Origin of the sequence: Streptomyces sp. KL116D, from assembly GCF_030766975.1 — a bacterium.
In the GTDB taxonomy this organism is placed as follows: domain Bacteria; phylum Actinomycetota; class Actinomycetes; order Streptomycetales; family Streptomycetaceae; genus Streptomyces; species Streptomyces longispororuber_A.
In genome coordinates this window covers 56,939-102,148 of sequence record NZ_JASERH010000147.1, presented here as the reverse complement: position 1 = coordinate 102,148, position 45,210 = coordinate 56,939, and the positions used below count along the sequence as shown (strand labels likewise).

Here is a 45,210-nt window from a genome sequence, read left to right as displayed (position 1 = left end):
GGAACCATGGAACTGACTGGCTGCAGAGTCATCTTGAGCTCCTTCCGCTTCCTGCCGGGACTGTCCTAAAAATTGTGTATGCCCCGGTGTGACCTGGCTGGCATGAGACGTGGTCTCTGCCGGGAAGGATCACTATGGGGATCAAGCGTGGAAACCCCCGCGAGGGTGCGGACAACGTACAAACGGGGGCGGAGTTGGCGAGGCAAGCCGAGCTGGACCGGGAGATGCCCGAACAGTTGGTCGCCCGGGCCCGCACCGAGGGACTGAACCTGGTCGGGGAGAACGGGCTGCTGAAGGGTCTGGTGAAGCTGGTCCTGGAGGGCGCGCTGGAGGCGGAGCTGAGTGAGCATCTCGGCTACGAGCGCGGGGACCGTGCCGGGGCCGGATCGGGCAACTCCCGCAACGGGACGTCGAAGAAGACCGTGCTGACCGATGTCGGTCCGGTCGATCTGGAGGTGCCGCGGGACCGGGCCGGCAGCTTCGAACCGCAGATCGTGCCCAAACACACACGGCGGGTCGAGGGGTTCGACGAGGCGATCGTGTCGCTGTATGCCAAGGGCCTGACCACGGGTGAGATCCAGGCGCACCTCGCGGAGATCTACGGCATGGAGGTCTCACGGGACTTGATCTCACGGGCCACCGACAAGGTCGCCATCGAGCTCGATGCCTGGCGCCAGCGCCCGCTGGACCGCGTGTATGCGGTCGTCATGATCGACGCCATCGTCATCAAGATCCGTGATGGCGCGGTCGCCAACCGCCCCGTCTACATCGCCGTCGGCATCAGCCTCGAGGGAGAGCGGGACGTGCTGGGCATGTGGGTCGGCAGCGGCGGCGAGGGGGCCAAGACCTGGATGACCTGGCTGGCGGAACTGAAGAACCGTGGCATCCAGGACGTCCTGATCGCCTGCTGTGACGGCCTGAAGGGGCTGCCCGAATCGATCCAGAACATCTGGCCGCTGGCCGACGTCCAGCTGTGTGTGGTCCACATGGTCCGCGCCAGCCTCCGCTTCGCCTCCACCAAGGACTGGTCCGTGCTGGCCAAAGAGCTCCGGCAGGTCTACACGGCCGTCAACGCGGATGCCGCCGAGGCCCGCTTCGCCGAATTCGAGGCCGAATGGGGCGACCGCTACCCAGCCTTGATCGCGACCTGGCACCGGAGCTGGGAGCACTTCGTGGTCTTCCTGCGCTTCCCACCCGAGATCCGCAAGGTCGTCTACACGACCAACATGATCGAGAGCCTCAACTCCCGCTTCCGGCAGGCCACTCGGCGCCGGGGACACTTCCCCACGGAGGAGGCCGCCCTGAAGGTGCTCTACCTCGTGATCCGCGACCGGCGGCCCAACCAGCCCAACGTCACCGGCCAGACCCGCAACTGGAAAACGGCCATCAACACCCTCGCCGGCTTCTACGGCGACCGAGTCACCGACAACCAGTAGCTCTCACACACGACACCGGAAAAGCGTCCACACCAGGGCTTACACAAAGGAAAAGACACTCCCTTCCTGCCCGGTTGTCGCCACCGAGTGGAACTGCAGGATGCGTACGGAACTCGGGGCACTTCACTGGCTATGCGTCAGGCGCTCGGAGGAAGCAAAGGCTCGTGCTAGACCTGAGCGCCGTTGAGTAGGTCGCCGTGCGGAACGTCATCCGTTGCAAAGTTGTAGCGGGTGGTCAGCAACTCTTTGAGCGCCTGCAGGTTGGGAGTTTTCATGCCGGAGCCCAGATTCCATCGGCGTTGAGCGACGGCGAGCAAGGTCACGTCCATCTGCGCGCGCAGGCAGTCAGCGGTGAAGGCACTCAGGGGCAGTTCGGTTTCGTAGTCACTTTCCGGTGTCTGAAAGAAGCGGGTGAGATAGTCCCGGGGAATGCTTCCTGGGTGGGCCTGCTCCAGCCGCAGGTTAGCGGCGACATTGGCTAGGGCCAGCAGGATCTGCCAGTCGAGCCAACCTTCCTCACGCAATTCCTCCAGCCCTGTGCGAGTGTCGGCGTCTGCCAGGACACGAGGCATTGTCTCGCTGAGCACCTGGGGCAGGTCGGTGTAGTTGTCGCGGATCATGTCTAGTGCTCTGGGGCGGTCGTAGCCGGGCCCTGGTGTCGTGGGCTGGGCAAGTTGAGGGGCAGTTGGCGGCTGGAAGGGCTCGCCCAACCACGGCGACATGGCCGTTTGACGCAGGGTGTCATAGTGCGCGTCGGTCAGCAGACCGGCGACTTCGTCGTAGGGACGGCCACTGATCAGTTTGTGTAGGAGCCCGCGAGCGAACGTTGTCTGCACCAGGGACATGAACGCCTCGTTGGGCCTGGCGCTGAGGTGGGCCAGCAGGTGCACGACCGTGGCCGACAGTTCGCGCTCGAAGGCTGGGTGGTCGGTCGAGGGGCTGTACGGGCTGAGGATGACGGTGCAGTCGATGGCGTGGTTGTTGGGCCGGAAGGTGACTCTGTCCCCTCCACCCAGTGGCGTGCCCGTGATCACCCGGACCAGGATGTCCTGAGGAAGGAACAGAGGGTCATGCGGGGCGAGTTCCGCAAGCGTGATCTGTACCGCAGCAGCGAAACGCTCGGCTGCTAGGACGGTGGCGCGGGTGTTGTCGCACCGGATCAGCCACGTCGTGCCCAGGGCTGCGAAGTTCAGATCCCGGTGCGCTCCCGCATCAGAGAACGGCCTTCCGGTGAGCTGGTCGTCTGCGTTGCGGATGAACTGCTGTTCGGTTGGCGTGAAGCTGGGCCGGATCAGCGGAAGGTGTTCATCCAAATCGGCCAGGTAGTCGGCATTGATGAGCCCGCGCAGGGCCGGCAGGAGCGCGGGGCGGAACCGCTCCGCGCTGAGCATGACCATGCTGGCGTGAAAGTCGAGTTGCTGAATGTAGCCGTGAGAGGGGTAATCCTCGGGGGCGTCGGCGAACAGGTGGTGGGCCATAAAGGCCAGTCCGCCAAGAGCGAGGGCGTCGCCCCAGTGCCCCGCCGCGTGGGTGTGAGCCATGGCTTGAGTCAACGCGGCAGGGAGCAGGTCCTCGTGTTCCTGGCCACTGGGTGAGGCTGCGACGGCGACGACGGTCAGCGCGTACTGCCGGGCGGCTTGCTGCAGGTCCAGGTCGCCGTAGATCTTTCCGATCATGCGCATGGTGAGCAGCGCGCCTCGCAGAGTGTCCCCGTGCCACCAGTTGACCTTGACCTCGTGGAGTTCGCGCAGCGCGTCTAGCGGCCTTTCCGCGCGCAGGAATGCCATCGCACGATCCCGGCAGCGTGCGGCAACGCTACTGTCGCCTGTGAGGTCCGCCTGCGCGGCGTCGAGCGCGTCGCGGATCTTCTCGTAGCGTGGGTCTTCGGTGAGGGCGGGTGCGAACATCTGGAACGTCTCGCTCACACCGCCGACCGGGAAGGCACGAGCCTGCGGCAGCAGGTGGACGAGCTGTTCCAGACAGTCCATCGCCTCCGTGACATCGACCGGCCGACTGGCTGGGTTGACATCGGGAACGATCTCACCTTCCAGTCGCAGCCGTGTCGTCTCCAGTGGGGTGGGCAGCACCCCTGCGGCAGGGCGTGCGATCTGATGCCAGCGCGGGTGCAGGGACAAACGGGCAGCCACATCAAGCAGCGACGCCTTGCGTACCGGGTAGACAGCACCGTCAGTGGCCTCGACCAAGGCAGTGACGTGCTGCCGCAGGCGCAGGTCCAGCTCACGCAGTTCCTCGGCGTTCGTCGTACCCAGATGACGCAGCCAGGCGCCGGCCCAGTACAACAACAGTTGGCCCGCGTCATCCAGGAGTGCGACACGCTCTGAGGACAGGGCGGCATCGATCACCGCACGGATATCCGCCTCAACGCCGTCCAGGCTGTTCTTCCCGCGTAGTACGGCCAGCACTCGCTCGTAGCGTGCTCGGAGGGCAAGTTCTCCGTCCCCGGAATCAATGAATTCTCCGACGTAGCCCAGCCATTCGGGCAGGTCTACACGCGCCTCGTCATCAAAAGTCGCATGCCGCAAACCATTCCGGACCTCGGACAGGGCTCCCGGCGTCAGTCGCCTGTCCGGCCGCTCCCGCAAAGCGGTCAGGGTTGAGCGATACCAGTCCGGATGCGCCTCGGCCGGCTCGTCCGGGATCATCGCCGAAGGCACATCCAGAAATCGCTGGGCGATCCAGACCAGGTCACCCTGGGTTAGCATGCTGGCCACAGCCTGTCCATCGAACACGTCCAGAGCGACGTCGTAGGTATCCCGCGCATGTTTCTGAAGCCGGTGCCGTGCCGCCACCGGAATTTCGTGCGCCGCGAAGAAGGCCACTCTGCGCACGGGTTCGCCTCGGCTGCAGATCGACTTCAGGTCATCGCGGATCTTTCCGTCCAACGGCGGCTTCTGCACGGATGCCGCCATCACCCAGGGCTCCGTAGTAGCACGCCCGACAAACCCTCCCGCTTCAGGCAACTCGTCTGGCAGGCTTGTGTAGTACGACTCGGCATCACGTCCCTGATCCCCGCCCGCACTCACTGGACCGGTGGCTGGAACGATGTTGCTGCTCAGTCGGCGCAGCGCAATCTGATACACGATCTGCTCAAACACATGGTGCTCGTTACGGCCCGCCAACTGCACGAGCAGGAACTGGATATAGCGTTCAGCCTCAGGGAAAGTCGCCACACACAGATTCTCACCCACCCCACTGACAACGGGCGTGCGTCGGCGGGAACGCGAGCCTCGGTCTGCGGCGAAGGAGGCATTGCGTCAGCGCAGCGCCCGCTCGTGCTCCAGCGGCGGACTCGTCAATGAGGTGGCCGCGGATGAGTCTTGGCAATAATGTTGCGGGTTACACCGACTTCTCCGGCTCTGCGCATCGACAGCTCGGGGCTGCTTCAGGCCTTCGGACCAAGGGTGAGTGGGTTGACAGCCCCATAACAGGGGTGGCCGACCGTTCGTTCGACGAGGCCGGGGCGCAGGTCGCGCCCCAGCCCTGACTGAGGGATCCAACGACCTACAAGCGGAATACACAGGGCTCCTGCTCCATTGGTCTCCTTGTAGAGATCGCGGGAGGGGCGCTGGTGACGGAGCTGATGCTGTTCCGGCAGGACGCGGACGGACGGGATGTCAAGCTGTCCGGTTCGACGGTGGCGCTGGAGGTGGAACTGCAGCGCCGAGTAGAGGCTGGCCTGGAGCAGATGCTGGGCATTCGATTCCTGGCGTCGGAGTATCCGACCGGCCCGTGGCATCGAGGGCGGATCGACACCCTGGGGTTGGACGAGAACGGCGGCCCCGTGGTGATCGAGTTCAAGAAGGGCTCGGACAGTGGGGTGATGTCGCAGGCGGTGTCGTACCTGTCCTGGCTGGAGTCCGCGAGGCACGAGTTCGAGGCGCTCGTACGGAAGGTACTGGGCGCGGAGGCCGCTGAGTCCATCGACTGGCGTCGTCCGCGGATGATCTGCATCGCGGCTGGCTTCTCGCACCACGACCGGGTGGCCGTGCAGAGGCTGCCTGAGCGGATCGACCTAGTGCGCTATCGGGTCTTCGATGGTGGCCTATTGGGGCTGCTGCTCGTCGATTCCGCGGTCGGCCTCTCAAGCGCCGCTTCGTCCCGCCGGTACCGGGAGCCAGCAACGACGGTCGACACAGATCCGGCCACTCCGGTGATCAGCTCGCCCGCGGGCAGCGTCGCGGTGCCAGAGTGTCTGCGGGACCTGTGCGCGGAGTTGGACGAGGCGCTCACGGCGTGGGGCGAGGTGGAGGTGGCCCCGCTGCGGCACTACATCGCCTATCGGCGGTTGGTGAACGTGGCGTCGGTGATCTTCCGTCCGAAGCACGAGGCGATCCTGGTGTACCTCAGACTCGACCCGGACACGGTCGAGTTGGAGGAGGGCTTCACCCGGGACATGCGCGGTATCGGACACCTCGGGACCGGCGACCTGGAGGTCCGCGTCGTCTCGGCAGCCGACTTGGAGAAGGCGGCGCCGCTGATCCGGCGAGCGTTCGAGGCGGCCTGACGTAACAGGAGGGGCGGCTGGAGCATCGGTTAGTCGATGCTCCAGCCGCCCCTCTGGCGTCTGTGGGCCGCCAGCCTTGTCCTCTCTTCGCTCTCACACTCATGCCTCCGGTCCGGCCAGCTCGAAGTCGTCCTTCGTCAGTTCGGCCCGCAGCCGCTCCTCGGCGACGTCGGCGTAGTGCGCGGACAGCTCGACGCCCACGAAGCAGCGTCCCTCGCGCAGGGCCGCTACCCCGGTGGAGCCACTGCCGGTGAACGGGTCGAGGACGGTGCCGCCCTCGGGGCAGACCTGGACGAGCTGCTGCATGACCTCGACCGGCTTCTGGGTGATGTGAACCCGGCCCTTGCGGGGCTGGGACGCGATGTAGTGGCCCGGCAGGTAGAGGTCGCGGGTGTTGTCGAGGGAGCCCTTGACCCCCCAGATGATGAACTCCGAGTCCTGCTTCGGTCCGCCCTTGCGGGGCCGGCTGGACGGCTTGATCCACGGGATCGTGCCGCTCCAGGTCCATCCCGCCATCTGGAGGGCGTCGGAGGTGGTCGGCTCCTGGCGCCAGTCGGTGAAGACCATCGCGACCGCGTGCTCGGTCGAGGCCCGGTACGCCTCGGTGAGCAGCTCGGTGAGCCAGGAGCGGTAGGAGCGCTGGTCGCGGTTCTCGCCCGGGAAGTTGGCGAGGTCGTGCGCCGAGTTGCTGGTGACGTACTTGGCACGGGCGGTACGGCCGGTTCGATCGGAGCTGGTGCGGCCCCCGGAGTTGTACGGCGGGTCGGTGATCACCGCGTGGACGCTCTCGTCCGGGAGGGACTTCAGGACGGTCAGGGCGTCGCCTCGGTGCAGGGTGTAGCTCATGGTGAGGGCCTCTTTTCGGGCGCGGCGGAGTCTGGACCTGCTCCGGGCAGCGCTCAACGGCGTGCATCCGGTGCGAGGTTGCAGCGGAGGTTAACGGCGAATTCCGGCCGCACTTAACGAGGTGGCTCCCTGCTTCGGGCCCCTGGATGGCAGTCGTTTGGTGCGGCTGGAATCCCGCTCTACTGTCTCGCCGTGCCACCGGGAAGGAGCCTTGCTCCACCCCCGTTGACCTGTGCTTATCCGTGCCGTCTCGTCCAATCGAGCAGCGTCGGAGGCATGTTGCCCATCTGCCCGCGAGCGCCATGAGGAGGCCCGCGTGAATTGCGTGAGATTACGAGCGCGGCTGGGTGCCGCGCGTGACCTGAAACCGGCGTCCTGGAGCTACCAACTCCTCTGAACCGGGCCCGCCGAGAGGCGGATGCACATCGGCGCGGTGCCGACGGCTTTGCACGAGAAGTCGGCACCGCGCCTCCTACGAACACCGAGGAGCCGCTGCGATGCAGCATGCCCTGGCACACCCGCGCCCCGACCCACCTCCATCGTCTGGTCCGCACCGCCGTCGTGCTGAACGGCGGCGGCCGTGAAGAAGACGACGGGAGCCCTCGTCGGTCTGTGCGCCACCGGACCACTCCTGCTGGCACTGCCGATCCTCGGCATCGGTGCCGGGACCGCCTCTGCCTCGTGCTCGACCGACGGTGCACAGGGTGTGGACACCTCCGCCGTCGCCAAGCAGGTGAAGGCCATCCTGGACGGCGGCGACAAGGGCTCGGTCTCCGTGCCGGGCCTGGACGCGCCTGCCGACCAGGTGCCCAACGCCAAGACGATCCAGGCCACGGGCGTCGCGATGAACATCCCCGTCCGAGGGCAGGTCGTCGCCCTGGCGACCGCGCTGCAGGAGAGCGGCCTGCGGAACCTGACCTACGGCGACCGCGATTCGCTGGGTCTCTTCCAGCAGCGACCGTCGATGGGCTGGGGCACAGCCAGCCAGATCCTCGACCCGGTGCACGCCTCGACGAAGTTCTACGAGGGGCTCAAGAAGGTCTCCGGCTGGCAGTCCCTCTCTGTCAGCCAGGCCGCCCAGGCGGTACAGAAGTCGGGCTTCCCCGAGGCGTACGCCAAGTGGGAGCCACTGGCCACCGCCCTGCAGAAGGCCATCGAGCCCTTGCTGCAGAAGGCCGGCGGTGCATCGCCGGACCCTTCGCCGTCCGGTTCTGCCGACACCGGCAGCACCTCCTCCGATTCCGCGGGGGGGTGTTCGGCGGACGGTGATGGGACGGACTTCGGCACCATCCCGGCGGGCGCCCTGCCGGACGAGTACAAGATCCCCGCCTCCGCGCCGCCGAAGGTGCAGACGGCGATCCGGTGGGCGCTCGGCCAGCTCGGCACGCCGTATCAGTGGGGCGGCACGTGCACCGACTCCCACGGCAAGAACCCGATGGGCCGCTGCGACTGCTCCTCCCTGATGCAGGGCGCGTACAAGGCCGCCGGAGTCACCCTGACGCGGACCACGTACACGCAGGTCAAGGACGGCAAGGCCGTCTCGGTCGATGCCCTCAAGCCGGGCGACCTCCTCTTCACCGAGGGGACGGCCTCCGTACCGGAACACGTCGGGATGGCGATCGGCCAGGGCCTGATCGTCCACGCCCCGCACACCGGTGACGTCGTCCGGATCACCACCGTCGCGTCCTGGAAATCGCGGATTCTCGCGGCCCGCCGAGTCGTCTGACCGGCGCTCCTCCCCCCTCACCTCTCCCTCGCACCGCTGGTTCGCCCCGCCGGGCTTTGGCGTGCGCTCATTCGAACTGGAGTTCCCATGTATCTCGCTGACCAGGTCATACAGCTCGCCTACGACCCCGGAATCAAGCCGAACGAGGGCGGGCTCCCTGGCCTCAACGTCCTCAAGCAGGTGATGGGCTCGATCAACCTCTTCGGGCTCATCGCCGTGGTCGGCGCCCTCGCCGTCAGCGCGGGCGTGTGGGCCTGGGGTCACCACTCGGGCGGTCACCAGGCCGAGGCGAACGGGAAGAAGGGCGTGCTGGTCAGCGCGGGCGCGGCCCTTCTACTCGGCGCGGCCAACGGCGTGGTCGCCTTCTTCTCGACGCTCGGGACGCAGGTCCACTGATGGCTCAGCACTCCACCCACCCCGGCGGCGCATCTCGCGTGCGCCGCCGGGCGCTGCTCGGCACCGCCATCCTGGCGGTCCTCGTCGCCCTCGCCGGCCTGGCCGCCCACCTCACCCGCGAGGGCCGAAGCCCCTCCGCCACTGCGGCGTCGCCGCCGTCCGCGGCACCATCCGGGCCGCACACCCGGCCCCGTGCTCTCCCCGTTCCGCCGAAAACCCGCGACCCGATCACGTACGGGAAGGCCGCCGCAGCAGCGCTGTGGTCGTACGACACCCGCGCGTACTCGCAACCTGAGCTGCGCGAGGCGCTGCGCGGCTGGCTGACCACGGAGTCGAAGTACGCCGACCGGGCCTCCGTCGACCAGGCGGTCCCCTCGGCCGTGCTGTGGAAGGAGATGGCCGCCAACAAGCAGGTCGCCACCGCCAAGATCAACGAGGGGCACTTCCCGCACGCCTTCACCCAGGCTCTCCAGGACGACCCCGGGGCGATCACCCAGGCGTACGTCTACGCCGTCACCGTCTCCGGCAAGCAGTCGATTCGCTGGAAGGGCTCGGCCGCCGGCGGCGCGGAGAGCCGTTCCACCACCCTCGCGGTCCAGTGCCGACCCCACCACTTCTGCACCTTGGTCGGTGTCATGCCGTCCGTCGCGCCCTGACCCTCGCCCCTGAACGGAGGTACGACCCATGGCAGTCTGCGACTTCCCGCTGATGGACAAGGTGTGCGGCGCTGTCGACTTCGCCACCAACCCCGCCGGCACCGTCACCGACGGCCTCGGCGCGTGGATCGCGAAGTCGGCGGGCGAGCTGGCGGCCAGCGCGGCCGACCTGGCCGCCAAGGCCGTCGACAAGACGACGGCCATCGACCTCAACGCCGGATGGTTCCGCGACAACTACGAGCTGCTGCTGCCCATCGGCCTCGCCCTGACCGTCGGTATCTTCTGCATCCAGCTCATGACTGCGGCTTGGCGCCGAGACGAACGCGCGCTCGCCAAGGCGGCGTTCGGCACCATGACCGGAGTCCTGTTCAGCTTCTCCGCCATCGCCTTCACCACCGTTGCCATCACCGTGGTCGACGCGCTGTCCGACGGGCTGTTCAAAGCGGCCAACACCTCGGCCGACGACGCGATCCGCCGTGTGATCAAGGTCAACCAGCTGGGCGCCATGTACGACCTCGGCTGGGGTGTGCCCGCACTGGTCGCCTTCGGGTGCGCGATCGGCGCCTTCCTCTACTGGGGCGTGATGGTCGCCCGCAAGGTCGGCGTCCTGATCATGGTCGCGCTCGCGGTGTTCGCGGGGGCCGGCGGCGGCTGGGAGGTCGCGAAGCGGTGGCGGCGCGGCTGGATCGAGGCCACCGGCACCCTCATCGTCTCCAAGCTCCTGATGACCGTTGTCTTCCTGATCGGCGTCTCCGCCATGGGCAAGACCGACGCCAGCGACGGAATGGCGGCCCTGTCCGACGCGATGGCCGGCCTCGTCGTGATGGTCTTGGTGCTGCTCTGCCCCTACGCGACGTACAAGTTCGTGCACTGGGCCAGCGACGGTGGTGGCCACGACGACATGCACCGTACCGGCGTCGCCGGCATGGCAGTCGCTGCCGGAGCCGCGAAGACCGCGGGCAGTCTCGCGATGCGGGCCAGCACCGGCACCCCCGCTCCGCAGGGGCCGAACCAGGTCCCCGGTGCAGGGACCGATGGCGTCGCCTCCGGTATCAACCCCTCAGGCACCAACCTCAGCAAGGAGGGCATCGACGCCGGCCCGCCCACTCAGCAAACCCGCTTCCGGTACGGCGAGGACCCCAACGCCTCCGGTGACAAGGGCCGTGCCCTGATCCAGCACCCCGGGATCCCGCCGCTGATCACCCGGCCCGGCGAGGACGAACCGGAAGGGTCCGAATCGACTGCCCAAGGCGTCGCGGGCAGCTCCGGTCACCTCACAGGCGCATCGGCTCCGGGCGCCAACATGACCTCCATGCCGCCCGCCGCTCCCGGACCTTCGGCCTCCGGCACTCCGGCGTCCAGGCCATCGGCCACCGGCTCTGCGACGCCGCCGAACTGGGTGTATCCCACCCAGCCGCCGTCGGGTTCCTGACCCACATCCCCCGGGGCGGGCCGCACTCCACGGCCCGCCCTCGCCTCCCCACCAGCAGGAAGGTTTCGCCATGACGTCCAGAAGAGCGCCCCGCGCCCCGTCCTCCGCCCGCTCCCACTGTCTGGAACCACCATGTCCGGCAAGCACCAGTCCTCCACGCCCACCGTGAAGTTTCCCCACCGCAGCAGGCGCGGCGTCCTGCTCGGCCTGACCGTCCCGCAGTTGGTCGTCGCCGGAGTCACCGGCCTTCTTCTTCTCGCCGTGATCCTCGCTCGCGGTGTGGTCGGCGCTCTCCAGCTCATACCGCTGTGGGCGGTCATCGCCCTGCTCGTCTTCGTCCGCCACCGAGGCCGTGCTCTGGCGGACTGGGCCCCGATCGTCGTCCGCTACGCGCTGCGCCGGATGCGAGGCCAGCTCGTCTGGCTCACCCGGCCCTCTCGCCGGCCGACCCGCGAAGGACTGCTCCACCTTCCCGGCACCGCTGCCAGCCTGCGCGTGGCCACCGCTCCCGACGGTAAGTACGGCGCCGTCCACAACCCGCACACCGGAACGCTGACCGCGGTGGTCAAGGTCTCCTCCCGCGCCTACGCCCTGCTCGACCCGGGCACCCAGCAGGCCAATGTCGGCGGATGGGGACGCGCGCTGGCGGCCCTCGCCCGAACCGGACAGATCGCCCGCATCCAGGTGATCGAGCGCACCATCCCCGACTCCGGCGACGCGCTGCGCCGCTACTGGGAAGAGCACGGCCGACCCGACACCCCGATGGCCGGGGCGATCTACAACGAGCTGATCCAGAGCGCCGGCCCCGCAGCCGCCCCGCACGAGGCGTACGTCGCGGTGTCCTTGGACACCAAGGCGGCCCGTCGGCTGATCAACCAGGCCGGTGGCGGTCTCACCGGTGCCTTCAGCGTCCTCGCCCAGCTCACCTCCACGTTCGACCAGGCGGCGCGGACCGCCGGTCTCACCCCGACGGGCTGGCTCACCGCCCGCGAGATCGCCGCCGTGGTGCGCACCTCCTACGACCCGAAGGCGCTGGAGACACTCGACCGCTGGTCCACGGCCGGTCGCCCCGAGGCCGAGCCCGCCGCCGCCGGCCCCATCGTGGTCGTCGAAAAGGCGGACCACATCGCCACCGACTCCGCCGTGCACGCCACCTACTGGGTGGAGAACTGGCCGCGCACCGAGACATCGGCCGGGTTCCTGCACCAGCTCCTGTTCACCGGCGGCGTCCGGCGCACGCTGTCGCTCTCCTACGAGCCGAAGAACCTCGACGCCGCCCTGCGCGACGTGCAGCGCAAGAAGTCCAGCGTGATCGCCGACGCCGCCGAACGCGCCCGGCGCGGCCAGGTCGACTCCGAGGCGGACTCGATCGAGTACCAGGACATCAAGTCCCGCGAACGCCAGCTCATCGCCGGGCACGCGGATGTCGCCCTGACCGGTCTGCTGACCGTCTCGGCCGACACCGAGGACGAGCTGCGCACCGCCTGCGCCGTCGTGGAGACCGCCGCCGTCGGCGCCCAGCTCGATCTGAGGCCCCTGACCTGGCAGCAGGCCGAGGCATTCACCGCCGCCGCCCTGCCGCTCACGCTCGCTGCCTGACCCTTCTTTTCGAAAGAGCACCCTCATGTCCCGCACCGCCAGCCCGACCGCGCAGGACTTCGTGCCCTTCGCCACCGCCGCGCTCGACTTCCACCGGGTACTCAACATCCCGGGCGGCCCGCTGGTCACCACCCGCGCCGAGATCGACGCCCTGCACGCCCACCTCGTCTCGCTGCACGGGCTGCTCGACGCCCACGCCACTCGCACCGGGCAGCTCGTCGTGGTCGAGGGCGACCAGCTCCGTACCGCCCGCACCCGCATCTGGCAGGCCGCCGAACACCTCCACGCCGCCTACCACGCGGCACCCCGGCCGGACTCCGGCGAGGTCCCCGAACCGGAGGCGTGCCAGGCCGGCCTTCCGGAGGGCACACCGGAACTGACCATCTGCCAGCGCCACCAGCGCACCGCGCACCTCGTGCGGCGGCGCACCACCCCGGCCGACCTGCACGCCCCGTTCACCGGCCTCGTCCGCCGCTGATCCACCCCTCACCTGGAGAAACGTCATGCCCCGTACCCGCGCCAGTGCCTCCCCTCTGTTCGTGCCCCGTAAGACGTCACGCGCCGAGCAGCGGGCCGCCCGAGCCGGTTTCACCGAGGCCCGCCGCCAGGCGCGCCTCGCCGGAAGCCCGCCCAAGCACCGCGCCGAGCAGACCCTCGACCCGGATCTGCGGCCCACCTATCCGCTCGCCGGTCGCCCCGGTCCGGCCTCCGCCCGCGGCGGCAAGCTCGACCTGCCCGCCCACCGGATGACCACCGCGACAGCCAGCGGCGCGTACCCGTTCGTGGCCGAGGGCGGCCTGGGCGCCGAAGGGGTGTTCATCGGCCGCGATGTGCACGCGGAGGCGGCTTTCTGCTTCGACCCGTTCTCGCTCTACAACAGCGGCAGGGTGGAGGGCTTCACGAACCCCAACGCGGTCCTGGCCGGGATCATCGGCATGGGCAAGTCGGCGCTGGCGAAGTCGATCGCCACCCGGTCGATCGCCCACGGCTACCGGATCTACATCCCCTGCGACCCCAAGGGGGAGTGGGCCGCTGTCTCCCAGGCCCTCGGCGGCTACAGCATCGCCCTGGGCCCGGGTCTCCCCGGCCGGTTGAACCCGCTGGACGCCCCGGCCCGCCCCGCCTCCGTGAGCGAGGAGGACTGGTTTACGGAGGTTCGCAAGCGCCGTCTGCTGCTGCTCGCCGGCCTCGCCCGCACCGTGCTCAAGCGCGACCTGCTGCCGATGGAGCACACCGCCCTCGACCTGACCCTGGACCTGGTCGTCGCTGACGCCGCCACCCGAGGCACGGTGCCGCTGCTCGGCGAGATCGCACACGTACTCGGCTCCCCCGAACGCCTCGACCAGGCCCTCGGCCACCAAGCCGGGCACCTCGGTTCAGCCGCCCAAGACCTCGCCCACGCCCTGCGACGTCTCGTGCACGGCGACTTGAGCGGCATGTTCGATGCTCCGTCGACGGTGTCGTTCGATCCCACGACGCCGATGCTGTCCATCGACCTCTCCCGTCTCGGCGGATCCGGCGACGACACCGCACTGGTGCTCGCGATGACCTGCGCGAGTGCATGGATGGAGTCCGCCCTCAGCGATCCCGATGGCGGTCGCCGCTGGGTGATCTACGACGAAGCCTGGAGGCTCATGAGGCACGTCGGGCTGCTGGAGCGGATGCAGAGCCAGTGGAAGCTCTCCCGAGGTCTGGGCATCGCGAATCTGATGGTGCTCCACCGCCTGAGCGATCTGCTCTCGGCGGGCGATGCCGGCTCGCGCGGCCGAGTTCTGGCCGAGGGCCTGCTGGCCGACTGCTCCACCCGGATCATCTACCGCCAGGAGCCCGACCAGCTCGCCGCCGCTGCATCTCTGCTCGGCCTGACCGGCGTCGAGACCCAGGCGGTGTCCGCCCTGACCAAGGGCCGAGGTCTGTGGAAGGTCGCCGGCCGCTCGTTCATCACCCAGCACATCCTCCACCCGGCTGAGCGGGAGCTGTTCGACACAGACGCCCGCATGGCGGCCTAGCCCAACGACCAGCACAGCAACGGGAATCGATCATGCCTGCTTCTTCCACTCCTTCCTCCGGTGACAACCAGCCGTCGCAGGCCACCGACCCTTTGGCGTGGCGACGACACCTCCCGGCACTGGCCTCGGCCGCCGCCGGCATCAACGCGGCGTCCGACGCCTGGGACGCGGTTTCGGACTCGCTCTGCGACGCGGACGGCTGGCCGCTGGACGACAAGGTCCACGGGGACGGCAAGGTCAAGCGGGACGCCGAAGCGTGGAAGCACGCCGAGGTGTTCCTCGACCACGGACCCGAGGTGCTGGCCGGGGTCCGCGCCGCCGCCGACGGCCCCGATTACGTCGAGGGGCCGATCAGTGACGACCTCCGTCGGCTGCGCGGGATCGACACCATCCTGCTCCGGGCGCAGGAGCTGCGGCACGAATGGGACGGCGTCATGGCCCTTATGGACGGTTCGCAGCCGAGCGTGCTCCACCTCTACCAGGAGCGTGCCGAGGAGCACCGCAACACCGAAGGCTGGCACTACTCACACGAACTGGGTTCCAAGGGACCGGCGTTGGTGCGCGTCGGCGAATACCTCGCTCACCGGGCGGATACCGAACGGCCGGCGCAGACCGAGCGGGCTCGCGTCGCCCTGACCCGCTCGACGCACAACACCCCTGCCGTGTCACCTGCTTCGCCCCAGGTCCCGCCGGCATCGCATCCGCCGGCTCCCGGTCGCTCGCGGTGATCCCTAGCACGCAGTCACGGCAGCGCCAAACTGCCCGATCACCGGATCCTCGTGGACCACCGCACTCCTTCAAGCTCCACGCCCCGGCGGCTATCGCCGTGCGGGGCGGGGCGTTCGCAACGGAGAACTCCATGCACCACGAAACCCCGTCCCCGACCGCCGCGTCCGATCCTCGTCGCCTTCAGGCCGCTCTCTGTTCTGCGCTCGGGCAGCGCGGCCTGGAGTGCACCGTTGAGTACGGCCTCAGCGACTACATCGTCCACGCCGAGCTTCCTGACGGCAGTTCGCTGATCATTTCGCCCCCGCAGGAGCCGTCCTCCGAGCACCCCGAGTCGCCGGAAAGCTGGATGGTCACCCGCCACCGGTCCGTCGAGCCTGCCGTCTACGAGGTGGTCTACGACTCCGAGCCGGACGGCCCGCATGCGCGCCATGGCGGCAGCGTGCCGGATCTCCTCGCCGCCGTCGACGCCCGCCTGGACCAGCTTGGCGTGCCGCCGCGCCAGGAGAAGGAACGATCCGGCAAGGAGCGCGCCGCCAACGTGCTCCCGCCCGGCTCCACTCCGTCCCGGGCGAGTGTCGCTCTCGCCCCTTCACCGTCGATCGGCCAGCGCGTGCTCCCGACTGGTCCGCCGACGGAGTCTTCCGCGCGGGCCGCGCCGTCGTCGGCTCGTCCCTCATCCGCTCCACGGCTCTGACCGACCGCGACCCAGGAGTCCTCCGTGCACCGCGCCCCCAGACCTGATCCGTCCGCCGCCCGCACCTGTACCCGCACCCGCCTCGGATGGATCTGCCATGCCCAGCCACTACGACGTGCTGCCCGACCTGGCCTTCGGCCACCACCCCGTCCACGGCATCGTCGCCGCGAACCCGAAGAACCTCGCGGCCAGCTCCTGGATGCTCAAGGGATTCGACTTCCATCCCGTCCCCGACCAGCCGACGTTGTACGCGCTGGCCGACCACAACCGTGACGGACACGGCCGTACGAGCCGGGCCATCGAGCTGCTGCGCAAGGCCGGCTACCAGGTCGATGTGGACGCCGCACTTGACCCTGCACTGGCGCCCGATACGGCACAGGTACGCGACCGCGGTCCGCTTGGTGAACCAGACGTCGCCTTCGCCGATCACCCGCAGCTCGGCATCGTCGCAGCCATCGACGACCGTGTCTCCGGCCTCAGCGGGCTCGCGCTGGTGGAGGACGGCTGGCGGCACAACTCGAGCCTGGACATCTACACGCTCCCCGCGACCACCGATCGCGTCGAGGCGCTGGGGAAAGTCGCTGACGCCACGGTGGCCCTGCACCGTTCGGAGCTCCAAGTCGCAGTGCAGCCCAGCCTCGCTCAAGAGGTGACGGCCCGGCCCCGCTCTGCTGCGCCGCCGGCCGCCGGCCGTGAGCGCGGCCATGGTCCCGCTCGCGCGTCTCCGTTGAGCGCCGCCGCGCTCGCCGCCAGCCCGGCCCGCGCCGGTATCCCGGGCAGGGCGCCGGTCTCCGCCTCCGCCGTCACCACAGCGACGGTCCGGCCGGTTGACCCCCGCATCGCGTACTCCCGCGACCGATGATCCAACTCCTCAAGGAGGCCCTTCCATGGCCGTGAAGACGATCTGGCCCATAGACCACCCCTGCGGTCACCATGCCGACCGCGACTTGTCCGACCGCCCGGCCGACCGCCGCGCCGGCTTCGCCGCATGGCTCTCCAGGCAGGAGTGCACCGACTGCTGGCGCGCCTCGAACGAAGGCGACGAGCAGGACAAGGCCGCCTGGCTCAAGGCGAAGCGCGCCGAGGAACAGACGGCGTCCGAAGCCTGGTCCGAGCAGTACCGGATGCCTCCCATGGAGGGGACCGAGCGAGCCGTCCCCTGGGGCATGCGCTGTCGTCACCAGATCCTTGCCGACGCATACACCGCCCTGGTCACCGAAGGCACGACCAGCGAAGCGGAGTGGGCGGAGATCGAGGAGAGCGCTCGTACGGTGACCCGCGCCGGATGGTGGATAGACCAGAGGTCGTCCGAGCCCGAGGACCTCGCCGAACTACTCCGAGCCGCCACCGGGGCCGACCGGCCGACAGAGAATCCCTTCTTCTGACCGCCCGGGTGCCCTGCAGCGGCGGGGCACCCGGCTGACCGCCACCGTGCGGCCTCTACCAGCGATTCCCGGCCGGACCAAACCCCGGATTGCCGGACGCTCTGCCCACTGGCCCACCTCCAACGGGTCCTTCACCAACTCTGCCCCGGAGACTTCCGTGCCTACCTCGATCACCATCACGTCCGAGTTCAGCGGCAGCGTCGTCGCCAAGGGCGCTACCGATGACCTCTCCGCGCAGCTCCTCCGCCACGCCGGTTTCAAGCAGATCGACGACTGGCACGGCCGACGCCATCGCCTTCCCACCACCACTCCGCTCGCCTACCAGGTCGCCATCGCCACCCACGCGGCCGAGATGCTTCGAGCCGCTCGCTACGACGTCACCCTTCCGCCCGATCTCGACACGCCACGGAAGACGCTCGGGCCCTACGCCGCCGGAGCCGAACTTCTCCGCATCACGGACCAGATCCGTGCGGCCGAAGACGGAGCCAGCCTTCAGCGCGCAGTCGACCACCTCCTTCACCCCGAGCACGGTGCTCTGGAGCGCGTCCGGGAGGCCCTGGAAGCGGCGGGCGAACAGGTCAACGACTTGGACGACGAAGCGCATGCGCTCGCTGACCGGTTCGGCTTCGCCTCGGAGTTCGTCAACTCAGCCCAGTCTGAACTTGTCGATTCCGAGGTCGAACTACGCCGCGTAGGCACCCCGTCAGAGAGTTACTCCGCAGCACGGACCGTCCGTGATCACCGTGGTGCCGCTCTGGCCACCTCTCCTGCGGCGGAACAGGCCAAGGTCTCCTCGGCGTCCAGTTCCCAGCCGGCGCCCCTCACCATCACGGGGCACACGCCGCGTGCCGGAACATCGCCGTCGACTGGCAGTTCGTCGGCCACCGCAGCACCTCCCCCCGCGCCTCGCCCTGCCGGCCGACCCCGCTGAAACGTTCCGCTTCCGACTTCCAGGAGTACCCCATGAGCTGCACGAGAGCCGAGCGCGCCCCGCCCCCGCCCGCTCACACACCCAAGGAACCGCCGTGCCTTCCCCGCACACCAGCACGCCCTCGACCACCACCGGGTCGGACGCGCTCCTCCACCTCCTGTTCGGTGTCCTCGGTGCCGTCATGGCTTTCGGCTCCCTCGCCTGGCTGACCGGAAATCTCACCAACAACTTTGCCGGGAGCGGGACATGGGTCCCCTTCCGCGTCACGGACGCGCTGCTGCACCCGGAGGTGCTGTGGCCGACCTTGAGCACCAGCATGCTGATGGTCGGTGCCCGCGTCGTCCCCGGCCTGTTCACCGTGGCCCTGGTCGTCGCCGCTGCGGTGCTGTGGGTGCGCTGGCGTGCCGGGTCCAAGTCCGGCCTCGCCCGCAAGGCGGATGTGGCGCCGCTGCTGGACAAGGAGATCCTCGCCAAGGCGAAGAGCCTGCGCCCGAGCCTTGGCGGCCAGGAGCGCAAAAGAGGTCCCGCCCGCTGACCGCGGCATCCTGCTCGGCACTCTCGATCCCGGTCGTGCGGAGGTCCGCGCGTCCTGGGAGGACGTGATCGTCGCGATCATGGCCCCGCGTTCCGGCAAGACATCCGGGCTGGCGATCCCCGCGATCCTCTCCGCACCTGGCCCCGTCCTGCTCACCAGCAACAAGGCCGCCAACGACGCCTTCACCACCACGGTGGACGCCCGCGCCGAGGTCGGCACGATCTGGGCCCTCGACCCGCAGCAGATCGCCCACCACCCACGCGAGATGTGGTGGGACATCCTCGCTGACGCCCGCGATCTCGCCGGGGCGAAAAGGCTGGCCAGGCACTTCGTCACCGCGAGCGTGGACGAGTCCAGCGGCTCCGACTTTTGGTCCACCGCCGCGAGCAACACCCTCGGCGCCCTCTTCCTCGCCGCCGCGTCCCACCGACGGCCAATCACCGACGTCCTGGCCTGGCTCGCGATGCCGGCCGACCGCACCCCGGTGGACCTGCTCACCGATGCCGGCCACCATGCCGTCGCCGCCCAACTCCAGGGCACCGTCTCCGGCGCGACCGAAACCCGCGACGGCATCTACGAGACGGCGAGGCAGTACGCGAGCTGCCTGCTCGACGCGGACGTCGCCGCCTGGGTCACCCCGAACGACGACCTCCCCGAGTTCCAGCCGTTCGCCTTCGCCACGTCCCGCGACACCCTGTACCTGCTGAGCAAGGACGGCGGCGGCAGCGCATCCGCGATCATCGCGGCCGCGGCCGACGCCGTCATGCGCGCGGCCGTGATCGTCGCCGAGCGCTCCGGCGGGCGACTCGACCCGCCCGCCCTGTGTGTCCTCGACGAGGCGGCGAACGTGTGCCGCATCAGCGACCTCCCCGACCTCTACTCCCACCTGGGCAGCCGGGGCGTCATCCCGATGACGATCCTGCAGTCCTACCGTCAGGGCCAGCGGTGCTGGGGCGAGGCCGGTATGGACGCCCTGTACTCCGCCGCCACCATCAAGATCATCGGTTCGGGCATCGACGACGCGGACTTCGCAGACCGGCTCAGCCGTCAGGTCGGCGACCACGACGTCCAGACCACCTCGGTGTCGACGAGCGAGGGCGGCAAGTCCACCTCGGTCGGCATGCGTACCGAGCGGATCCTGCCGCCCGACGCCATCCGCGCCCTCCCCAAGGGCAAGGTGCTGCTGCTGGCCACCGGCATCCGGATCGCCATGCTCAACCTCAAGCCCTGGTACAAGCAGCCCTCCGCCAAGGTCGTCGGGCCTGCCTCCGCACGTGCCACGAAGGCGATCACCGAGCGTGCCCTCGCGAAGAGCGTCGACCAGGACGATCTTGGACTGTCGGCATGAGCGCACCCACACCACAGCAGGGGCGGTTGGCCCACGCTCCGGTCGTTCTGCGCGGTGGCCGGTGGTGGCTTGACGGCGGGGCCGGCTCGGTCCCCGCCTCCGATCCTGCCTTCACCGCCGCCCTGGACGACTTCGCCCAAGCGATGGCCGCTGCCGACCGGGCAGTCGCCAACCTCCTTATCCGGCAGGACGAGGCGCCCTCCGCTTTTCCCGGCGGCCGACGGTGAACCCGCTGATGAGTGCCGAGCAGGCGGTCCTCGGCGCCGTGCTCCTCGCCCCCGAGCAGCTCACGCACCTGGAGTGGCTCGCTGCGGGCCACTTCTATCGGCCTGTCCACCAGGCGCTGTTCGACGCCCTGCGCAAGCTGCGCAACGACGGGCATCCCGCGCTCTCGGCCGATGGTCCGTTGCCGGTGTCGTGGGTGACCGACGCGGTCGGGGAGGCCGGCCAGCACGTGCGCGGGCTGACCGCGGCGTACGCCCACACCCTTATCCAGGCGTGCCCCCGAACCAAGCACGCCCCGGTGTACGGCCGCATGGTGCTGGAAGGGGCGATTCACCGCACCGTCGCCCAGCACGCGATCCGTCTCCACCAGGCGGCTCGGGCCGACGCCGTCCAGGGCGAGGTCGAGGGAGCATTGCGCACGGCGGATGTCCTGACCGGCGTGCTCACCGACCTTGCGCGACGCTGGGGAACCGACCCTCGACCGGTCCCGCACACCGCTGGGCCCTCTGCCGCCACGGACATCCGGCCTCCGGCACAGAGCGGCCAGGTCGCCGAGGACGAGCGGTTCCTCCTGGCCGTCCTCGCCGAACAGCCGGGGGCCATGGGCGAGGTGGTGGCCTGGCTGCGGCCGGGAGACTTCGCCGACCCGACCCACCAGCATCTCTACCGGTGCCTGGGCGCGCTGCACCACCGGGGTGAACCCATCGACCGGATCACCCTGCTCTGGGAGGCCCAGCGACGCGGCCTGCTGGCCGACGGCACTGTGTCGAGCGAGCAGCTGACCGCTGTTTGCGAAGGCATGGTCCCCGGCACCGCCGACTGGTTCGGGCAGCGGGTGATGCGCTCCTCCCTCACCCGCACCGCCGCGGCCTCCGCGCGAGCCATCCGGACCCTGGCCCAGGACGAGGCTCTGGGGCCCGGCCGTCTGATCAACCACGCCCTGCACGCGCTCGGTCCCCTCGACGAGGTCCGCACCCGCTGGGCCACCGCGAACAACAGTCCGGCTCCGAAGGCCACGGCACCCGCTGCGCCGACGGGCGAGCCGCCACCCGACCGAGTCAAGGCCGCCCGAGCCCGCAGCACACCCCGCCCAGTCGCGTCACCCCCAGGCCCGGCCGGCCGTCTCCCCACGCCGTCAGCAGGCCGACCACCCTCGCGCCGCCACCCGTGAGCCCCCCTCCCCTGCCCCTGGAACTCGACTTGATCTACCCCATCCCCACAGCCGCGCCGTACCTACGCGCCACGGACCCGAGCCACGCCGCCTCGTTGCGCTCTCCGTTGATCGGGTCTCTCTGCTCGGGGTACGGCGGCCTCGACCTGGGCGTGCAGGCCGCCTTCGGCGGCACCCTGGCCTGGCACGCCGAGGTCGACCCGAACGCCTCACGCATCCTGGCCCGCCACTGGCACGGCGTCCCCACCTGGGCGATATCACCGCCGTCGACTGGTCAACCGTCCCCCAGGTGTGCGTCCTGACGGCCGGCTTCCCCTGTCAAAGACGTCTCCGTCGCCGGCCGCCGGGCCGGACTCAACGCCCAGACCCGCTCCGGGCTCTGGCTGCACGTCGCCCGTGCGGTCGCAGCCCTCCGACCTTGCCTGGTTGTGATCGAGAATGTGCGCGGCCTCCTCACCTCCCCCGCCGGTTCCCCTGGCGACGTGGAACCCTGCCCGTGGTGTCTGGGAGACACCGCAGGTCAGCCTGCTCTGCGGGCACACGGTGCCGTACTCGGATCCCTGGCCGACCTCGGGTACGACGCGAAGTGGCTCGTGCTTCGCGCCTCCGACATCGGGGCCCCGCACCGCCGCGAGCGGACCTTCCTGGCCGCATGGCCCGCCGGGCACCCTGCTGAAGACGCCGACCAGCAACATCGCAAAGAACGGCGGCTCGCAGCATCCGACGAAGCGGAAGAGCGGCGGGCACGGTCCGAACCGTGAAGTAGGCCGCCGACGAGGTGCCCGTGACCGGGTCCTTTTCCGACGGCCCCTTCCCGAACCACGCGGGTCAGTTTCCCGACACGTGGCTCTCCAGCGGCTTCTTCCGGGTGGAGAAGTCGGCCCGTCCGGCGTGGATGTCGTGGTGGCAGCTGGTGCAGACGACCAGTGTCTTGCGCCGCCTGCGCGCCATCATCACTTTCCACTCCGGAGGCGCCGCCCGTCCGGGCTGATGGAGGTCGGCGAGCTTGCGGATGTGATGGACCACGAGCCCATCCCGCGCGCCGCACGCCTCACACCGCTCTGCCAACAGCCGATGGATCAGCTCATTTCCATGGCTGCGGGTCCTGACAGGTGCCCGGTCGGACAGCCGGGCCGTGGGCTGTCGCCTCAGCGGTATTCCACCGAAATGGGCGGCCAGCGGCCTCCGCCCTCCGTCGCGCGGCACCTCGATCCGGTAGCCCTTGCGGGGACCGTCCGAGGTGTCGATGACGGCCTTGTACCGGCGCGCCATCTTGGAAACGGAGGACTTGTGCTTCGCCGCAAGAGTCTTCAGGAGGGAGACCTCCATGACCCGGTGCAGCGTGTCCAGAGCTCCGATGTTCTGGGCAGGGAGGTAGTACTGGACGAGCCCGCGGTACTCCGCCTGGTACTGAACCACGATCGAAAAGTCGGTCCCGTGAATCAGCCCGGCTCGGCGTGCGGGCTTACCGCGTTCCATGTAGGCACGGCAGTGCTGGCGCAGTACGTCGCGGGGGACGAAGAGCCCAATGCCGCCGTTGATCATCCGGCGTCCGTGGGTGCGCTTCGCATCGGCGTGCAGGGTCCGGATCTCGTAGCCGAGGAACCGCGCCGCCTGGCTGGTGGCATGGGTGATCAGGGTCTTGGACTCGGAGAGTTCCAGGGCGAGTTCATCGCGCAAGAACTCCCGGATCCGTTCCTTGATCTGTTCGGCCTCGTGTTTCGGCCCGGCGAAGCCGAGCAGCCAGTCGTCGGCGTAGCGGACGTAGCGCAGCCTGCGGTAATCAGGATCGTCAGTGCGCTTGCTGGGCAGTCGTCGGAGCTGACGGTGCAGTGCGCGCACCCTCTCCCGGTCGCCCTGCTTCCGCGCCCAGACGATCTTGTTCTGCACGGACCGGTACGCCAGATTCGCCCGGCGCTGACTGCCCCGGTGGTACTCGGGCAGCAACTGCTGTTCAACGAACTGATCAAGGCGGTCCAGGTAGATGTTGGACAGCACTGGCGAGGCCACGCCGCCCTGCGGCGCACCGCTGAGCGTGGCGTTGAAGCGCCAGTCCTCCAGGTACCCGGCCCGGAGCATATTCTCGATCAGCCGCAGGAACCGGCCGTCGTGGATGTTCTCCTTGAGGATCGCGAGCATGGTCTCGTGATCCAGGCTGCCGAAGCAGTCGGAGATGTCCCCCTCGATGAACCAGCGTGTTCCGCTCCAGGAAGACGCCACGTCGCGCAGGGCGGTGTGGCAGCCCCGGCCAGGGCGGAAACCGTGGGAGTAGGCGGAGAACTGCGGCTCGTAGTACGCCTCCAACAGGAGCCGGACCACGTCCGCGACTATCTTGTCCGACCAGGTCGGCAGGCCCAGCGGGCGCTTCTTCCTGCTTCCCTTCTTCTCGATGTGCACCCGCTTCACCGGCGTCCATCGGTACGTCTCGGAGCGCAAGGCCCCGATGATCGCATCGATCTTGGCCAGCGACATGCCGTCCACGGTCTCCCCGGTGACCCCCGGCGTCGTGGCACCCGCGTTGGAGTACAGACGCCCGTAGGCCATGAGGAACAACTGCGGGTTGAACAGCTGCCGGTACAGCCTTTCCAGCGGCAGGTGGCGCCTGCCGCGTCCCCGGATGACATTCAGCACCGTTTCGGCTCTCTGCATTACGCATGCCTCCCTTCGCTGAACATCCCTTCCACCTGTGCCCCTTCGCCCTGTGACCGGCCTTCCCGGTCTCCTCGGCAGGTCGTTGCTCCTGCGACTACTACGGGCACTCCGTCACCCTGGGGCTCGCGCCCTGTAGGTGATCCCGTGGTACGTCCTCGCTGTACGTATCGAGCGCGAGTTAGGCCGCCCACTCATCCCCTTGCCCGTCCTCGTTGGACGGTGTCCCACGTCACGAAGGGGAACCCGGTACAGCTAGGATGCCGGGCCCTGACGGGGCGTCGGTTTCAGGTGCCGTTTCCGACGGGAGTCTCGGTTCACCACCGGGGATTGGGCTTCAAGCAATCCAGCCTTGACCATGTCGCGCGGGTCTTGCAGCACCCCGCCCTGGACACCTCCAGACGGTCACCGCTTCTCCGGCATGCTCTTGTCCCCTCGCGCTTTCGCGTCCAGGTAAGCCGGACAACCCATGAACCTCCCTTCGAATCCATCCCAGTTGAACTGGGGATACAACGAAGCGCCTCACGGCGCACTCGCCGACGAGGTCGAGTGGCTACTGCTGCCGACCCCGAAGGCGTCGGACGGAATCAAGGGCTCGCCGAACCAGCGACACGGCAATGGCGACATGACCCTGCCCAGTGCGGCGGCGTCTCTGCTGCCCTCACCGAGGGCCAGCGACACGGGCTCCCCGGGCCGCCGCCCCAGGAAGGGATATCGGCTTCCCTGGTCGGCGGTAGTCCTGCCCCTCTGGGCGGAGGAGACGCCGGAAGCAGGGACGCGGACCGGCGATGGGGAGCGTACGGATCCGCCATCACCCGATGGGAGAGGCTCACCCGTCCTGCCCCAGCTCCCACGGACGCGGCCGGTCGGCTGCGCGCGGACTTCGTGGAGTGGATGCAGGGCCTCGACGCCGGCTGGGTCACCGCGACTCCGGGGCTCGGCCGTCCCGCGCAGCTCACCGCGCTCGGCAACGGCGTCGTCCCGCAACAGGCAGCGCGTGCCTTGCAGTTGCTGGCACCGCCCTTTCCTCGCTGTCACCGCTGCGCCGACCGATAGCGCTCCAGTACCGCGTTCTTCCGGCCGGACCAAACCGCTGATTCTCCGGACCCTCTCGGGCATGTCGCCGTCTCACAGATGGAGCACACCCCCATGGCCGACACCAGCCCGACCTCCCCCTGCCCCGAGCCGTACCGCGTCCCCGACGCAGACCTTGACGACCTCGCCAGCACCCTCGCCAAGACCATGGCCGAGGTCAGGCAGCACGGCGTCATCCTCGACCGCCTCGGCTCCGAACCCGAATCCACCAGCAGCCAGCCGATGGACGGCGCTCCGGAAGCCGAGGCGGCTGACAGCAAGAAGGCCGACGGCCCCGCCTCAATCTTCATCCTCGCCCTGGGCGGCGAGGCATACGCCACCGAACTCGCTGCCCTCAGCGACTGGGTGAAGCACCTCTTCCTGCCGGTGTACGGCCGAGAGATCAGCACGAGCCGTCCCTGGTGCGCACACTGGCACGAACACCCCGAGGCCGTCGCCCGGCTCCACGCGCTCTGGCTCGCCTGGCAGCAGTTCACCGACACGGAGGCCGGCCTGTCCGGCCCGTCGACCTGGCACCGCGACCACCTGGACCAGACCCTGGCGCACCTGCGTGCACCCGACGGACCCTTCGCGGCCTGTGCGACCAGCGCAACTCGCCCCAACCACCGTGTGCTGGCCACCCCGGCGCCCGAGCAGTCGGGAGCGACGACGTGAACAAGACCCTCGACTTCGGCCTCGACGATCTCGCGCCGGTCGACGACGCCTCCGAGGAGGCGATGGAAGCTCTCTGGGTTGGCGACTTGAACGTGCTGTCCCAGCACCACACCAAGCCCAACGGCTCCCACAGCTTCGTCCTCGCCCACGACCGATCGATCACGTGGGGAGTGCCCGGCGAGCCACGGCTCGTTGCGATCGCGGTCGCACGGGATCTGCGGCAGTCCACGTACACGTTCGAGACGAGTCACCACGCCACGGCGTCCTTCGCCCAGAACTGGCTGGCAGAACGCGGCTGTCCTCTCGACCGGATCGCCCTGCGCGGTGGCGACTACATCGAGCCCGCCGACGACCTCACTGTCCAGGTGGAACAGCAGATCCAGAAGTCGGGCACCCGTTACGAGGTCCTAGACACCTACACCTCCGACGACCGCCCCAGCGAGGCGTGGACACTCGTCAACGACTCCCAGGCCACCCAGGCACCGGTTCGCCTCTTCTACGAGGAGTGGAACCACGAAGCCGGCACGTACACGATGCGCGAAGGCGCTTTCCCCGACGTCGGCGTCGCCCAGACCTGGCTGGACGAGCGCAGCGAACCGCTGCCCGAGCCTCCGGAGTACAGCGACCGCAACGGTGCTGTCGTCCGGGCCCGTATTACCCACATCGCCCTCTCCCGGTCCGCCGGTACCTCTCCGACACCGCAGACCGGTCTCGACGCCCCCGGCGCGACAGCGGCGGTGCCGGTTCAGCGCGCGGTCCAGGGGAGGCTGCTGTGAGCCGCGCCCGCTTCGCCTTCTCCGCGCACCCTGACGCAATCACCGACCTGCGGGAACTCTCGTCTGGAATACGCGATTTGGCCTTGCTGGAGCTGCAGAACCTGGTCCACGGAAGCGACGACTGCTTGCCGTTGAAGGGCCGACTCGCCGGCTTCCACAAGGTGTACGTCGACCCTGAGGTCGCTTACCGGCTGGTCATCCAGTTCCGCCAGGCCCCACCGACCTCGACTCACAAGCGCGAGATCTACCTTGTGGCCGCTGGCAGCCGGACGGACTACGTGGTCTACCACAGGGCCCACCTGCGAACCGGCCCTCAGCATGAGGTCGGCCCGGACTCTGCCCGCGTGCAGGCCGCCCGGTCTCGTTCGACGCACACCACCGAACGTCCGACAGTGGGCGGCACGACTGCCCCGTCAACGGCGCCGCCCTCGGCCACTCACCCCCGAAAGGCGGCCCAGCGATGACCAACCACCGTACTGCGCTGACCCATTCAGAGCTGGCGGATCTCCTCACCGAGGTCGCTCAGAACGTCGGCGGCATCCCTGCCGCCGAGCACCCGACGGCTGCCGCCCGCTCCTACCTGCATCCCGTCTTGGGTCCGCTGGCCGCTGGGCCTAGCGTGACCACCGGGCTGAGCGACCGGCTCGAGGGCTTCGTGGCCGCCGAGCCACGCCCCGCTGGCTCGGCGGGCCTGTTCGCTCTGGCCTCATACGCGTCCGCGCTGGGGTGGCTCACCGAGTCGTTCGCCGAGCTGACCTCCTCGGTCGACGAGACCTGTACCCGCGTGGGCATCCCCACGGAGCCCTGCGCACCGATCGTCGTCCCGACCGACGGAACCGAGCGGGACGACGAGTTCGACTTCGCCTTCAGCGCGCTTGAGTTGGAGGCGGCCCGCAACGCAGCCAAGGCCGCCGGCCTCGCACAGGACGACTACGTCGAGGTTCTCTCCCAGTCGCTGCTCGCCGCCGCCCGGATCACCGACGCCTGCATGGAGATCTCCAGCGGCCTGCTCGATGACGCCGATCTGCTCCGCGAAGCGAGCGACCGACCTCGGCTCGGCAACGGCCCCGGGAGCCTGCCCGCTCTGGTCCGCTCCCTGCTCGCCCGGATGGAGGCGACGGAGTGAACCCGTACGACGCAGACACACACCCTGGGCCATATCTCGTCGTCGAAGTACTCAGGGTCGGGGACGTCAGCGTGCCCGCCCTCGCGCAGGGTCCGGGGGAGCCGCTGCACCAAGCAGCGACGCGCGTCATCGAAGCCGCGGCGGCGTTGGACAAGCGACACGAGAGCGTGCTCGACGCGGTCCAGCGATCGCAGCGGCTACTCGACGGCATCGGTCGCGGTGAAGTCGGCCGCGCCCAGGTGTCGTACGCGCTGCTGCGGACCACCCTCACCGAACTCGGAGACGTTCTGGCGCAGCAAGACCGAGCGTACAGCCAGCTCGTCGAGTACCTGTCCGCCTACCGCCAGCTTGCTTCCTCGCCCGAGCCTGTACAACGCGCGACCAACAAGAGCCACGGACAGGACGAGAAGACGAGGCCCGACCGGGACGACGACTGGGCCATCGCCGGGCAGCGCGGGCTGGTAGCCCTCGAAGCCGTTGCGGCCGGAGGCGTTCGCTTTCGTCACAACGCGATCGGCGAGGACCAGTACATCTCACGTGACAAGGCCCAGCCGCAGGCCCCGGCGATCTTCCCGCAGACCGTGCAGCGGCTGGTCGCCGACGGGCTACTCCATCAGGACACCACCGAGAACGTGTACCGGCCCGGCCAGCTCCTCTCGCTCACTTCGCAGGGTGAAGTCGCCCTGCGTGATGGTCGCGCGACGACCTCACGAGTGTCCGCCGCCCTCGGCCGCACCACCACGCAGACCACGTCAGGCACGCTCGCCGACTCGGCCGCCGCGCCCGCCGCCAGGACCCCCCTCGCGGCCCTCCGCTCACGCTGACCGCATCCCGAAAAGGACCCCCACCATGCCAACCACCGGCCTGCCTCCCACCTTCTCCATCGCTTCCATCGACGCCCAGCGCGTCGAGGAGGCTCTCGCCCGGATCGGACCCAAGTAGACCACCTGGACCGCGATGACCCTGGCCCAGGTGAACGGCCCCATGCGCGTCCGCGATGTTGCCGCCCAGCTCCCCTTCCTCAGCGAGCAGTTCGTCGGCAAACACTTGGCCACGATGCACGCGGACGGACTGGTGATCCGCGATCACGACTTTCGGGGAGCGCCGTACCGACTCAGCGCTCGGCACGTCACTGGCCCCCGTACTCCGCACGGCGTCGGACTGGTCCCGTACCCACGTGACACAGGAGCCGATGGCCGAAGCCGAGCGGGTCGAGAATGCCGCCGCCTGCACCTTCGGCACTCGACCGGCGTGATTCAAGTATTCGACTCCGCTGACAGCCCGATGCGGTTCGTTCACATCGCCGAGGCGGCCGGCCTGGACAACGGCCTGGCGCGGCAGCGACCTCTGTGGCTTCAGGCCGACCGCCTGGTCGCACGGACGGGCTCCCGGCACGGAGAGTCCGGCCGCTGACCGATGCCGGCTGGAACCTTGACGGGAGTGCTGAACTCGGCACCGTCGAGTTCAGCACTCCTGACGACCAAGCGGGCATCCTTATCGATCGGCGCGGCTACGGCTCCGACCGCACGACCGTCGAGCTGTGGGCTGGCCCGCCGGGCTGGGGCACTCGTACCGAAGCGACCTTAACGGCCCGCCCCCCATCCCATTTGATCGCCGCAACTGCCGCTGTGATGGCGAAGTCGACCCCGGTGGTCCGCGAACTCCACCAAATCGACCGGCGTATGCAGCACCTGGTCACGACGACCCCTGTCGCTTCGGTCACGCCGATCCTCGAGGCTCAGGTCTCGCGCGCTCCGACTCCGCTGGACGTACGCCGCACCGCGGTCACTCAGGCCGTACACCGTGCCGCGCGGGCAGCACGCACAAGAGCCGAGCTCCGGGTGACGGCCGCCCAGAGCCGCTCCGCGGGACCGGCACAGAAACGGACGGGACACCCCGCGCCGACGGCTTCTACCCGGTTGCCGACCAGCTCGCCAACACCACGGCGCGGGCGCTGAATGCCGCACCCCGGGAGCTGCACTTCACCCTCAACCGCCCCTGCCTAAGGGGCGTTTCGCCATGACTACCGCCACCATGCTGGACCAGGCCACAGCCATGATCGAGAGCGCCTGGGCCAGCCCATCGAAGCTCTTGAGGCCCTCGGGGTCCGTCGCCCCAGCGAGGACCCGCTCCTGCGCTACGCCATGCACACCCGTGCGGCCATGGCCGGCACGGACAACGCGGTAACCGTCCACCAAGACCGTCTGCACGCCTTGTCCCGGCACGGGTACGTGCCGGACTTCTACGAACTGGACCGGATCACCGAAACAGCGGGCAGCCTCCGTGTCGCATATGCGGAGAGCCGTGCGTACCTCCAGGTGATCAGGCGCGTAGTGGAGGCTCGTGAGGCCGCCACACCCGATGTTGAGGCCGGCGGTTCGGGGGGGGGCGCAGGCCGCTGTCGGCCGCTCCGGGCAGACGCGGCACGCCCCGGGGGGCGTGCCGGAACCGTCCGCTCCGGCGGCTGCCGTCCGGCCTCCAGCGCCCGCAACGGGGCCCCGGCGTTAACCGGTTGGCGCTGATTTTCGTCGCGGTGGCCGTCATCGACTCGGGGGCCACCACGCGGGCCAGCTCCTCGATCGTCAGCACTACGCGCCAGCCTTCAGCGACCCGGCGCTCCACTTCGTCGTCCGGCCGCTGGGCGGGCTGTGCACCAACTCCCCACTGGCCGTCGGCGACCACGGCGATGTCGCCCACAGTCCAGGGCCGCCCGGCCGCGCGGATTTTGCGCACCACCCCGGCGCCTTCCCAGAGTCTGCTCGTCCCAGCCATCGCTGTCTCCCTTCTCTCGCCTGCGACCCGTCACCGCAAACCAGCTAGGACTACCCCGATGGCCTGTCCCTTCCCCGGTCTCCCGTCACCTGCCGACGACCCCGAGTTCGCCCACGGCAGACGTCACTCTCGGGCAAACAACTACGCACTTCGGCGTGCCGCATGCCAACGTACGGACATCGGGAAAACCGCAGCTCAACGAAGGGATCCATCTAGCCGTGGGCACCTCTGCCACGCTCCTGCCTGCCGTTGTCCGCCCCCCAGGCAGACGCGCTCCACTGGCTCTCAGCCGGCGACAGTGCGGGCCCGGTGCTCGACCTCGTGGATGCTCGCGAATGGGCGATCGTCGACACCCCCGGAGCCAACGTGCACGCGACCAGCCCCGACGGCTGTCTACGTCGGCTGGCCCCCAAAGGCTCGTCGGCTTGGCAGCGCAGCATCGTCCGGCACGTCCGAGTGCAGCCCGCCGATGGCAACGCACGGGTCCAGGAGTTCCGCCTCCACACGCACTCCGAGGTCATTGCCAGATTCCTCGCCACCCTGGTCACCGACTCCTCGTGCTGACTGCCGATCGGGCTCCGCTCATACATCCACCACCGGCTCGACGACTACCCGTCGGGCCGACCAGCCCCGTCAATGTCCACAGTTCACGGAGACTCCCTTGCCCCAGTACCTGACCGTCGACCACCTGCTCCGCCAGCTCCAGGAACTCGACCCCAACCTGCCGGTCCGTCTCGCCGTCAACCCCGATTTCCCCTTCGCTCATTTCGTGGGAGCCGAGATCGTAGTCCATGACGGCAAGGCGTACATCGCCGACGACGGACAGGAGGACTACCTTTTGGTGGGGGCACGCGACGCCCTCACCTGGGCCTGACTGGCTGTTCTCTAACCGTCCATGTGCTCGGCCTGCGTCGAACGGCGCTCTGGATCGGGTGAGTTGATCAGTGCTGAGGCACGAAGGAAGTGCCTCTTGGTAGCTCGCGGATGTCGAGTCCAGCGAGAATCAAGAGGCCCTCGTGTCGAAGTGTTGCGTGGTCGCGGTTGTTTAGTCCAGCTCGTCCACTCCTGGGTGTGACTGCCCCGCCCATCGGTTCGGGAACGGAGCCGACCGGCCGAAGCGGCGGCCCCGGTGCGGCTCGGACATGCGCGATGCCGAGTAGCGGGAAGTGCGGGATCTGCAGCCGGTTCCCGGATCGCTGGCGGACCGGGGCGGGCGGCCGGAGGGCTACTGCCACCGGCAGATGATCGACGCGGTGCGCTACCTCGTCGACAACGGCATCAAGTGGCGGGCGATGCCTGCCGACTTGCCGCCGTGGGCGCGGGTCTACGCCTTCTTCGCCCGCTGGAGGGACACGGGGCTGGTGGCCGAGCTGCACGACCGGCTGCGCGATGCGGTCCGCGAGGCGGAGGGCCGGATCCAGGAGCCGAGTGCGGCGATCGTGGACTCGCAGTCGGTGAAGGCGGGCGCGACCGTCGGCCACACCTCACGGGGCTTCGACGCCGGGAAGAAGGTCAACGGCCGCAAGCGGCACGTGCTGACCGACACGCTCGGACTCCTGCTGGCCGTGCTGGTCACACCCGCTCCACGACCGACCGGGAGGCCACCCGCACCCTGCTGCCGGAGCTGAAGAAGCGGTTTCGGCGACTGGCCCGCGTCTGGGCCGGCGGCGGCTACACCGGCCACTTCACCGACTGGGCCGTCCAGCACCTCGATGTCGTCGTGGACATCGTCCGCCGCAGCGACGACGCCCTCGGCTTTCAGGTCCTGCCGCGGCGCTGGATCGTCGAGCGGACCTTCGCCTGGCTACTGCAGAGCCGGCGCCTGGCCCGCGAGAACGACGCCCCGACACCGGCGAAGCCGTCATCCGGTGGTCGACGGGCACTCTCATGAGCCGGCGCCTCGCCGCCCGGAACCAGCCTCTTGTGCTGCGGACAGGATGAACCTGCCCGGCTTCTCCTCGACGAGCCAGCCCAGTTCCACCAGCCGTTTCAGTCAAACTCGTGCCCCTTCGACACGCGAGGCCACGGCACTGTCCCAGCCCAGCACCACCGCCGTCTGCCGGGCACCGAGGCCGTCGCTCCCGGCATCCAGGGCAGCGGCCATGACCGCCTGGTAGTCCACGGCCAGCACCTCGACGCCGGGCACGTCCCTACGGTGAGGCACCGCCATACGCGGCCCGGCCGGCCGCACCGGCTTCCCCGACGACTTGCCGTCGCCTGCCGCGGCGGGAGTGTCCACCTCGGCCAGCGCTTCCAGGAACTGCTCCAGCCCGATCACTCGCTGCCGCAGGACTTCTGCCGCATCAGCCACTGCCTGCCGAACTCTCTCCAACTCGGCGCCAAGTTCTTCCAGATGCACCGCCGCGGCCTTCTGCCGCGCTTCCAGGACCGCCCGGATCGACGGCATCCTCCACCCCCATGGCGTCTCGGTCGACAACGACCCGAGACTTCCGCGGCTGCCCACACCTCATGCCCGACCAGCAGAAACCACACATGCGATTCGGAAGAGAACGACCTCTTAGGGGGTGAGGAGCGTTTTGACAGCGCGCCGTGCGTCCATGGCCTTGTAGCCCTCGGCGACCTGCTCCAGAGGGAGGGCGAGGTCGAAGACCTTGCCGGGGTCGATGCGACCGGTCAGGACACGCTGGATGAGATCGGGCAGGTAGCGGCGCACGGGGGCGGGGCCGCCGCGCAGGCCGACGTGGGAGAAGAACAGTTCCTGGCCGTCGATCGCGACGTCGTGGGGGACGCCGACGAAGCCGACGTTGCCGCCAGGCCGGGTCGAGTGCAGCGCCTGGCTCATGGCCTGGGCCGTGCCGACGCACTCCAGGACGGAGTCGGCGCCGATGCCGCCGGTCAGCTCCTTGATCCGGGCGACGCCCTCCTCGCCGCGCTCGGTGACGATGTCGGTGGCGCCGAACTCGCGGGCGAGCTTCTGCCGGCTCTCGTGGCGCGACATGGCGATGATGCGCTCGGCGCCCATCTCCTTGGCGGCGATCACGCCGCACAGGCCGACCGCACCGTCACCGACCACCACGGCGGTCGAGCCGGGTGTGACCTCGGCGGCCTCGGCCGCCCACCAGCCGGTGCCCATCACGTCCGAGACGGCCAGCAGACCGGGCCAGAACCGCTCGTCAGGGATCTCGTCGGTGGCGACCAGGGTGCCCTGGGCGTTGGGGATGCGGATGTAGTCGGCCTGGCAGGTGGACATGAACTCGCGGTTCAGACAGTTCGACGGGAAGCCGTTACGGCAGTTCGCGCAGGTGTTGTCCGAGGTCGCGAAGGAGCCGACGACGAACTGGCCGGGCTTGACCGCGGTGACCTCGGAACCGACCTCCTCCACGAAGCCGACGTACTCATGCCCCATCGGATGCGGCTGCTCGGTCGGCTCCGCACCCCGATACGGCCACAGGTCTGATCCGCACACGCACGTGACCGCGGTCCGGATGATCGCGTCGGTGGGCTTGAGGATCTTCGGGTCCTCGAGGGTCTCGAAGCGGATGTCGCCAGGGGCGTGAATCACTGCACCACGCATGTGAAGTTCCTTCTTCCGTTGAGGTCATTTGAGGTGATTGACCGGTCGGGGCACCCGAGCCGTGCAGCACGGTGCGAGCAAGTTGGTGTGTGGTGGGTTCAGAAGATGAGCACCACTCGGCCGCGCAAGCCGCCCTGCTCAAGCAGGCGGTGGGCCACAACGGCCTGCTCGGCGGGCAGGATCCGGGCCACCCGCAGCGTCAGGCGGTCTTCCTCCGCCAGCTGCCGCAGGCGTTCCAGGCGAGCGTGGTCGCGAGCATAGTTCGGCACGAACGTCTGCTGGATGGTGACGCCGCGCTCGCGCTCAGCGGCGGCGAGTTCACCTCCGGCCGAGGTGGCTACCCGCCCGCCGTCGCGCACACTCCGGGCCGCGTCAGCGGAGACCCCGGCACTGTCCACCAAGCCGTCCACACCCTCCGGGGCGTGCTTGCGGACCTGCTCAGCGAAGTCCGATCCGCGCGGGACGATGATGTCTACGCCCAGGTCGTTGACGAGCCGCTCGTCCTTCGGCGCGGCGTCGGCGATCACGCGCAAGCCGTCCGCCTTCGCCAACTGCACGGCGTACCCGCCGACCGCGCCGGCTGCACCGGTCACCGCGACGGTCCCGCGCTCGGGCGTCTGCAGCAGGTCCAGCGCCATCCGTGCGGTCAGGCCGTTCATCGCCAGCGTGGCGGCCTGCGCGTCGCTGGCCCCCGGCGGGGCGAGCACGGCGGACTCCGCCGGGACGACCAGGTACTCGGCGTAGGCGCCGTGGGTGCCGGAGGTCACGGCTATCGCCGAGACCCGGTCACCGATACGGACACCGGTCAGCACACCGGGGCCGACCTGATCGACGATCCCGGCCGCTTCCATGCCGGGCACGTACGGCGGTTCGGCATCGGAGACGAATGCCTGACCACGGCGCACCATCGCATCGACCGGGTTGACCGTCGCGGCGCTCACCCTGATCCGGATCTCGCCTTCGCCCGCTTCGGGCACCGGCAGCTCCATCAGGTGCAGGGAATCAGGTCCGCCGAACTTGGTCACGCCAACTGCCCTCATCACAACAGCCTCCAATTCTTCGGTGCGAAACCCTGCGCCGATACGTCGAGAATTACCCGGTGGCGATTCATGGAATTCTGACGCACTGAAAACCGCGCTTCAGCGGACGCTGTGAAATTCGGCGCGCCGCTGCGTGTGTACTCAGCGGACCTGGGTCCAAGTGCCGTGGAGCTGGACGAACTGGCCGTTGATGACAGAGCTGGCCATGCAGGTACCTGCCGTGTAGTCCTCGATGTGGGTGACGAAGTCGCCGGCTGCCTCGGCCCAGCGCACGACGTACAGGCCGTCGCGGACCTGTGTGGCGGTGTAGTCCATCGTCTCGGTCTGACCCTTGAGGGTGCCGCCGGTGATCAGGTAGGTGACGCTGGTCGCCGAATTGAAAGTGATCTCGACAGTGAAGTGGCCCATCGGGGTGTTGGGGCCGAGGTCCGCGAGCCAGGTCTGGCCGACGGTCGGGAGAGTGGCGTTGGGCTGCATCGTTGTCACTTCTTTCGGTGGGAGGAATGGTCGGCAGCCTTTCTGGCAGCCGTTCGTCATCGACTATGCCTTCGCCGGAAGCCCGGAAAAAGAGGAGGCTTCTTTCCCGGGTACAGACACATCAGGGGTACAGATCCTTACCCCTCTCTCGATTTGACTTCATGAGCCATGCGTGGCCGGCCGCAAGCCGCGCGTACAGAGCAGCAGGGGGATAAAATCTTCCCCCTCACAATAGGGCGCGGCGGTGGCAAGGTGAATAGCGAAACCTTCTCGCGACTATTGCCAAGGGGACAGTAAATTATGAATCAGATGAACGGCCCGCTGGTCGCCATCGCTTTTCACTCCGGGTACGGCCACACCGCCGTCCTGGCCGACGCCGTGGTCCGCGGCGCACAGGAAGCCGGCGCCGAGACCGCTTTGATCGCCGTCGACACCATCACCGACGAGCAGTGGGCCCAGCTCGACGCGGCGGATGCCATCATCTTTGGCGCCCCCACTTACATGGGCACCGCCTCCGCCGCCTTCCACACCTTTGCCGAGGCCAGCAGCAAGCGCTGGTACACCCAGAGCTGGACCGACAAGCTCGCCGCCGGATTCACCAACTCCGGCGCCAAGAACGGCGACAAGTCCTCCACCCTCAGCTACTTCGCAACCATGGCCAGCCAGCACGGCATGCACTGGGTCAGCCTCGGCCTGCAGCCCGGCTGGAACACCACCACCGCCAGCGAGAACGACGCCAACCGCCTGGGCTACTTCCTGGGCGCCGGCGCCCAGACACCCATCGATGCTGGCCCGGAGGCCGTCCACAAGTCCGACATCCTCACCGCCGAGCACCTGGGAGCACGCGTGGCCCGACAGGCCACCCTCTTCCGGGCAGGCCGCACCGCCGTCGCTGCCGCCTGACCAGGGGATTCCACCGGGACCGAAACCCGGGGATAAATGCGTCGCCGCTCCATGCCCTGGCTTGCCGTTCGTAGCGACAGGCCAGGTGCGAAGCTGGAGAGCATGATCCGCGAACCGCGTCTGAACGAACTGGGCGAATTCCTCAAAGCCCGGCGTGCCGAGGTCACCCCGGACCAGGTCGGTCTGGCCCCGGAAGGCCGGCGCCGCCGCGTCGCCGGCCTGCGGCGGGAAGAGGTCGCGCGGCTGGCCGCTGTGAGCACCGAGTACTACACCCGCATCGAGCAAGGGCGTCTGCAGGCATCCGCCGCGCTCCTCGACGATCTGGCGCGCGTGTTGCTCCTCAACTACGACCAGCGCGCCTATCTGTTCGAACTCGCCGCCAAGCCCACCCCGTCCACGGCCCCTCGTACCGAGGGACAGCAGGTGGACGAGCAGGTACAGCGGATGCTCGACGACCTCACCGCGACCCCCGCGTTCGTCATCGGCCGGTGCACGGACGTCCTGGCATGGAATCGCCTGGCCACCGCCGTCTTCACCGACTTCGCCGCCGTCCCCGACGAGCAGAGGTCCTACATCCGGCTGCTGTTCACCGACGCCGCCATGCAGCGCCTGTACGCCGACTGGGAGGAAGTCACCCGCCTGGCCATCGCCCAGCTGCGCATGGAGACCACCCGCTACCCCGACGAGCCGCGCCTGGCCGCGCTCGTCCAAGAGCTCACCGCGAGCGATGCGCGCTTTCGCCGATGGTGGGGCGAACACGAGGTCGCCACCCGCGGCAAGGGCACCAAGACCCTCCACCATCCCGTCGTCGGCGAACTCGTCCTCGACTGGGACACGCTCATCTGCGGCCCTGATCCGGACCAGTGCGTCATCATCTGGACCGCGGCCCCCGGATCCGCCTCGCACAAGAAGCTCCGCGAGCTGCACAACGCCACTCAGTGAACCGGCCGTTCGGCTGGGGTCGTTCCCTCGGCTGAGCCGACACGTTCGTGGCGGTCACGTGTAGGCCAGCAGCCTCCCGGCGATCGTGACTCCCGACCAGGACGTGAGAGATACGGTCGCGGCAAGCCGTGCGGCCACGGGCGTCGGCTGGTCCACATCCCAGTCGGTCACGCTGCGGTAGGTCCACCGATGGAAGATCAGGATGTTGAGTCCAGCGAGCAGGATGAGGCCGAGCTTCCAGGGAGTACTGCCACGGTCGGCGATCAGGATCGCGCCGGGCAGGAACATGGCCACGCCGGTGACTGCCGCGATCACGAAGCCGAGGTGTGACAGGCGCAGGAGGTGGTTGGCCGCGGTTGTCACCCGCAGCGTGCGCCGGCCGAGCCCCAGCAGCCGGAGGTCGAAGGCTGCGGCCGGGCCGATGAGGAGGGCGATGCCGATGATGTGGATGCTTTCGAGCATCGGATACAGGTAGGCCGTTCCGCGGACGGCCTCCGCGAACGAGGTGTCCTCCAGCCAGGAGAAGAAGGAGTCCATGGCGCGCACCGTCACGTTCGGCGCGAGTGTGCGCGCAGGTAGAAGACTCCGCCTGCGGCGGCGACAACCAGGACGACACCCAGCCCGGCCCACACCGCAACCGATGAGGCGCCCTCGGAGTCCGCGGCGGCCGATGACGAGCCCTGGTCGGAGTCACCGGTACGTGCGTCGCCCGTCGGATAGGGCACAGGCAGCGGCGTTGCCGGGAGTTCCTCGTTGAGCACCTGGTTGACCGGCTGTCCGTCCTCGACCCAGAACACGACCGGCCGGAACTCGTCCGTGTGGCTCTTGCCGACGTAGCCGACGGCCTCGATCCGCTCGCCGTCAGCGAGTTCACGGTCGAGGCCCCACATCGAGGTGTAGCTGGGCGGTGCGATGGTGACCGCCAGCTCGTCGTGAGAACCGCTGTAGGACGGTGCGGCGTTGATCGGGTCGCTGTCGGCGGCGTCCTGCAGCCCGTCCGGCAGGGCGCGCTCGGGCGTATCCGCGGGGAGGCCGTCCTCGACCGTCACGGTGAAGTAGGAGTGCGGCTCGCCCTCCCTTACCTGCGAGACGGTACCGGCGATGTAGTACAGGCGGTCGGTGTCGTAGTCGTCGAACCCGTGATGCGCCTGCGCGGCACCCGCCGAGAACAAGACGAGCATCGTCGAGGCGACCAAAGACGCCGTCGCCAGCCTGACCTGACGGGCGCTGGCGCGAGCCAGGGGTCCCGTGATCGTGATGAAGCGCATGCCGATTCGTCCTTCCAGACGGCTGGGAGTGTTCGGCATCCAGCGAACCCGCCCTCGTGACGAACAGGGAGTCACTGTGGAAGGAGGTACTGCCAGGGCACCCCTCAGCGGCCGGCCGAGCGCTCGGCTTCCGGCCCGGCTTCCTGGGTGGCGGCCCAGGTGGCGAGGAGGCGCAGCCCTTGCTCGGAGGGGGAGCCGGGCTCGGCGGTGTAGATGGTGAGGGTGAGGCCGGGGGCGGCGGCCATCTCCAGGCCCTCGAAGGCCAGGGAGAGGTCGCCGACGGCGTGGTGATGGAAGTGCTTGGTCCCGGTGCTGTGGTGGCGGACGTTGTGTGAACCCCATCGGGTGCGGAACTCGTCGCTGCGCGTGGACAGTTCACCGACCAGGTCGTGCAGGTCCTTGTCGTGCGGGTTACGGCCGGCTTCGGTGCGCACGATGGCCACGGTGATGTCGGCGAAGGAGTCCCAGTCCGGGTAGAAGCGGCGGGCGGCGGGGTCCAGGAAGGTGAAGCGGGCCAGGTTCTGCTGGTTGCCGGGCGTGGCGTAGAGGTCGGTGTAGAAGGCGCGGAAGAGCTGGTTCGCGGCGAGGATGTCCATGCGGCCGTTGCGCACGAACGCCGGTCCGGCGGTGACCGCGTCCAGGGTCCACTGCAGGCTGCGGTGGGGTGTCCACTGCCGGGTGGCGGCACGGCGGCGGGGGCGGGTGAGGGTGTCGGAGCCGTCGGCGGCCTGGGCCAGGTGCTGCAGGTGGGCGCGTTCGGCGTCATCCAGCTGCAGGGCGCGGGCGAGGGCATCGAGGACGGCCGGGGAGACGCCGGAGAGGTTGCCGCGCTCCAGTTTGGAGTAGTACTCGACGCTCATGTCGGCCAGGGCAGCGACCTCGCTGCGGCGCAGGCCCGGTACACGGCGCCGGGTGCCGGACGGCAGCCCTGCCTGGTCGGGGGTGATCTTCGCGCGCCGCGAGGTTAGGAACTCGCGGACCTCCTCACGGTTGTCCATGTCTTCGACGGTACGTCGCGCACGCGGCCATAGGGATGTACTGCCAGTACATCCCTCGTCAGTGACTCGCTACGCGCGTGAAGTGCCGGTTACCTGGAAAACGTGGTGCTCGACCTTCCGGCCGTCACGTCGTGGAGGCGGAGCCCCGCACCCGGCTCGGGCGGCCTGCCGCCAGGGCTTCGGGTCCGTTCCCCGTACACCTTCACTCAAGGACTCACCATGACCACGTTCGCACTGGTCGGCGCAGGCCCCGGACTTGGCCTGGTCACCGCCCGCCGCTTCGGCAAGGCTGGCCACACCGTCGCGCTCCTGGCCCGGGACCAGGGGCATCTCGATGACTTGGTGGCAGCGCTGGACGGCGACGGAATCCGGGCCCGCGGCTACACCGCCGACGTCCTCGACCCCGACGCGCTGACCAGCGCCCTGCACACCGCAGCCGAGGACCTGGGGACCGTCGAGGTCCTGCAGTACAGCCCGGTGCCCCGGGCCGACTTCATGAAGCCCGTCCTTGAGACCACCGCAGGCGACCTGGACGCCCCGCTGGCGTTCTCCGTGAAGGCCCCGGTCACCTGTGTGAACGCGATCCTGCCCGGCATGCGGGATCTCGGCCGGGGCACGCTGCTGTTCGTCAACGGCGGCAGCGCCGTACGCCCCAAACCCAGCGTGGCCGGCACCTCGATCGCGTTCGCCGGGGAGAGCGCCTACGCGCAGATGCTCCACACCGCGCTCGCGCCGGAGAACATCCACGTCGCACAGCTGATCGTCCCCGGAGCGATCAGCCCCGACTCCGCGACCTCCAGCCCCGAGGTCCTGGCCGAGCGGCTGTACGCCCTGCACACCGCCCGCGACGGCTTCCGCCACTACGCCGAGCCCATGCCCGACCCGCAGGACGGCACCCCATGATCTCCTTCACCCTCCGCCGGGCCCTGACGACCACCGCCACCGCCGGTGCTCTGCTGCTGGCCGCGACCGCCTGCTCCGACGACGCACCCGCCGGGCAGGCCCCTGCCACCAGCTCCGCATCGTCGTCCGGCCCGGCCTCCGCACAGACTTCCGGCCCGGCGAGCCCGACCGGCTCAGACAGGAACGCTCCGATGAACATCCGCGTCACCCTCGACGGCGAGCCCGTCGACGCCACCTTGAACGACAGCCCCGCCGCCCGCGACCTGGCCTCCCTGCTTCCGCTCACCTTGGACCTGGAGGACTTCCACGGCACCGAGCGCATCGCCGACCCGCCGCGCAAGCTCACCACCGACAACGCCCCCGAACCGCAGGCGCCCAAGACCGGCGACCTCGCTTACTACGCCCCCTGGGGCAACCTTGCCCTCTTCTACAAGGACGGCCCCTCCGCCTCCGATGACCTGCTGATCCTCGGCCACATCGACGCCGACACCGACCAGCTCTCCGGGGCCGAGCGCATCACCATCGAGGCCGCCTCCTGACCCCTGCCACCACTCCTCTCGTACGGGAAGAAGCACTTCGTATGTCCTCCGCCACCGGGCCCACCTCCGGCAAGCTCCCCTTCGTCGTCTGGGTGCTCGCCGCCGGCACGTTCCTGATGGGCACCACCGAGTTCGTCATCGCAGGACTCCTGCCCGAGATGGCCGCCGACCTGGACGTAAGCGTCTCGCACGCCGGTCTGCTGATCACCGCCTTCGCCATCGGCATGATCGTCGGCGGGCCGACGATGGCGCTGGCCACCCTGCGCCTGCCCCAGCGCCACACCCTCATCGCAGCACTGGCCGTCTTCGCCTTCAGCCACGTCGTCGCCGCGCTCAGCAGCTCCTTCAGCGTCGTCCTGGCCGCCCGCGTGATCACCGCACTGGCCACCGGCGCCTTCTGGGCCGTCGGCTTCGTCGTCGCCACCGCCGCCGCAGGCCCCGCGAGGTCCACCCGGGCCGTCGGCGTCATGATGGGCGGTCTCACTCTGGCCAACGTGATCGGCGTGCCGATCGGCTCGTTCATCGGGCAGTTCAGCGGGTGGCGCGGCCCGTTCTGGGCACTGGCCGTCCTCTCCGCTCTGGCCGCTGCGTTCGTCGGCCGGTTCATCCCCCGCGTCGAACAACGCGTGGAGGTGTCGGTGCGGGCCGAGGTGCGTGCCCTGCGGCAGGGGCGGCTGTGGCTGGCGCTCGCCGCCGCTGTGCTGATCATGGGCGGGGTCCTGGCGACGTACACCTACATCACACCGCTGCTGACCGACCGCGCGGGCATCCCCGCGGGGACCGTCCCGCTGGTGCTGATCGCCTTCGGCATCGGCGCCCTGGCCGGCACCGCCATCGGCGGCCGACTCGGGGACCACCACCCAATGGCCACCACGATCACCGCCGCCGCGGCCACCGCCGTCACGCTCCTCGTCCTGATACCGGCCTCGAACAGCCCGGTGGCCGCCGTGGCCCTGGTCTTCGTCATGGCCCTGACGGGGTTCACGGTCAACCCGGTCGTCACCTCCCTCGCCGTCCGTTTCGCCGGCGACGCCCCCACCCTCACCTCGGCGCTGACCACCTCCGCATACAACACCGGCATCGCCGCCGGTTCGGCCCTCGCCGGCCAGGCTCTCGGCTCCTCGCTCGGTCTGACCGGCCCCGCGCTGGTCGGCGCAGTCTTCGCCGCACTCACTCTGCTGCCGCTCGTCGCCCTCGCTCTTGCCGGAACAGGCAGCCCTACACGCATCGTCGCCCAACGCGACCAGACCTCCGAGCACGCTGCGGACCAGACGCCGGCAGCGACCTCGCACTGAACAACGTCCGCCGCGTACAACCCCGTTGGGAGAAACCCTCATGAACCCCACCTACGACTTCACCGGCAAGGTCGCCTTCATCACCGGCGCCTCCTCCGGCATGGGCCTGGCCACCGCCCGCGCCTTCGCCGCCTCCGGAGCCGCCGTCGCACTGGCCGACATCACCGAGGACGCCGTCAACGCCGCCGCCAAGCAGCTCGCCGACGACGGCCACCAGGCCCTCGCCCTGGTCTGCGACGTGAGCGACGAGGACCAAGTAGCGGCAGCCGTCGACCGCACCGTGGAAACCTTCGGCCGTCTCGACATGGCCTACAACAACGCCGGCATCATGCCCCCGCCCACCGACGCCGCCGACGAAAGCGCCGACCAGTTCGACCGCGTCCAGAGCATCAACCTGCGCGGCATCTGGGCGGCCATGAAGCACGAACTGCGCCACATGCGCGACCAGGGCAGCGGCACGATCGTCAACTGCTCCTCCCTCGGCGGCCTCGTCGGCAACCCGGGCCGCGCCGCCTACCACGCCACCAAGCACGGCGTGATCGGCCTGACCAAGAGCGCCGCCCTCGAATACGGCTCCCGCGGCGTCCGCATCAACGCCGTCTGCCCCGGCACCATCAGCACCCCCATGGTCGACTCCATGATCGAAGGCGGCGAACTCAACGGCGACCAAGCCGCAGCAGGCCAGGCCATCGACCGGCTCGGCACCGCCGACGAAATCGCCCAGGCCGTCCTGTGGCTGTGCAGCGACGGCGCCGGCTACGTCACCGGCATCGCCCTGCCCGTCGACGGCGGCTACACCGCCCAGTGACGTCGCGGTGCATGACCCCAGTCGGGTCAGCACGTCATCACTACGCCCGGTCCATACAGATGCAAGAGAACTGGAGAGGTTGATCCATGACGTCCGACAAGTCACGTGACTCGATGAGAGCGCAAGAGAGCGGGCTCCGCCTGGAGCGGCGTCAGCTTCTGATGATGGGTGGTGCCGCTGTCGCGGCCGGATCGCTCGCCGTGGCCGGCAGCAGCACAACTGCTCACGCACAGAAGGCTCGACGAGGACCGAAGTGGGACAAGACCTTCCCTCGCAGCAACAAGGTCGACCACAAGAAGGTGTCGTTCCGCAACCGGCTCGGCATCGAGCTGGCGGCCGACCTCTACAGCCCCAAGCAGCTGCGCGGTCGTGCGTCGGCGCTGATCGTCGGCCACCCGTTCGGCGGCGTGAAGGAACAGACCTCGGGCCTGTACGCGCAGACCATGGCCGAGCGCGGTTTCGTGACGTTGGCGTTCGACGCCTCCTACAACGGCGAGAGTGGTGGCACGCCACGACACATCGCATCCCTGGAGACGTGCGTCGAGGACTTCAGCGCCGCCGTGGACTACCTCGGCACCCGCCGATACGTGGCACGCGAGCGGATCGGCGTGATCGGAGTCTGCGCCAGCGGCGGCTTCTCACTCAGCGCCGCGCAGATCGATCCACGCCTCAAGGCCGTCGCGACGGTGAGCATGTACGACATGGGCCGCGCCTACCGCGACGGCCAGGGCTACGCCCCGATCCCGAGCGAAATGAACACCCCCGAGGAGCGCAAGCGGGCCCGTGCCGAGGCGGCGGAACAGCGCTGGATCGAGTTCGAAGGCGGAGAGGTGCGGTACGGCGGCGGTGACGCGGTGCCGTTGAAGCCGTCACAGCAGGCCGCGGCCGACGAATTCGCCGAGTACTACGCGACACCGCGCGGCGCGCATCCCCGCTCTCACGCGCTGAGCCTGACCAGCCTCGGCGCGATCACCAACTTCATGCCGCTCGCCCAGATCGAACTGACCGACCCGCGCCCGCTGCTGTTCATCGCCGGTGAAAAGGCGCACTCCCGCTACTACAGCGAGGACGCCTACGCCCAGGCCCCCGAGCCGAAGCAGCTCCACGTTGTCCCCGGCGCCGGGCATGTGGACCTCTACGACAAGGCCGACCTGATCCCCTGGGACAAGCTCACCGACTTCTTCGACGAGCACCTCTGACCCAATTAGCGGGACAGCTCGACTCCCCAGGGCCGGACGATTCGGCTCAGGACGAGCAAGGAGCGGCAACATAGCGGCGGATCCCCGGTTACCGAAACCGGGGATCCGCCGAATACTTGTACCTCCACCGCCACTACCTGTCCGCCCGTCGAAAGGCAGCACGCAACGCCCCGGAACCCTCACCTCGAGTGTCACCCGGAATTGCCCGGCGCTGCCGTCACGCCCGACACGGACGCGGAGAATTCACACCGCCACGAGCCGGACCCGATCGCCACACAGCTTGGCCATGTCGTCAATATCGGAGGTCAACATGACCACCGGTCGGTGCTGACGCAGCGCGCCCCCCAGGGACCGCCGCATCGATCGCGTACTTGTGTCCGTGCAGGCCGGCCTCCATCGACAGCCTCGAGGTCGCCCTCGCCTCCAAGTCACCCACCGGAATTACGCGCAGTCCGGGGAGCACCCAGCCCAGAGGACGTCTGATCATGATTTAGAGGGCTACAGGTGGTTTACCTGTTTCGGTTCGCCAGGTTGGCATGGATTCTCCGGTGAGTTCGCGACTCATTTTGTTAGCCATCGCCCAGTGGA

40 protein-coding genes and 4 pseudogenes are annotated in these 45,210 nt (G+C 69.0%); 33 read left to right on the top strand and 11 right to left on the bottom strand.

Annotated features, from left to right (window positions below):
- The first annotated feature begins 134 nt into the window (after nucleotides 1-134).
- Complete coding sequence (locus RBJ77_RS58235) at nucleotides 135-1,436, top strand: IS256 family transposase (protein WP_372352367.1); 1,302 nt, start codon at nucleotides 135-137, stop codon at nucleotides 1,434-1,436.
- A gap of 167 nt (nucleotides 1,437-1,603) precedes the next feature.
- Here the strand turns inward: RBJ77_RS58235 and RBJ77_RS58230 are convergent, their stop codons facing one another.
- Nucleotides 1,604-4,627: a hypothetical protein gene (locus RBJ77_RS58230; protein WP_372352366.1), complete on the bottom strand. Its 3,024-nt coding sequence runs from the start codon at nucleotides 4,625-4,627 to the stop codon at nucleotides 1,604-1,606.
- Between the two features lie 398 nt (nucleotides 4,628-5,025).
- Here RBJ77_RS58230 and RBJ77_RS58225 point away from each other — a divergent pair, with 398 nt between their 5' ends.
- Nucleotides 5,026-5,961, top strand: a complete 936-nt coding sequence (locus RBJ77_RS58225; RefSeq protein WP_372352365.1) for a DUF5655 domain-containing protein — start codon at nucleotides 5,026-5,028, stop codon at nucleotides 5,959-5,961.
- A gap of 99 nt (nucleotides 5,962-6,060) precedes the next feature.
- Here the strand turns inward: RBJ77_RS58225 and RBJ77_RS58220 are convergent, their stop codons facing one another.
- Nucleotides 6,061-6,807 (bottom strand): site-specific DNA-methyltransferase, encoded by a 747-nt coding sequence (locus tag RBJ77_RS58220; protein ID WP_372352364.1) that lies wholly within the window; start codon nucleotides 6,805-6,807, stop codon nucleotides 6,061-6,063.
- Between the two features lie 580 nt (nucleotides 6,808-7,387).
- On the opposite strand from RBJ77_RS58220, the gene RBJ77_RS58215 reads away from it, so the two are divergent.
- The 16 genes and pseudogenes from RBJ77_RS58215 to RBJ77_RS58140 all read left to right on the top strand — a co-directional run.
- Complete coding sequence (locus RBJ77_RS58215) at nucleotides 7,388-8,533, top strand: C40 family peptidase (RefSeq protein ID WP_372352363.1); 1,146 nt, start codon at nucleotides 7,388-7,390, stop codon at nucleotides 8,531-8,533.
- 87 nt (nucleotides 8,534-8,620) lie between these two features.
- Nucleotides 8,621-8,929 (top strand): DUF6112 family protein, encoded by a 309-nt coding sequence (locus RBJ77_RS58210; RefSeq protein WP_023421641.1) that lies wholly within the window; start codon nucleotides 8,621-8,623, stop codon nucleotides 8,927-8,929.
- Entirely contained in the window at nucleotides 8,929-9,585 is a 657-nt protein-coding gene (locus RBJ77_RS58205) for a hypothetical protein (protein ID WP_372352362.1), read from the top strand. Before RBJ77_RS58210 ends, RBJ77_RS58205 begins: the two co-directional genes overlap by 1 nt.
- A gap of 28 nt (nucleotides 9,586-9,613) precedes the next feature.
- Complete coding sequence (locus RBJ77_RS58200; protein WP_372352361.1) at nucleotides 9,614-11,017, top strand: ATP-binding protein; 1,404 nt, start codon at nucleotides 9,614-9,616, stop codon at nucleotides 11,015-11,017.
- A gap of 132 nt (nucleotides 11,018-11,149) precedes the next feature.
- Entirely contained in the window at nucleotides 11,150-12,616 is a 1,467-nt protein-coding gene (locus RBJ77_RS58195; RefSeq protein WP_372352360.1) for an SCO6880 family protein, read from the top strand.
- Between the two features lie 25 nt (nucleotides 12,617-12,641).
- Nucleotides 12,642-13,094 (top strand): DUF6238 family protein, encoded by a 453-nt coding sequence (locus RBJ77_RS58190; protein WP_372352359.1) that lies wholly within the window; start codon nucleotides 12,642-12,644, stop codon nucleotides 13,092-13,094.
- Between the two features lie 25 nt (nucleotides 13,095-13,119).
- Nucleotides 13,120-14,625 (top strand): ATP-binding protein, encoded by a 1,506-nt coding sequence (locus tag RBJ77_RS58185; RefSeq protein WP_372352358.1) that lies wholly within the window; start codon nucleotides 13,120-13,122, stop codon nucleotides 14,623-14,625.
- A 32-nt stretch (nucleotides 14,626-14,657) separates the two neighbouring features.
- On the top strand, nucleotides 14,658-15,353 hold the full coding sequence (locus tag RBJ77_RS58180) for a hypothetical protein (protein WP_372352357.1): 696 nt from the start codon (nucleotides 14,658-14,660) through the stop codon (nucleotides 15,351-15,353).
- A 131-nt stretch (nucleotides 15,354-15,484) separates the two neighbouring features.
- The gene (locus RBJ77_RS58175; protein ID WP_372352356.1) at nucleotides 15,485-16,048 is read left to right on the top strand and encodes a hypothetical protein; all 564 of its coding nucleotides are present in this window, start codon (nucleotides 15,485-15,487) and stop codon (nucleotides 16,046-16,048) included.
- Between the two features lie 115 nt (nucleotides 16,049-16,163).
- Complete coding sequence (locus RBJ77_RS58170) at nucleotides 16,164-16,910, top strand: hypothetical protein (protein WP_372352355.1); 747 nt, start codon at nucleotides 16,164-16,166, stop codon at nucleotides 16,908-16,910.
- A 25-nt stretch (nucleotides 16,911-16,935) separates the two neighbouring features.
- Nucleotides 16,936-17,433 carry a hypothetical protein gene (locus tag RBJ77_RS58165; protein ID WP_372352354.1) on the top strand — a complete coding sequence of 166 codons (498 nt, stop codon included), beginning with the start codon at nucleotides 16,936-16,938 and terminating at the stop codon, nucleotides 17,431-17,433.
- Nucleotides 17,434-17,590: 157 nt separating this feature from the next.
- On the top strand, nucleotides 17,591-18,364 hold the full coding sequence (locus RBJ77_RS58160; protein WP_372352353.1) for a hypothetical protein: 774 nt from the start codon (nucleotides 17,591-17,593) through the stop codon (nucleotides 18,362-18,364).
- Between the two features lie 94 nt (nucleotides 18,365-18,458).
- Nucleotides 18,459-20,247 (top strand): annotated as a pseudogene (locus tag RBJ77_RS58155) (type IV secretory system conjugative DNA transfer family protein).
- Between the two features lie 223 nt (nucleotides 20,248-20,470).
- Entirely contained in the window at nucleotides 20,471-21,643 is a 1,173-nt protein-coding gene (locus tag RBJ77_RS58150) for a DnaB-like helicase N-terminal domain-containing protein (RefSeq protein WP_372352352.1), read from the top strand.
- Nucleotides 21,640-21,945 (top strand): hypothetical protein, encoded by a 306-nt coding sequence (locus RBJ77_RS58145; protein ID WP_372352351.1) that lies wholly within the window; start codon nucleotides 21,640-21,642, stop codon nucleotides 21,943-21,945. The genes RBJ77_RS58150 and RBJ77_RS58145 overlap by 4 nt, the downstream gene beginning before the upstream one ends.
- 72 nt (nucleotides 21,946-22,017) lie before the next feature.
- A pseudogene (locus tag RBJ77_RS58140) lies at nucleotides 22,018-22,404 on the top strand (DNA cytosine methyltransferase); the annotation flags it as partial.
- Nucleotides 22,405-22,471: 67 nt separating this feature from the next.
- Here RBJ77_RS58140 and RBJ77_RS58135 read toward each other — a convergent pair.
- Nucleotides 22,472-24,292, bottom strand: coding sequence for a reverse transcriptase domain-containing protein (locus RBJ77_RS58135; RefSeq protein ID WP_372352350.1), 1,821 nt, complete (start codon nucleotides 24,290-24,292; stop codon nucleotides 22,472-22,474).
- A gap of 1,149 nt (nucleotides 24,293-25,441) precedes the next feature.
- Here RBJ77_RS58135 and RBJ77_RS58130 point away from each other — a divergent pair.
- From RBJ77_RS58130 to RBJ77_RS58095, 8 genes and pseudogenes are all read left to right on the top strand, one after another.
- The gene (locus tag RBJ77_RS58130; RefSeq protein ID WP_372352349.1) at nucleotides 25,442-26,041 is read left to right on the top strand and encodes a DUF4913 domain-containing protein; all 600 of its coding nucleotides are present in this window, start codon (nucleotides 25,442-25,444) and stop codon (nucleotides 26,039-26,041) included.
- Nucleotides 26,038-26,817: a glycosyl hydrolase gene (locus RBJ77_RS58125; RefSeq protein ID WP_372352348.1), complete on the top strand. Its 780-nt coding sequence runs from the start codon at nucleotides 26,038-26,040 to the stop codon at nucleotides 26,815-26,817. The genes RBJ77_RS58130 and RBJ77_RS58125 overlap by 4 nt, the downstream gene beginning before the upstream one ends.
- On the top strand, nucleotides 26,814-27,281 hold the full coding sequence (locus tag RBJ77_RS58120) for a hypothetical protein (protein WP_372352347.1): 468 nt from the start codon (nucleotides 26,814-26,816) through the stop codon (nucleotides 27,279-27,281). The genes RBJ77_RS58125 and RBJ77_RS58120 overlap by 4 nt, the downstream gene beginning before the upstream one ends.
- Nucleotides 27,278-27,943: a hypothetical protein gene (locus RBJ77_RS58115; protein ID WP_372352346.1), complete on the top strand. Its 666-nt coding sequence runs from the start codon at nucleotides 27,278-27,280 to the stop codon at nucleotides 27,941-27,943. Before RBJ77_RS58120 ends, RBJ77_RS58115 begins: the two co-directional genes overlap by 4 nt.
- The gene (locus RBJ77_RS58110; RefSeq protein ID WP_372352345.1) at nucleotides 27,940-28,767 is read left to right on the top strand and encodes a large ATP-binding protein; all 828 of its coding nucleotides are present in this window, start codon (nucleotides 27,940-27,942) and stop codon (nucleotides 28,765-28,767) included. Before RBJ77_RS58115 ends, RBJ77_RS58110 begins: the two co-directional genes overlap by 4 nt.
- A 2,257-nt stretch (nucleotides 28,768-31,024) precedes the next feature.
- Nucleotides 31,025-31,279 carry a DUF317 domain-containing protein gene (locus tag RBJ77_RS58105; RefSeq protein WP_372352344.1) on the top strand — a complete coding sequence of 85 codons (255 nt, stop codon included), beginning with the start codon at nucleotides 31,025-31,027 and terminating at the stop codon, nucleotides 31,277-31,279.
- A gap of 97 nt (nucleotides 31,280-31,376) precedes the next feature.
- Nucleotides 31,377-31,589 (top strand): hypothetical protein, encoded by a 213-nt coding sequence (locus RBJ77_RS58100; protein ID WP_372352343.1) that lies wholly within the window; start codon nucleotides 31,377-31,379, stop codon nucleotides 31,587-31,589.
- Nucleotides 31,590-31,881: 292 nt separating this feature from the next.
- A pseudogene (locus RBJ77_RS58095) lies at nucleotides 31,882-32,606 on the top strand (IS5 family transposase).
- Nucleotides 32,607-32,708: 102 nt separating this feature from the next.
- Here the strand turns inward: RBJ77_RS58095 and RBJ77_RS58090 are convergent.
- From RBJ77_RS58090 to RBJ77_RS58075, 4 genes are all read right to left on the bottom strand, one after another.
- On the bottom strand, nucleotides 32,709-33,122 hold the full coding sequence (locus RBJ77_RS58090) for a hypothetical protein (RefSeq protein WP_372352342.1): 414 nt from the start codon (nucleotides 33,120-33,122) through the stop codon (nucleotides 32,709-32,711).
- A gap of 111 nt (nucleotides 33,123-33,233) precedes the next feature.
- Nucleotides 33,234-34,250, bottom strand: a complete 1,017-nt coding sequence (locus tag RBJ77_RS58085; protein WP_372352341.1) for a zinc-dependent alcohol dehydrogenase family protein — start codon at nucleotides 34,248-34,250, stop codon at nucleotides 33,234-33,236.
- Nucleotides 34,251-34,348: 98 nt separating this feature from the next.
- Complete coding sequence (locus tag RBJ77_RS58080; RefSeq protein ID WP_372352340.1) at nucleotides 34,349-35,275, bottom strand: zinc-binding alcohol dehydrogenase family protein; 927 nt, start codon at nucleotides 35,273-35,275, stop codon at nucleotides 34,349-34,351.
- Between the two features lie 156 nt (nucleotides 35,276-35,431).
- Entirely contained in the window at nucleotides 35,432-35,767 is a 336-nt protein-coding gene (locus tag RBJ77_RS58075) for a hypothetical protein (RefSeq protein WP_372352339.1), read from the bottom strand.
- Between the two features lie 309 nt (nucleotides 35,768-36,076).
- Between RBJ77_RS58075 and RBJ77_RS58070 the strand changes: the two genes are divergently transcribed.
- Together RBJ77_RS58070 and RBJ77_RS58065 are read left to right on the top strand one after the other, a co-directional pair.
- Nucleotides 36,077-36,670: a flavodoxin family protein gene (locus RBJ77_RS58070; protein ID WP_372352338.1), complete on the top strand. Its 594-nt coding sequence runs from the start codon at nucleotides 36,077-36,079 to the stop codon at nucleotides 36,668-36,670.
- 102 nt (nucleotides 36,671-36,772) lie between these two features.
- Entirely contained in the window at nucleotides 36,773-37,612 is an 840-nt protein-coding gene (locus RBJ77_RS58065; protein ID WP_372352337.1) for a helix-turn-helix domain-containing protein, read from the top strand.
- A gap of 54 nt (nucleotides 37,613-37,666) precedes the next feature.
- Here the strand turns inward: RBJ77_RS58065 and RBJ77_RS58060 are convergent, their stop codons facing one another.
- The 3 genes from RBJ77_RS58060 to RBJ77_RS58050 all read right to left on the bottom strand — a co-directional run bounded on the left by RBJ77_RS58060 (nucleotide 37,667) and on the right by RBJ77_RS58050 (nucleotide 39,878).
- Nucleotides 37,667-38,149, bottom strand: coding sequence for a hypothetical protein (locus tag RBJ77_RS58060; RefSeq protein WP_372352336.1), 483 nt, complete (start codon nucleotides 38,147-38,149; stop codon nucleotides 37,667-37,669).
- Nucleotides 38,150-38,160: 11 nt separating this feature from the next.
- Nucleotides 38,161-38,880 (bottom strand): hypothetical protein, encoded by a 720-nt coding sequence (locus tag RBJ77_RS58055; protein ID WP_372352335.1) that lies wholly within the window; start codon nucleotides 38,878-38,880, stop codon nucleotides 38,161-38,163.
- A gap of 104 nt (nucleotides 38,881-38,984) precedes the next feature.
- On the bottom strand, nucleotides 38,985-39,878 hold the full coding sequence (locus tag RBJ77_RS58050) for a helix-turn-helix transcriptional regulator (RefSeq protein ID WP_372352334.1): 894 nt from the start codon (nucleotides 39,876-39,878) through the stop codon (nucleotides 38,985-38,987).
- 219 nt (nucleotides 39,879-40,097) lie between these two features.
- Between RBJ77_RS58050 and RBJ77_RS58045 the strand changes: the two genes are divergently transcribed.
- The 5 genes from RBJ77_RS58045 to RBJ77_RS58025 all read left to right on the top strand — a co-directional run bounded on the left by RBJ77_RS58045 (nucleotide 40,098) and on the right by RBJ77_RS58025 (nucleotide 44,622).
- The gene (locus tag RBJ77_RS58045) at nucleotides 40,098-40,781 is read left to right on the top strand and encodes an SDR family NAD(P)-dependent oxidoreductase (RefSeq protein WP_372352333.1); all 684 of its coding nucleotides are present in this window, start codon (nucleotides 40,098-40,100) and stop codon (nucleotides 40,779-40,781) included.
- Nucleotides 40,778-41,320, top strand: a complete 543-nt coding sequence (locus RBJ77_RS58040) for a cyclophilin-like fold protein (RefSeq protein ID WP_372352332.1) — start codon at nucleotides 40,778-40,780, stop codon at nucleotides 41,318-41,320. The genes RBJ77_RS58045 and RBJ77_RS58040 overlap by 4 nt, the downstream gene beginning before the upstream one ends.
- Nucleotides 41,321-41,361: 41 nt before the next feature.
- Entirely contained in the window at nucleotides 41,362-42,615 is a 1,254-nt protein-coding gene (locus RBJ77_RS58035) for an MFS transporter (protein WP_372352331.1), read from the top strand.
- A gap of 40 nt (nucleotides 42,616-42,655) precedes the next feature.
- Nucleotides 42,656-43,423 carry an SDR family NAD(P)-dependent oxidoreductase gene (locus RBJ77_RS58030; protein ID WP_372352330.1) on the top strand — a complete coding sequence of 256 codons (768 nt, stop codon included), beginning with the start codon at nucleotides 42,656-42,658 and terminating at the stop codon, nucleotides 43,421-43,423.
- Nucleotides 43,424-43,536: 113 nt separating this feature from the next.
- Nucleotides 43,537-44,622, top strand: coding sequence for an alpha/beta hydrolase (locus RBJ77_RS58025; RefSeq protein ID WP_372352329.1), 1,086 nt, complete (start codon nucleotides 43,537-43,539; stop codon nucleotides 44,620-44,622).
- Nucleotides 44,623-44,865: 243 nt separating this feature from the next.
- Here the strand turns inward: RBJ77_RS58025 and RBJ77_RS58020 are convergent.
- Nucleotides 44,866-45,094: pseudogene (locus tag RBJ77_RS58020) on the bottom strand (DNA-binding protein); the annotation flags it as partial.
- Nucleotides 45,095-45,210: the final 116 nt, after the last annotated feature.

Coding starts and splice junctions, on each gene's coding strand:
- RBJ77_RS58040 (WP_372352332.1), top strand. CDS start 40,778: ATGATCTCCTTCACCCTCCGCCGGGCCCTGACGACCACCGCCACCGCC.
- RBJ77_RS58235 (WP_372352367.1), top strand. CDS start 135: ATGGGGATCAAGCGTGGAAACCCCCGCGAGGGTGCGGACAACGTACAA.
- RBJ77_RS58220 (WP_372352364.1), bottom strand. CDS start 6,807: ATGAGCTACACCCTGCACCGAGGCGACGCCCTGACCGTCCTGAAGTCC.
- RBJ77_RS58175 (WP_372352356.1), top strand. CDS start 15,485: ATGCACCACGAAACCCCGTCCCCGACCGCCGCGTCCGATCCTCGTCGC.
- RBJ77_RS58085 (WP_372352341.1), bottom strand. CDS start 34,250: ATGCGTGGTGCAGTGATTCACGCCCCTGGCGACATCCGCTTCGAGACC.
- RBJ77_RS58050 (WP_372352334.1), bottom strand. CDS start 39,878: ATGGACAACCGTGAGGAGGTCCGCGAGTTCCTAACCTCGCGGCGCGCG.
- RBJ77_RS58185 (WP_372352358.1), top strand. CDS start 13,120: ATGCCCCGTACCCGCGCCAGTGCCTCCCCTCTGTTCGTGCCCCGTAAG.
- RBJ77_RS58210 (WP_023421641.1), top strand. CDS start 8,621: ATGTATCTCGCTGACCAGGTCATACAGCTCGCCTACGACCCCGGAATC.
- RBJ77_RS58035 (WP_372352331.1), top strand. CDS start 41,362: ATGTCCTCCGCCACCGGGCCCACCTCCGGCAAGCTCCCCTTCGTCGTC.
- RBJ77_RS58165 (WP_372352354.1), top strand. CDS start 16,936: ATGGCCGTGAAGACGATCTGGCCCATAGACCACCCCTGCGGTCACCAT.
- RBJ77_RS58065 (WP_372352337.1), top strand. CDS start 36,773: ATGATCCGCGAACCGCGTCTGAACGAACTGGGCGAATTCCTCAAAGCC.
- RBJ77_RS58045 (WP_372352333.1), top strand. CDS start 40,098: ATGACCACGTTCGCACTGGTCGGCGCAGGCCCCGGACTTGGCCTGGTC.
- RBJ77_RS58190 (WP_372352359.1), top strand. CDS start 12,642: ATGTCCCGCACCGCCAGCCCGACCGCGCAGGACTTCGTGCCCTTCGCC.
- RBJ77_RS58025 (WP_372352329.1), top strand. CDS start 43,537: ATGAGAGCGCAAGAGAGCGGGCTCCGCCTGGAGCGGCGTCAGCTTCTG.
- RBJ77_RS58030 (WP_372352330.1), top strand. CDS start 42,656: ATGAACCCCACCTACGACTTCACCGGCAAGGTCGCCTTCATCACCGGC.
- RBJ77_RS58055 (WP_372352335.1), bottom strand. CDS start 38,880: ATGCGCTTCATCACGATCACGGGACCCCTGGCTCGCGCCAGCGCCCGT.
- RBJ77_RS58130 (WP_372352349.1), top strand. CDS start 25,442: ATGGCCGACACCAGCCCGACCTCCCCCTGCCCCGAGCCGTACCGCGTC.
- RBJ77_RS58195 (WP_372352360.1), top strand. CDS start 11,150: ATGTCCGGCAAGCACCAGTCCTCCACGCCCACCGTGAAGTTTCCCCAC.
- RBJ77_RS58075 (WP_372352339.1), bottom strand. CDS start 35,767: ATGCAGCCCAACGCCACTCTCCCGACCGTCGGCCAGACCTGGCTCGCG.
- RBJ77_RS58115 (WP_372352346.1), top strand. CDS start 27,278: ATGACCAACCACCGTACTGCGCTGACCCATTCAGAGCTGGCGGATCTC.
- RBJ77_RS58205 (WP_372352362.1), top strand. CDS start 8,929: ATGGCTCAGCACTCCACCCACCCCGGCGGCGCATCTCGCGTGCGCCGC.
- RBJ77_RS58090 (WP_372352342.1), bottom strand. CDS start 33,122: ATGCCGTCGATCCGGGCGGTCCTGGAAGCGCGGCAGAAGGCCGCGGCG.
- RBJ77_RS58200 (WP_372352361.1), top strand. CDS start 9,614: ATGGCAGTCTGCGACTTCCCGCTGATGGACAAGGTGTGCGGCGCTGTC.
- RBJ77_RS58135 (WP_372352350.1), bottom strand. CDS start 24,292: ATGCAGAGAGCCGAAACGGTGCTGAATGTCATCCGGGGACGCGGCAGG.
- RBJ77_RS58060 (WP_372352336.1), bottom strand. CDS start 38,149: ATGGACTCCTTCTTCTCCTGGCTGGAGGACACCTCGTTCGCGGAGGCC.
- RBJ77_RS58070 (WP_372352338.1), top strand. CDS start 36,077: ATGAACGGCCCGCTGGTCGCCATCGCTTTTCACTCCGGGTACGGCCAC.
- RBJ77_RS58180 (WP_372352357.1), top strand. CDS start 14,658: ATGCCTGCTTCTTCCACTCCTTCCTCCGGTGACAACCAGCCGTCGCAG.